The sequence below is a fragment of the Pseudomonas monsensis genome (assembly GCF_014268495.2).
GTDB classification, from domain to species: domain Bacteria; phylum Pseudomonadota; class Gammaproteobacteria; order Pseudomonadales; family Pseudomonadaceae; genus Aquipseudomonas; species Aquipseudomonas monsensis.
Genome location: NZ_CP077087.1, coordinates 1,172,844 through 1,230,514, shown reverse-complemented (window position 1 = coordinate 1,230,514; position 57,671 = coordinate 1,172,844). Strand labels below are relative to the sequence as shown.

Annotated in this window: 43 protein-coding genes, 1 tRNA gene and 2 pseudogenes (2 of these 46 cut by a window edge); 22 read left to right on the top strand and 24 right to left on the bottom strand. The window is 60.2% G+C overall.

Features of this window, described 5'->3' with window-relative positions:
• A protein-coding gene (locus tag HV782_RS05150; RefSeq protein WP_123464611.1) for an ATP-binding protein crosses the window boundary here: on the bottom strand, nucleotides 1-544 show its start. It extends 719 nt beyond the left edge of the window; 544 of the gene's 1,263 nt are visible here — the first part of the coding sequence; its start codon is at nucleotides 542-544; its stop codon lies beyond the left edge, outside the window.
• 234 nt (nucleotides 545-778) lie between these two features.
• Here HV782_RS05150 and HV782_RS05145 point away from each other — a divergent pair, with 234 nt between their 5' ends.
• A complete protein-coding gene (locus HV782_RS05145) occupies nucleotides 779-1,495 on the top strand; it encodes an SIMPL domain-containing protein (protein WP_123464609.1) in 717 nt (238 codons plus the stop codon).
• 172 nt (nucleotides 1,496-1,667) lie between these two features.
• Here the strand turns inward: HV782_RS05145 and HV782_RS05140 are convergent, their stop codons facing one another.
• Entirely contained in the window at nucleotides 1,668-2,033 is a 366-nt protein-coding gene (locus HV782_RS05140; protein WP_186748604.1) for a DUF6124 family protein, read from the bottom strand.
• A 1,178-nt stretch (nucleotides 2,034-3,211) separates the two neighbouring features.
• Between HV782_RS05140 and HV782_RS05135 the strand changes: the two genes are divergently transcribed.
• The 9 genes from HV782_RS05135 (at nucleotide 3,212) to HV782_RS05095 (ending at nucleotide 15,841) form a co-directional block, all read left to right on the top strand.
• Nucleotides 3,212-4,813: an ABC transporter substrate-binding protein gene (locus HV782_RS05135; protein ID WP_186748605.1), complete on the top strand. Its 1,602-nt coding sequence runs from the start codon at nucleotides 3,212-3,214 to the stop codon at nucleotides 4,811-4,813.
• A 259-nt stretch (nucleotides 4,814-5,072) separates the two neighbouring features.
• Nucleotides 5,073-6,698 (top strand): ABC transporter substrate-binding protein, encoded by a 1,626-nt coding sequence (locus tag HV782_RS05130; RefSeq protein ID WP_128616058.1) that lies wholly within the window; start codon nucleotides 5,073-5,075, stop codon nucleotides 6,696-6,698.
• 302 nt (nucleotides 6,699-7,000) lie between these two features.
• The gene (locus tag HV782_RS05125; protein WP_128616059.1) at nucleotides 7,001-8,599 is read left to right on the top strand and encodes an ABC transporter substrate-binding protein; all 1,599 of its coding nucleotides are present in this window, start codon (nucleotides 7,001-7,003) and stop codon (nucleotides 8,597-8,599) included.
• A gap of 176 nt (nucleotides 8,600-8,775) precedes the next feature.
• Complete coding sequence (locus HV782_RS05120) at nucleotides 8,776-10,188, top strand: OprD family porin (RefSeq protein WP_128616060.1); 1,413 nt, start codon at nucleotides 8,776-8,778, stop codon at nucleotides 10,186-10,188.
• Between the two features lie 77 nt (nucleotides 10,189-10,265).
• The gene (locus HV782_RS05115) at nucleotides 10,266-11,861 is read left to right on the top strand and encodes an ABC transporter substrate-binding protein (protein ID WP_186748606.1); all 1,596 of its coding nucleotides are present in this window, start codon (nucleotides 10,266-10,268) and stop codon (nucleotides 11,859-11,861) included.
• A 73-nt stretch (nucleotides 11,862-11,934) separates the two neighbouring features.
• A complete protein-coding gene (locus HV782_RS05110; protein WP_007953665.1) occupies nucleotides 11,935-12,945 on the top strand; it encodes an ABC transporter permease subunit in 1,011 nt (336 codons plus the stop codon).
• A 10-nt stretch (nucleotides 12,946-12,955) separates the two neighbouring features.
• Nucleotides 12,956-13,882 carry an ABC transporter permease subunit gene (locus HV782_RS05105; RefSeq protein WP_123464594.1) on the top strand — a complete coding sequence of 309 codons (927 nt, stop codon included), beginning with the start codon at nucleotides 12,956-12,958 and terminating at the stop codon, nucleotides 13,880-13,882.
• 10 nt (nucleotides 13,883-13,892) lie between these two features.
• Complete coding sequence (locus HV782_RS05100; RefSeq protein ID WP_186748607.1) at nucleotides 13,893-14,861, top strand: ABC transporter ATP-binding protein; 969 nt, start codon at nucleotides 13,893-13,895, stop codon at nucleotides 14,859-14,861.
• A complete protein-coding gene (locus HV782_RS05095) occupies nucleotides 14,861-15,841 on the top strand; it encodes a peptide ABC transporter ATP-binding protein (RefSeq protein ID WP_025109499.1) in 981 nt (326 codons plus the stop codon). The genes HV782_RS05100 and HV782_RS05095 overlap by 1 nt, the downstream gene beginning before the upstream one ends.
• 213 nt (nucleotides 15,842-16,054) lie before the next feature.
• On the opposite strand, the gene HV782_RS05090 is transcribed toward HV782_RS05095, so the two are convergent.
• The 3 genes from HV782_RS05090 to HV782_RS05080 form a co-directional block, all read right to left on the bottom strand.
• The gene (locus HV782_RS05090) at nucleotides 16,055-16,318 is read right to left on the bottom strand and encodes a hypothetical protein (RefSeq protein ID WP_186748608.1); all 264 of its coding nucleotides are present in this window, start codon (nucleotides 16,316-16,318) and stop codon (nucleotides 16,055-16,057) included.
• A gap of 156 nt (nucleotides 16,319-16,474) precedes the next feature.
• A complete protein-coding gene (locus HV782_RS05085) occupies nucleotides 16,475-17,668 on the bottom strand; it encodes an MFS transporter (RefSeq protein WP_186748609.1) in 1,194 nt (397 codons plus the stop codon).
• A gap of 1,514 nt (nucleotides 17,669-19,182) precedes the next feature.
• Nucleotides 19,183-20,766, bottom strand: a complete 1,584-nt coding sequence (locus HV782_RS05080) for a peptide chain release factor 3 (RefSeq protein WP_007965665.1) — start codon at nucleotides 20,764-20,766, stop codon at nucleotides 19,183-19,185.
• A 359-nt stretch (nucleotides 20,767-21,125) separates the two neighbouring features.
• On the opposite strand from HV782_RS05080, the gene HV782_RS05075 reads away from it, so the two are divergent.
• The 5 genes from HV782_RS05075 (at nucleotide 21,126) to HV782_RS05055 (ending at nucleotide 26,360) form a co-directional block, all read left to right on the top strand.
• Complete coding sequence (locus tag HV782_RS05075) at nucleotides 21,126-21,815, top strand: ABC transporter permease (RefSeq protein WP_177490688.1); 690 nt, start codon at nucleotides 21,126-21,128, stop codon at nucleotides 21,813-21,815.
• Between the two features lie 21 nt (nucleotides 21,816-21,836).
• Nucleotides 21,837-22,742 (top strand): glycine betaine ABC transporter substrate-binding protein, encoded by a 906-nt coding sequence (locus tag HV782_RS05070; protein WP_186746255.1) that lies wholly within the window; start codon nucleotides 21,837-21,839, stop codon nucleotides 22,740-22,742.
• A gap of 12 nt (nucleotides 22,743-22,754) precedes the next feature.
• Entirely contained in the window at nucleotides 22,755-23,408 is a 654-nt protein-coding gene (locus tag HV782_RS05065; protein ID WP_007965673.1) for an ABC transporter permease, read from the top strand.
• On the top strand, nucleotides 23,405-24,562 hold the full coding sequence (locus tag HV782_RS05060) for an osmoprotectant ABC transporter ATP-binding protein OsmV (RefSeq protein ID WP_034154441.1): 1,158 nt from the start codon (nucleotides 23,405-23,407) through the stop codon (nucleotides 24,560-24,562). Before HV782_RS05065 ends, HV782_RS05060 begins: the two co-directional genes overlap by 4 nt.
• A gap of 634 nt (nucleotides 24,563-25,196) precedes the next feature.
• Nucleotides 25,197-26,360 carry a type III PLP-dependent enzyme gene (locus HV782_RS05055; RefSeq protein WP_007915304.1) on the top strand — a complete coding sequence of 388 codons (1,164 nt, stop codon included), beginning with the start codon at nucleotides 25,197-25,199 and terminating at the stop codon, nucleotides 26,358-26,360.
• A gap of 299 nt (nucleotides 26,361-26,659) precedes the next feature.
• On the opposite strand, the gene HV782_RS05050 is transcribed toward HV782_RS05055, so the two are convergent.
• Nucleotides 26,660-27,415: a tetratricopeptide repeat protein gene (locus tag HV782_RS05050; protein ID WP_186746258.1), complete on the bottom strand. Its 756-nt coding sequence runs from the start codon at nucleotides 27,413-27,415 to the stop codon at nucleotides 26,660-26,662.
• Complete coding sequence (locus HV782_RS05045; protein WP_186746260.1) at nucleotides 27,412-28,092, bottom strand: Fe2+-dependent dioxygenase; 681 nt, start codon at nucleotides 28,090-28,092, stop codon at nucleotides 27,412-27,414. The genes HV782_RS05050 and HV782_RS05045 overlap by 4 nt, the downstream gene beginning before the upstream one ends.
• 207 nt (nucleotides 28,093-28,299) lie before the next feature.
• Between HV782_RS05045 and HV782_RS05040 the strand changes: the two genes are divergently transcribed.
• From HV782_RS05040 to HV782_RS05030, 3 genes and pseudogenes are all read left to right on the top strand, one after another.
• Complete coding sequence (locus tag HV782_RS05040) at nucleotides 28,300-30,615, top strand: TonB-dependent receptor (RefSeq protein ID WP_186746262.1); 2,316 nt, start codon at nucleotides 28,300-28,302, stop codon at nucleotides 30,613-30,615.
• Nucleotides 30,616-30,850: 235 nt separating this feature from the next.
• Nucleotides 30,851-33,379 (top strand): PepSY domain-containing protein, encoded by a 2,529-nt coding sequence (locus HV782_RS05035; RefSeq protein ID WP_186746264.1) that lies wholly within the window; start codon nucleotides 30,851-30,853, stop codon nucleotides 33,377-33,379.
• 499 nt (nucleotides 33,380-33,878) lie between these two features.
• Nucleotides 33,879-34,244 (top strand): annotated as a pseudogene (locus HV782_RS05030) (endonuclease domain-containing protein); the annotation flags it as partial.
• A gap of 86 nt (nucleotides 34,245-34,330) precedes the next feature.
• On the opposite strand, the gene HV782_RS05025 reads toward HV782_RS05030, so the two are convergent.
• The 4 genes from HV782_RS05025 to ptsP form a co-directional block, all read right to left on the bottom strand.
• Nucleotides 34,331-35,872, bottom strand: coding sequence for an alkaline phosphatase D family protein (locus HV782_RS05025; RefSeq protein WP_186746266.1), 1,542 nt, complete (start codon nucleotides 35,870-35,872; stop codon nucleotides 34,331-34,333).
• Nucleotides 35,873-36,036: 164 nt separating this feature from the next.
• On the bottom strand, nucleotides 36,037-37,770 hold the full coding sequence (locus tag HV782_RS05020; protein ID WP_186746268.1) for a PTS fructose-like transporter subunit IIB: 1,734 nt from the start codon (nucleotides 37,768-37,770) through the stop codon (nucleotides 36,037-36,039).
• Between the two features lie 11 nt (nucleotides 37,771-37,781).
• The gene (gene pfkB, locus HV782_RS05015; protein ID WP_186746270.1) at nucleotides 37,782-38,723 is read right to left on the bottom strand and encodes a 1-phosphofructokinase; all 942 of its coding nucleotides are present in this window, start codon (nucleotides 38,721-38,723) and stop codon (nucleotides 37,782-37,784) included.
• On the bottom strand, nucleotides 38,723-41,584 hold the full coding sequence (ptsP, locus tag HV782_RS05010) for a phosphoenolpyruvate--protein phosphotransferase (RefSeq protein WP_123464564.1): 2,862 nt from the start codon (nucleotides 41,582-41,584) through the stop codon (nucleotides 38,723-38,725). The genes pfkB and ptsP overlap by 1 nt, the downstream gene beginning before the upstream one ends.
• Nucleotides 41,585-41,889: 305 nt before the next feature.
• Here ptsP and cra point away from each other — a divergent pair, with 305 nt between their 5' ends.
• Together cra and HV782_RS05000 are read left to right on the top strand one after the other, a co-directional pair.
• Nucleotides 41,890-42,885, top strand: coding sequence for a catabolite repressor/activator (gene cra / locus HV782_RS05005; protein WP_128615776.1), 996 nt, complete (start codon nucleotides 41,890-41,892; stop codon nucleotides 42,883-42,885).
• A 3-nt stretch (nucleotides 42,886-42,888) separates the two neighbouring features.
• On the top strand, nucleotides 42,889-43,665 hold the full coding sequence (locus HV782_RS05000; RefSeq protein ID WP_123464559.1) for a TatD family hydrolase: 777 nt from the start codon (nucleotides 42,889-42,891) through the stop codon (nucleotides 43,663-43,665).
• On the opposite strand, the gene HV782_RS04995 is transcribed toward HV782_RS05000, so the two are convergent.
• The 6 genes and pseudogenes from HV782_RS04995 to HV782_RS04975 form a co-directional block, all read right to left on the bottom strand.
• Nucleotides 43,666-44,055, bottom strand: a complete 390-nt coding sequence (locus HV782_RS04995; protein WP_123464557.1) for a hypothetical protein — start codon at nucleotides 44,053-44,055, stop codon at nucleotides 43,666-43,668.
• Between the two features lie 252 nt (nucleotides 44,056-44,307).
• Entirely contained in the window at nucleotides 44,308-45,012 is a 705-nt protein-coding gene (locus HV782_RS28940) for a methyl-accepting chemotaxis protein (RefSeq protein ID WP_437180219.1), read from the bottom strand.
• A 153-nt stretch (nucleotides 45,013-45,165) separates the two neighbouring features.
• Nucleotides 45,166-45,369: pseudogene (locus HV782_RS28935) on the bottom strand (HAMP domain-containing protein); the annotation flags it as partial.
• A 1,267-nt stretch (nucleotides 45,370-46,636) separates the two neighbouring features.
• The gene (ampE, locus tag HV782_RS04985; RefSeq protein ID WP_123464553.1) at nucleotides 46,637-47,476 is read right to left on the bottom strand and encodes a regulatory signaling modulator protein AmpE; all 840 of its coding nucleotides are present in this window, start codon (nucleotides 47,474-47,476) and stop codon (nucleotides 46,637-46,639) included.
• Nucleotides 47,473-48,033, bottom strand: coding sequence for a 1,6-anhydro-N-acetylmuramyl-L-alanine amidase AmpD (ampD, locus tag HV782_RS04980; RefSeq protein WP_123464552.1), 561 nt, complete (start codon nucleotides 48,031-48,033; stop codon nucleotides 47,473-47,475). The genes ampE and ampD overlap by 4 nt, the downstream gene beginning before the upstream one ends.
• Before the next feature lie 63 nt (nucleotides 48,034-48,096).
• Nucleotides 48,097-50,283, bottom strand: a complete 2,187-nt coding sequence (locus HV782_RS04975) for a DUF1631 domain-containing protein (RefSeq protein WP_186746274.1) — start codon at nucleotides 50,281-50,283, stop codon at nucleotides 48,097-48,099.
• A 376-nt stretch (nucleotides 50,284-50,659) separates the two neighbouring features.
• On the opposite strand from HV782_RS04975, the gene nadC reads away from it, so the two are divergent.
• Complete coding sequence (nadC, locus tag HV782_RS04970) at nucleotides 50,660-51,508, top strand: carboxylating nicotinate-nucleotide diphosphorylase (RefSeq protein ID WP_123464548.1); 849 nt, start codon at nucleotides 50,660-50,662, stop codon at nucleotides 51,506-51,508.
• A gap of 81 nt (nucleotides 51,509-51,589) precedes the next feature.
• Here the strand turns inward: nadC and HV782_RS04965 are convergent, their stop codons facing one another.
• Complete coding sequence (locus HV782_RS04965; protein WP_122662506.1) at nucleotides 51,590-51,889, bottom strand: DUF6388 family protein; 300 nt, start codon at nucleotides 51,887-51,889, stop codon at nucleotides 51,590-51,592.
• 276 nt (nucleotides 51,890-52,165) lie between these two features.
• Between HV782_RS04965 and HV782_RS04960 the strand changes: the two genes are divergently transcribed.
• Nucleotides 52,166-52,660: a hypothetical protein gene (locus tag HV782_RS04960; RefSeq protein ID WP_128615781.1), complete on the top strand. Its 495-nt coding sequence runs from the start codon at nucleotides 52,166-52,168 to the stop codon at nucleotides 52,658-52,660.
• A gap of 6 nt (nucleotides 52,661-52,666) precedes the next feature.
• Here the strand turns inward: HV782_RS04960 and HV782_RS04955 are convergent.
• The 6 genes from HV782_RS04955 to infB form a co-directional block, all read right to left on the bottom strand.
• Nucleotides 52,667-52,742: transfer RNA gene (locus HV782_RS04955), tRNA-Thr, on the bottom strand.
• Between the two features lie 194 nt (nucleotides 52,743-52,936).
• Nucleotides 52,937-55,042: a polyribonucleotide nucleotidyltransferase gene (gene pnp, locus HV782_RS04950; protein ID WP_123464544.1), complete on the bottom strand. Its 2,106-nt coding sequence runs from the start codon at nucleotides 55,040-55,042 to the stop codon at nucleotides 52,937-52,939.
• A gap of 194 nt (nucleotides 55,043-55,236) precedes the next feature.
• Complete coding sequence (gene rpsO / locus HV782_RS04945; RefSeq protein WP_011332409.1) at nucleotides 55,237-55,506, bottom strand: 30S ribosomal protein S15; 270 nt, start codon at nucleotides 55,504-55,506, stop codon at nucleotides 55,237-55,239.
• Between the two features lie 143 nt (nucleotides 55,507-55,649).
• The gene (gene truB, locus HV782_RS04940) at nucleotides 55,650-56,567 is read right to left on the bottom strand and encodes a tRNA pseudouridine(55) synthase TruB (RefSeq protein ID WP_024011571.1); all 918 of its coding nucleotides are present in this window, start codon (nucleotides 56,565-56,567) and stop codon (nucleotides 55,650-55,652) included.
• A 4-nt stretch (nucleotides 56,568-56,571) separates the two neighbouring features.
• Nucleotides 56,572-56,973: a 30S ribosome-binding factor RbfA gene (gene rbfA / locus HV782_RS04935; protein WP_128615783.1), complete on the bottom strand. Its 402-nt coding sequence runs from the start codon at nucleotides 56,971-56,973 to the stop codon at nucleotides 56,572-56,574.
• Between the two features lie 160 nt (nucleotides 56,974-57,133).
• Nucleotides 57,134-57,671, bottom strand: the 3' portion of a protein-coding gene (infB, locus tag HV782_RS04930; protein WP_186746277.1) for a translation initiation factor IF-2. The gene runs 1,994 nt beyond the window's last position; only the last 538 of its 2,532 coding nucleotides appear in the window; its start codon lies beyond the right edge, outside the window; its stop codon occupies nucleotides 57,134-57,136.

Genomic DNA, 57,671 nt, shown 5'->3' with positions numbered 1-57,671 from the left:
GCAGCTCCTCGGCCATGCGTGCAGCAAAGAACGTGATGACCGCCGCCGCGAGGGCAAAGCTCAGCCACATGCCATAGATCTGCAGGTTCTCGCGGGCCACCGGCAGGGTTTCCAGCGGGTAGAAACGCGTCAGCATCAAGGTGTACAGCGCCAGCGCAATACCCGACAGAATCACCGAATAACGCCACGGCAGCGTCACGGCGGCGATGGTCAGCGGCACCAGGTAATAGGAAACGAACGGGTTGGTCGAACCGCCGGAGAAATACAGCAGCGCACTGTGGATCACCAGATCGCACGCCAGCTGCAACGCGTATTCGAGCTCGGTCACCGGCCACGATGTGCGCAGGCGCACGGCGGTGAACACGCACAGCAGCGTCGAGCAGCCAAGGGTCATCGCCAATTGCACCCACGGCAACGGCAGCAGTTGCAGCCAGTAGGCCAGGCCGACGGAGCCCGCCTGCGCAGCGAGCACCAGGGTGCGGATGAAGGTCAGCCGCCAGAGGTTCTGGCGAGTGGCGGAAGTCAGTTGTACGGGGGCGAGCATGAGCTCTCCTGATGAGCGCTCCAGGCGGATCGCACGGAGTATAACCAAGCCGCGGCCTTGAGAGGCGAAAGTGCGGCAAACGACCACACCGCAAAAGCTGCAAGTTTCGAGCTGCAAGCTACAAGTGAAAGCGTTTGGCTTGTAGCTTGAGGCTTGCAACTTGAAGCTGCTTTCTGGAGTCTGATGGTTCACGCAGGCCCGAACCAACACCTGCGCCCTTATCAAGGAGCCTTCATGCACACATTTCGCCGCAGCGCCGCCCTTCTCGCCCTGACCGTCGGCAGCGCCGCTAGCCTTCCAGCCCTGGCCGCCGATGAGCTGCACTACAACCAGATTGCCCTGCGCGCCGAAGTCAGCCAGGAAGTGGCCCGCGACCTGATGATCGTGACCCTCTACACCGAAGAACAAAACACCGACCCGGCCAAACTCGCCGCCGACGTCAGCACCACCATGAACAAGGCTCTGGCCCAGGCCAAGCAAGTCAAAGACATCACCCTGCGCCAGGGCAGCCGCAACAGCTACCCGATCTACGACACCAAGGGCCAGAAAATCACCGGCTGGCGCGAACGCGCCGAACTGCGCCTGGAAAGCGCCGACTTCGCCGCCCTGTCCAAACTCACCGGCGAACTGCTGACCGACCTGAAAATGGGCGGCATGGACTTCGCTATCGCCGACCCGACCCGCAAGGCCAGCGAAGACCAATTGCTCAAGGAAGCCGTCACCGCCTTCAAGGCCCGCGCCCAACTGGCCACCGACGCTCTGGGCGGCAAGGGCTACAAAATCGTCAACCTGAACCTCAACAGCAACGGTTATCCACAACCGTACATGCGCGCCCCGATGATGATGAAAGCGGCGGCCATGGATTCAGCGCCAGTGACGCCGGAAGTTGAAGCCGGTACCAGCCAGGTCAGCATGACGGCTGATGGCTCGATTGAAGTGTTGATGCAGTGATTTGATGTGGGCTGAATGAAAAACCGCCGATCGGTGAATGATCGGCGGTTTTTTTATGCCCGTGATTTTTGTGTTGAATGTTCCGTCGCCATCGCGAGCAGGCTCACTCCTGCAATTTGGAATGTGTTCCCCTGTAGGAATCAGCCTGCTCGCGAAGAACGATAACGCGGTCTCAGGTCTGCGGATCAACCCGATCCAGCGCCCGGTTCACCGCCAGCTCGGCCAGCATGATGATCTGCTGAATCGCCAACGCCGTATTACGCTCGGGCCGGCCCAACTGATCCGCAAAATTACCTGCCAGCGTATTCGCCGACGCCAGTGACTCATAGGCATGCGCCAACAGGCTTTCAGTGTCGATGTTTGGCTGGATCAGGAACATCGTACTGGGTTGCCGGGGTTTGACCGGGTCGGGGCTGAGGTAAAAATCCAGGGCGCGTTTGATGGCTTCGCGGTTTTTGGCGAGGTCGTCGGCGCGGATGGCTTCAGCGAGTGGGGTTGTGGGTTCGAGGGGTGGATCGGGGACAATTTTATCTTTCATGAAAATCTGCTCGTCATTCGAGCCAGCCCTTAGCCATTTCTCACGTGGTAAAGGGTGGCAGCTATGTGCGGAGTGAGAAACCGGTGAGCAGAAAACCGGCCAGACCGAAGTCTGCCCGCACACAGCCGCCATAAGGCATCGCGACAGCTTATAAGTCGGCCGCAATTATGGTCTTACTGGTGCTAGTTTCAAGCTCGACGGGTTCTCACACCCGATCGCTGAACATTCAGCGACAACCAGAGCCTAGAGAGCCCACGTCCGACGGATAACCTGAAAACCTTGTGGGAAGGTTCTGATTATTTGACACAAATTTAAACAACCAAAAGCCAACCCTCACCCTAGCCCTCTCCCGGAGGGAGAGGGGACTGACCGAGGTGTTTGGGCGAGGTACGCCGACGTGCGATTGCAGTGTTGAACTCAGATTCTGAAACAGATCAAAAGCCCCTCACCCTGGCCCTCTCCCGGAGGGAGAGGGGATTGACCGCGGTGTTTGGCAGAACTACGTCGACCTGAAATACCGAGTCGAACTCAGATTCTGAAACAGATCAAAAGCCCCTCACCCTAGCCCTCTCCCGGAGGGAGAGGGGACTGACCGCGTGGACTGGAAGAGATACGCCGACGTGCGATACCGAGTCGAACTCAGATTTTGAAAAGCCCACAAATCGGCTCCCTCTCCCTAGGGAGAGGGCTGGGGTGAGGGGCGAATCCAACACAAAACCAAAGCCGAACACATCGTGCTCCTCACCACTCAATAGGCCGAGTGTCAGCTCGCCTGCTTTTGATCTTGATCCACGGGCGACATCGGAAGGCTGAGTGGAGGGATTGATCCGGGCGTGGGAGCGCAGCGACCGTTTGGCGCAGCCAAACACAGCGGGAGTAGGTGCAGCGAAGCAAACCGGAGACGCTGCGCCCGGATCGATCCCGCAGCGAAGGAACCCCGAGCCCCAGCGAGCGGGCCGCACGTAGGAGCAAGCCTTTTTGGTTACTTTTTCGGCGTTTGGAAAAAGTGACCCGCCGTAAGGGCGGAACCCTAGGCCGCCGTTACCGCAGCAACGGATATACCCACAACCGCTGGATATACCGAGATAGACACCTCCCCAAGAAAAACGATATTTCCGCCAACGCCCCCGCCCCAGCTACTCTTCCAAGATCACCACCGCCGATTCCCCGGGGACCCCATGCCAAGATCCACCCTAAAACCGCTCTTGATCTCCCTCGCCCTAACAGCCATAGCCCCGATCGCCAACGCCGCCACCACCCTGGTCTACTGCTCCGAAGCCAGCCCCGCCGGCTTCGACCCCAGCCAATACACCAGCGGCACCGACTTCGACGCCTCCGCCGAAACCGTCTTCAACCGCCTCACCCAATTCAAACGCGGCGGCACCGACATCGAACCCGGCCTGGCGACAAAATGGGACGTCTCCAGCGACGGCCTGCATTACACCTTCCACCTACGGCAAGGCGTGAAATTCCACACAACGGAATATTTCACCCCGACCCGCGACTTCAACGCCGACGACGTCCTCTTCACCTTCCAGCGCCTGCTCGACCCGGACAACGCCTTCCGCAAGGCCTACCCCGCCGAGTCCCCGTACTTCACCGACATGGGCCTGAACACCACGATCAAATCCGTGGAAAAGATTGACGACCAGACCGTGCGCTTCAACCTGAACAACGTCGACGCCGCCTTCGTGCAAAACCTCGCCATGAGCTTCGCCTCGGTGCAATCGGCCGAATACGCCGCGCAACTGTTGAAGGAAGGCAAAGCCGCCGACCTCAACCAGAAACCGGTGGGCACCGGCCCGTTCGTGTTCAAGCGCTACCAGAAGGACTCGCAAATCCGCTACGCCGCCAACACGGCGTACTGGAAACCCGAAGACGTCAAAATCGACAACCTGATTTTCTCGATCACCCCGGACGCCGCCGTACGCCTGCAAAAACTCAAGGCGGGCGAATGCCAGGTCAGTGGCTACCCACGCCCGGCCGACATCGAAGTGATGGAAAAAGACCCGAACCTGCGCGTGCTCAAACAAGCCGGTTTCAACCTCGGCTTCCTCGCCTACAACACCACTCACCCGCCCCTCGACCAGCTCAAAGTGCGGCAGGCACTGGACATGGCCATCGACAAACCGGCGATCATCAAAGCCGTTTACCAAAGCGCCGGCCAACTGGCCCAAAACGCCTTGCCGCCGGCGCAATGGTCGTATGACCCGAACATCAAGGATGCTCCGTACGACCCGGTCAAAGCGCGGGCACTACTGAAAGAAGCCGGGGTTGCACCGGGTACAACCATCAATCTCTGGGCGATGACGGTGCAGCGCGCATCGAACCCGAATGCGCGAATGTCGGCACAAATGATCCAGCAGGACTGGGACAAGATCGGCATCAAGGCCAACATCGTCAGTTACGAATGGGGCGAGTACATCAAGCGCGCCAAGAATGGCGAACACGACGCGATGATCTATGGTTGGACAGGTGACAACGGCGACCCGGACAACTGGCTCGGCGTGCTCTACAGCTGCGCGGCAGTGAAAGGCAGTAACTACGCCAAATGGTGCGACCCGGCATACGACAAACTGGTGCAGCAGGCCAAGGTCTCCACCGACAAGGCGCAACGGGTAAAACTGTATCAACAGGCGCAACTGATCCTTAAACAGCAGGTGCCGATCACGCCGATTGCCAACTCCACGGTGTTCCAGCCGCTGCGCAAGGAAGTCACTGACTTCCGCATCAGTCCGTTCGGGCTGACCCCGTTCTATGGCGTGGGTATAAATAAGTAACACCAAGCCCCAAGGCGGCGCGCACAACGTGACTCGCGCACCAATTTGGGGCCTCGTTTGCACCGTAAAAACCACCCGCAAACGGTCAAATGCGTCAGAAGTTACACAGATGCGACATTAAGGTACGTTCGTGCCACGCTTTGAGGCCGGCAGTCGCTCTGGATCTTGCAATGGGTATGGTCGCTGCATAAGTATCCGCAGGCACGACTCACGAGGTCGTACCTCAAATCAAAAAATGACAACAAATCATGAGGCCAACATGCTTAAACACGCGGTCATTCCGTTTTTAGTCGGCGCAGGCTTGTTAGCCTCCGCACCTTTCGCATCCGCTGCGACTAACCTGGTGTTCTGCTCCGAAGGGAGCCCGGCTGGATTCGACCCAGGCCAATACACCACCGGAACCGACTTCGACGCCTCAGCCGAAACCATGTTCAACCGCCTGACCCAGTTCGAGCGCGGCGGCACCGCCGTGATTCCTGGTCTGGCGACAAAGTGGGACATTTCCGAAGATGGCCTGACTTACACCTTCCACCTGCGTGAAGGCGTCAAGTTCCACACCACCCCGTATTTCAAGCCGACTCGTGAGTTCAACGCCGACGACGTGCTGTTCACCTTCAATCGCATGATTAACAAGGATGACCCGTTCCGTAAGGCGTACCCGACCGAATTCCCGTACTTCACCGACATGGGGATGGACACCAACATCACCAAGATCGATAAAGTCGACGACCACACCGTCAAGTTCACGTTGAAAGAAGTCGATGCCGCGTTCATCCAGAACATGGCCATGAGCTTCGCCTCGGTTCAGTCCGCTGAATACGCAGCGCAGCTGTTGAAAGAAGGCAAGGCAGCCGACATCAACCAGAAACCGGTTGGCACCGGCCCGTTCGTGTTCAAGAGCTACCAGAAAGACTCCAACATCCGCTACACCGGCAACAAGGACTACTGGAAGCCTGACGACGTGAAGATCGACAACCTGATCTTCGCCATCACCACCGACCCGTCGGTACGTATCCAGAAGCTGAAAAAGAACGAGTGCCAGGTCACCCTGTTTCCGCGTCCAGCGGATCTGGCGGCCCTCAAGGCCGACAAGACCCTGAAGATGCCTGACCAGGCCGGTTTCAACCTGGGCTACATCGCCTACAACGTGATGGACAAGGTCAAAGGCAGCAACGAACCGAACCCGCTGGCTGACCTGCGCGTGCGCCAGGCGCTGGACATGGCCGTGAACAAGCCACAGATCATCGACTCGGTTTACCAGGGCGCCGGCCAGTTGGCCGTCAACGCCATGCCGCCGACCCAGTGGTCTTACGACACCACCATCAAGGACGCCAAGTACGACCCTGAGAAAGCCAAACAGCTGCTCAAGGAAGCCGGCGTCAAGGAAGGTACCGAGATCGTGCTGTGGGCGATGCCGGTGCAGCGTCCGTACAACCCGAACGCCAAGCTGATGGCTGAAATGCTTCAGTCCGACTGGAAGAAGATCGGCCTGAACGTGAAGATCACCAGCTACGAGTGGGGCGAGTACATCAAGCGCTCCAAAGGTGGCGAGAACCAGGCCATGATCATTGGCTGGAGCGGTGACAACGGTGACCCGGACAACTGGCTGAACGTGCTGTTCGGCTGCGACTCGCTCAGCGGCAACAACTTCTCCAAGTGGTGCGACAAGAAGTTCGACGGCCTCGTCAAGGAAGCCAAGCGCACGACCGACCAGGCCAAGCGCACCGAACTGTACAAAGAGGCGCAACACGTCCTCAAAGATGCAGTCCCTATGACACCTATCGCTCACTCGACGGTGTACCAACCCATGCGCGCCAACGTGCAGGATTTCAAGATCAGCCCATTCGGCCTGAACTCCTTCTACGGCGTCAGCGTCAGCAATTAAGGCACGGCGACGGCGACGTTTTTAACGTCGCCGTTGTTTTTCCTGCCGGGAAGTTAGGAAATTGCCTACAGCCAATTCCGCCGTGGATTACCGCAGCGGTATAGGACGTGTCGCCTTTTCCTACGAGTATTCAGGCAATTACGCATTTACTGCCAGACCCACGGCCCCTACCGTCGGGATCCGACCAGTTTCTGCGTGGGCCACCGGCTTGCCGTACGCACTGGATTGAGCTCAATGCGACCACAGCGTCTCCGGATGAGACTGCGGCGCATTGCACAACACTAAAAAAGAGGGAGCGTCATATGCGCCATACCTTGGTTTTTTCCGCATTGCTGGGCGCCGGCCTGTTGGCCGCCACGTCCGCCAGTTACGCCGCCAGCAACAGCCTGGTGTTCTGCTCCGAAGGCAGTCCCGCTGGTTTTGATACCGCGCAATACACGACGGCGACGGACAACGATGCCGCCGAGCCGCTGTATAACCGTCTGGTGGAATTCGAAAAAGGCGCAACCAATGTCGTTCCAGGCCTGGCAACCAAGTGGGACATTTCCGAGGATGGTCTCAAGTACACCTTTCACCTACGTGAAGGCGTGAAATTTCATACCACGCCTTATTTCAAACCGACCCGCGATTTCAACGCCGACGACGTGCTGTTCACGTTTAACCGCATGCTCGATCCGCAACAGCCCTTCCGTAAGGCTTATCCGACCGAGTTTCCGTATTTCAACGGGATGAGCCTGAACAAGAACATCGCCAAGGTCGAAAAGACCGGGCCACTGACCGTGGAGTTCACGCTCAACAGCGTCGACGCCGCGTTCATCCAGAACATCGCCATGAGCTTCGCGGCCATCCTGTCCGCCGAATACGCCGACAAACTGCTGGCAGAAGGCAAGCCGAGCGACATCAATCAGAAGCCGGTCGGCACCGGGCCGTTCGTGTTCAAGAGTTATCAGAAAGACTCGAACATTCGTTACACCGGTAATAAACATTACTGGGACCCGAGCCGGGTCAAACTCGACAACCTGATCTTCGCGATCAACACCGATGCTTCGGTCCGTGTGCAGAAACTCAAGGCCAACGAGTGCCAGATCACCCTGCATCCGCGTCCGGCCGATGTCGATGCGCTGAAGAACGATCCGAAACTGCAACTGATCTCCAAGCCGGGTTTCAACCTCGGCTACATCGCCTACAACGTGCGCCACAAGCCTTTCGACCAGCTCGAAGTGCGCCAGGCGCTGGACATGGCGGTGAATAAACAAGGGATTCTCAACGCCGTTTACCAAGGCGCCGGACAACTGGCTGTCAATGCCATGCCGCCGACCCAGTGGTCCTACGACGATACGATCAAGGACGCCGCCTACAACCCGGAAAAAGCCAAAGAGCTGCTCAAGGCTGCCGGCGTGAAAGAAGGCACCGAGATCACCCTGTGGGCGATGCCGGTGCAGCGTCCGTACAACCCCAACGCCAAATTGATGGCCGAAATGCTCCAGGCGGACTGGGCGAAAATCGGTCTGAAGGTGAAGATCGTCAGCTACGAATGGGGCGAATACATCAAGCGCACCAAGAACGGCGAGCACGACATCAGCCTGATCGGCTGGACCGGTGACAATGGTGACCCGGACAACTGGCTCGGCACGCTGTACAGCTGCGACGCCATTGGCGGCAACAACTACTCCATGTGGTGCGATCCGGCGTACGACAAGCTGATCAAACAGGCCAAAGTCGTCACCGACCGCGACCAGCGCACCACGCTCTACAAACAGGCACAGCAATTGCTCAAGCAGCAAGTGCCGATCACGCCTGTCGCCCACTCGACGGTCAACCAACCGTTAAGCGTCAAAGTTGAAGGGTTCAAAGTCAGCCCCTTCGGCCGCAACGTGTTCTCGGGTGTCGGTATCGATTAAACCAGCCGAATAGCCGCAACGCTGAGGGGGGCCGTCTACCCCCTTCACGCAAGCGCTTTGCCGAAATTCGCCAATCCGGCCTTTTGCAAACGTTTGCGATGTGTGAACGAGTTCTAAACCAAAAACCGGCATACCAAAAAAAGCCGGCATAAAAAGAAAGTAAAGGAGCTTCACCCATGAAACTGAGCAGCACCGCGATACTGGCCCTGGCCATCAGCAGCATCACCGCCACGGCGTATGCCGAGGAACAGAGCCAGGCGTTCACTCCGGTAACCGTTAACGAGAAGAGCGCCCAGGCTGACGCCACCGGCTTCCTCGAGGGTTCCACGATCAGCGGCACCACCCGTAACTGGTACGCCAACGAACAACTCAAGCGTGGCGGCAAATTCACTTACCGCAAGGACGGCGTTGCCACCCCGACTGATCGTCGTATCAACTGGGTACAGGGCACCATCGTTAACTACACCTCCGGCTTCACGCAGGGCACCGTTGGTGTCAGCACTGAAGTGGCCGCGTACAACGCGGTGGCCCTGGAGCGTGATCGCAAGGACCTGGCCTCCAACAACGGCGGTGCACCGGGCTCGCGTCCAGGCGCAGGCAACAACCGTACGCTGACCAAAGAAGGCGGTGACGCTGAAGGCCAGTGGAGCAAACTGGGTCTGGCCAACGTCAAGTTCCGCGTGTCGAACACCACCCTGACCGCCGGTCGTCAGAACTTCAGCACCCCGATCGTCGACACCATCGGCAACCGCGCGCTGCCTTCAAGCTTTGAAGGTGTCAGCCTGCACAGCGAAGAGCTGAACAACCTGTCGTTCGATGCCGGCAGCTTCGACCGCGTATCGCCGCGTACCGAAGAGAGCCTGTCCAAATTCCGCTCCGAGTACACCAACAACAAAGCTGAAACCGATCGCGTCAGCATCGTGGGCCTGAACTATCAGCCGCTGAAAAGCCTGAAGACCAGCCTGTACGCTTCCAAGGTTGAAGACTTCTGGAACCAGTACTACTTCGGCGCCACCCACGAACTGGGTGACAGCAATATCGTCAGCCTGACCACCGGCCTGAACTACTACAAGACCGTCGACACCGGCAAAAAAGAGATGGGTGAAATCGACAACGACACCTACTCCCTGTCGTTCGGCCTGACTCACCAGGCCCACAGTCTGACCTTCTCGTACCAGGAAATTAACGGTAACGAGTACTTCGACTACCTGCACGAAACCAACGGCATCTACCTGGCCAACTCCCTGCTGTCCGACTTCAACGGTCCGAACGAGAAGTCCTTCCAGGTGGCCTATGGCCTGAACATGGCCGAATACGGCGTGCCGGGTCTGAAGTTCAACATCTACCAGGCTCGCGGCTGGGGCATCGACGGTACTCACTACACCGGCACTGCGTACGACGTACGCAATATGGACGGTGAGCACCACTATGAATACGGCATCGGTGCGACCTACGCGGTGCAGAGCGGCCCACTCAAGGCGACCACCATCCGTGGTACCTACACCGCTCACCGCGCCAGCGAAAACCAGTCCGATGGCAGCATCAACGAGTTCCGTCTCGTGACCACCATTCCGTTCAACATCCTGTAAAAACCGCCAACCGACGGCTGACTCATGATGAGTCGGCCGTTCGGTTTTTGTCTTCAACCGATTGCAGAGGGTTATCGATGAAAATGCTTCCCCTACGTGCGGCCGTCGCTGCCGCGTTGTTGAGCGCCGCCATCGGCGTCTCGGCCAAACCCTTGGTTGTCTGCACCGAAGCCAGTCCGGAAGGCTTCGACATGGTCCAGTACACAACTGCAGTCACTGCCGATGCGGTGGCCGAAACCATCTTCAACCGTCTGGCGGACTTCAAGCCCGGCACCACCGAGGTGATTCCGGCGCTCGCCGAATCCTGGGACATCAGTGAAGACGGCCTGACCTACACGTTCCACCTGCGCAAAGGCGTCAAGTTTCACACCACCGAATACTTCAAGCCGACCCGCGACATGAACGCCGACGACGTGGTCTGGAGCTTCCAGCGTCAGCTGGACCCGAATCACCCGTGGCACAAACTGTCGAGCGTGGGCTTCCCGTACTTTGAAAGCATGGGCTTCAAAGAACTGCTCAAAAGCGTAGAAAAAGTCGACGACAACACGGTCAAGTTCACCCTGACCCGCCGCGAAGCGCCGTTCCTGGCCGACATCGCCATGGCGTTCTCCTCGATCTACCCGGCCGAATACGCCGACCAGTTGCTCAAGGCCAACAAGACCGGCGACCTCAACAACAAGCCTGTCGGCACCGGCCCGTTCATCTTCCAGCGTTATGCCAAGGATGCGCAGGTGCGCTTCAAGGCCAACCCGGACTACTTCCGTGGCAAGCCTCCGGCCGACGCGTTGATCCTGGCGATCGCCACCGACAACAACGTGCGCCTGCAGAAGCTCAAGGCCAACGAGTGCCAGATCGCGCTGTATCCGAAACCGGATGACATCCCGAGCATCAAGAAAGACAGCAACCTGAAAGTCGACGAGCTGGACGCGATGACCGTCTCGTACATCGCCATGAACACCCAGCACAAATACATGAGCGACGTGCGCGTGCGTAAGGCCATCGACATCGCCTTCGACAAGGAAGCCTACGTCAACGCCCTGTTCGGCAAAGGCAACGCCTCGGTTGCGGTCAACCCGTACCCGCCGACCCTGCTGGGTTATAACCACGACCTGAAGAACCCGCCTCGCGATCTGGACAAGGCCCGCGCCCTGCTCAAGGAAGCCGGGGTTCCGGAAGGTACGGTGTTTACCCTGTTTACCCGTAACGGCGGCGGTCCGACCAACCCCAACCCGATGCTCGGCGCACAGATGATGCAGGCTGACCTGGCGAAAGTCGGGATCAAGATCGACATCCGCGTGATGGAATGGGGCGAAATGCTCAAGCGTGCCAAGGCCGGCGAACACGATATGGTGTCGGCCGGATGGGCGGGCGACAACGGCGACCCGGACAACTTCCTGACGCCTATGCTCAGTTGTGAAGCGGCCAAGAACGGCGAGAACTACGCGCGCTGGTGCAATGAGAAATTCCAGGCGCTGCTGGACGAAGCACGGGCTAAAGTAGATCCGGCCGAACGTGCGAAACTCTACGAGCAAGCCCAGGTCCTGTTTAATCAGGACCAGCCATGGATCAGCATGGCCCACACCCGGATGTTTACCGCAATGCGCAACAACGTAGAGGGTTATCACATCAGCCCTCTCACCACTAATAACTTCGCCACTACCCAGGTGAAGTAGATAAGAAACTCCCGGCCTCCCTGACCCCAGGGAAGCCGGGCACGCCTAACCGGCTGATGAGGTACCACACACGATGTTTAGTTTTATTGCCCGCCGACTGGGGTTGTTGATCCCCACGTTTTTCGGCATCACCTTGCTGACTTTCGCGTTGATTCGCATGATTCCGGGCGACCCCGTGGAAGTGATGATGGGCGAACGTCGGGTCGACCCCGAAATGCACGCTCAGGCAATGGAACGCCTAGGTCTGAACAAGCCACTGTATGCCCAGTACCTGGACTACATCGGCAAACTGGCCCACGGCGATCTCGGCGAATCCCTGCGCACCCGTGAGAGCGTATGGACCGAGTTCACCTCCCTTTTCCCGGCGACCCTGGAACTGTCCATGGCCGCCCTGCTGTTCGCCGGCATCCTGGGCCTGTTGGCCGGGGTGATTGCGGCCCTCAAGCGAGGATCCCTGTTCGACCATGGGGTGATGGGTATCTCCCTGGCGGGGTACTCGATGCCGATCTTCTGGTGGGGCCTGATCCTGATCATGTTCTTCTCGGTGAGCCTGGGCTGGACCCCGGTGTCCGGGCGGATCGACCTGCTCTACGACATCGAGCCGCGCACCGGTTTCATGCTGATCGACACGCTGCTGGCCGATGACATGGGTGCGTTCCTTGATGCCCTGCATCACCTGATCCTGCCGGCCATCGTGCTCGGCACCATTCCGCTGGCCGTGATCGCGCGGATGACCCGTTCGTCGATGCTCGAAGTGCTGCGTGAGGACTATATCCGCACCGCCAAGGCCAAAGGCCTGTCGCCGTCGCGCGTGGTGTTCGTGCACGGTCTGCGCAACGCGCTGATTCCGGTACTCACCGTGGTCGGTCTGCAAGTCGGCACCCTGCTGGCCGGTGCGGTCCTGACCGAAACCATCTTCTCCTGGCCCGGTATCGGTAAATGGCTGATCGAAGCCATTGGCGCCCGGGACTACCCGGTTGTGCAAAACGGCATCCTGTTAATCGCCTGCCTGGTGATTCTGGTCAACTTCGTAGTGGACATCCTCTACGGCTTTGCCAACCCACGCATCCGTCATCAGCGCTGAGGTCCATACCATGAGCACTCCAACATCCTCAGTAGCCACTTCCGCCCCAAACGCGGATCAAAGCCTGCTGTACCCGTCTCCGTACAAAGAATTCTGGCAAGCCTTCTCCAAGAACAAGGGCGCGGTGGCCGGCCTGCTGTTCATGCTGCTGATCATCTTCTGCGCGATCTTCGCGCCATGGGTGGCGCCGCATAACCCGAGCGAGCAATACCGTGACTTCCTGCTGACGCCACCGGCCTGGCTGGAAGGCGGGCAGTTGCAGTTCCTGCTCGGCACCGATGAACTGGGGCGTGACCTGCTGTCGCGTCTGATCCAGGGTTCGCGCCTGTCGCTGCTAATCGGCCTGTCGTCGGTGGTGATGTCGCTGATCCCGGGGATCCTGCTGGGTCTGTTCGCCGGTTTCTTCCCGAAGATGATCGGCCCGACCATCATGCGTCTGATGGACATCATGCTGGCCCTGCCGTCCCTGCTGCTGGCGGTGGCGATCGTCGCCATCCTCGGCCCTGGCCTGATCAACACCGTGATCGCCATTGCTGTGGTATCGCTGCCGTCCTACGTGCGTCTGACCCGTGCTGCGGTGATGGGCGAACTGAACCGCGACTACGTGACCGCTGCGCGCCTGGCCGGTGCCGGCCTGCCACGCCTGATGTTCATCACCGTGCTGCCGAACTGCATGGCGCCGCTGATCGTGCAGGCGACCCTGAGCTTCTCGTCGGCGATTCTCGATGCCGCCGCGTTGGGCTTCCTCGGCCTTGGCGTACAACCGCCAACCCCTGAGTGGGGCACCATGCTGGCCTCGGCCCGCGACTACATCGAACGCGCCTGGTGGGTGGTGAGCCTGCCTGGTTTGACCATTTTGCTCAGCGTGCTGGCAATCAACTTGATGGGCGACGGCCTGCGCGATGCGCTGGACCCGAAACTCAAGAACGCCGCCTGAGGAGATTCCCATGTCACTGCTAGAAATCAAGAATCTCAATGTTCGCTTCGGCGACAAGACCGCGACGCCCGTTGTCGACGGCCTCGACCTGAAAGTCGACAAGGGCGAAGTACTGGCCATCGTTGGCGAATCGGGCTCGGGTAAATCCGTGACCATGATGGCGCTGATGGGCCTGATCGAGCATCCCGGCATCGTCACCGCCGACTCGCTCAGCTTTGACGGCAAGGACATGCTCAAGCTGAGCAATCGTCAGCGTCGGCAAATCGTCGGCAAAGACCTGTCGATGGTGTTCCAGGACCCGATGACCGCGCTCAACCCGAGCTACACCGTCGGTTTCCAGATCGAAGAAGTGCTGCGCCTGCACCTGAAGATGTCCGGCAAGCAAGCGCGCAAACGCGCCATCGAGCTGCTGGAAAAAGTTGAAATCCCGGGCGCCGCCAGCCGCATGGACGCCTACCCGCACCAACTGTCCGGCGGCATGAGCCAGCGTGTGGCGATTGCCATGGCGATTGCCGGCGAGCCGAAACTGCTGATCGCCGACGAACCGACCACCGCGCTCGACGTAACGATTCAGGCGCAGATCATGGACCTGCTGCTGGCATTGCAGAAAGAACAGAACATGGGCCTGGTACTGATCACCCACGACCTCGCGGTCGTGGCCGAAACCGCCCAGCGCGTGTGCGTGATGTACGCAGGGCAAGCCGTTGAAGTCGGTCAGGTGCCGCAACTGTTCGACATCCCGGCGCACCCCTACAGCGAAGCGCTGCTCAAGGCGATTCCCGAGCACAGCCTCGGCGCCTCGCGCCTGTCGACGCTGCCGGGCATCGTTCCGGGCCGTTACGACCGTCCGCAGGGTTGCCTGCTGTCGCCGCGCTGCCCGTACGTGCAAGACAGCTGCCGTGCGCAGCGTCCGAGCCTTGACCCGAAAGCCAACAGCCTCGCCCGCTGCTTCTACCCGCTGAACCAGGAGGTGGCGTAATGGCCGTCGTACTTACCGCCCGCGACCTGACCCGTCATTACGAAGTCTCCCGTGGCCTGTTCAAGGGCCATGCGACCGTGCGCGCACTCAACGGCGTGTCGTTCGAGCTGGAGGCCGGCAAGACCCTCGCCGTGGTCGGCGAGTCGGGCTGCGGTAAATCCACCCTCGCCCGCGCTCTGACGCTGATTGAAGAGCCGTCGTCCGGCTCCTTGAAAATCGCCGGCCAGGAAGTCGCCGGTGCCGACAAGGCCCAGCGCAAACAGCTGCGCAAAGACGTGCAGATGGTGTTCCAGAGCCCGTACGCATCGTTGAACCCACGGCAGAAAATCGGTGATCAGCTGGCTGAACCTTTGTTGATCAACACCAACCTGTCGGCGACCGAACGTCGCGAGAAAGTCCAGGCGATGATGAAGCAGGTGGGCTTGCGTCCCGAGCACTATCAGCGCTATCCGCACATGTTCTCCGGCGGTCAGCGCCAGCGCATTGCGCTGGCCCGGGCGATGATGCTGCAACCGAAAGTGCTGGTGGCGGACGAACCGACCTCGGCGCTGGACGTGTCGATTCAGGCGCAGGTGCTCAACCTGTTCATGGATCTGCAGCAGGAGTTCAACACGGCTTACGTGTTCATTTCGCACAACCTGGCGGTGGTGCAACACGTGGCCGATGACGTGATGGTGATGTACCTCGGTCGCCCGGTGGAACTGGGCCCGAAAAACGACATCTACGAGCGCCCGCTGCACCCTTACACCCAGGCACTGCTGTCGGCGACCCCGACCATTCACCCGGACCCGAACAAGCCGAAAATCAAGATCGTCGGCGAACTGCCCAACCCGCTGAACCCGCCCGCTGGCTGCGCTTTCCACAAGCGCTGCCCGTATGCGACCGAGCGCTGCAGCACGGAAGAGCCGGCGTTGCGCCAACTCGATAGCCGGCAGGTGGCTTGCCACTACGCCGAGCAGTTCCTCGACGGCGCGGCATAAGCAAATCCGGAGAGCGATACAAAACACTGTGGGAGCGAGCTTGCTCGCGAAGGCGTTGGATCATTCAACATAGATGTCGCCTGATACACCGCTTTCGCGAGCAAGCTCGCTCCCACAGGGATCGCATTTCAAACAGAGTGACGTGTTAACCAAACCCCTTCCGTCTCGATTGCGCATCAGTCGAGGCAGAAGGGGTTTTCTTTTGCCTGCGGTTTACGTCTGGCTGTCGCCTTCGTCGTCCGGACCATCAGATTCCGGATCATCGGTAGTCGAGTCGTCGTCATCGTCGCTGCCACCCTGCCCCTGATCGCCCGGCTCGGATTCAGACTTGGCGAGCATCAAGCCGCTGTGCCCGACCTGGCCGTTAAAGGCCTGGGAATCGTGATCCTCGCACTCGGCCCAGGCCGTCGCGGTGCCGAGGGACAGCATGACCATCACTTTCAACAGCAATAAAACCCGTAGCAATCTGCTTTTCATAGCCGACTCCATCCTTTTTCAGGTGAGACATGCGTGCCTGACTGGCGCTGTGTGAAATCTAGTTCCGATCCATCGGGTTCACCAGATAGGACGCCGACGGGCAGGCAGAAATGCCCTGCGCAGACAGACAGGTTTCGAATAACGTCTATCGCGGGATCAGCTAAGCGGACGGGTCGCTTGCCACGTCAAGGGAATCGACATCAGTACCAACACGGTGCTGCTCAGCCAGACACTGTGGCCGCCGAACTGACCGTACAACTGAGCGCTGAGCACCGGCGACAACAACGCGCTGGCACTCCAGCTCATAAAGAACAGGCCAAAGTACTGACCGCTTTTGCCACTCTGGGCAAACTGCATCACCAGCACATTCAGCGGCGGCATGAACAACGCTTCACCCAAAGTCCAGATCAGCGTCGACAGACAGACGAACGCCAGTCCGGAACCGAACGGCAACATGCCCAAGCCGCCGGCCAGCAACAAACTCCCTGCGAGCATTTGCCACCGCGTCCCCCAACGCTCGCCGCAGTGCGACAGGGGAATCTGCAGCGCGATCACCAGCAACGCATTGAGCCCGAACTGCCAGCCGATCGCCTCCGTACTCAACTGGTAGTAATCGCGCAGATAGTTACCCAGCGTGCTGTAAACCGTGTCGAAGGCGATGCCGAGCACGGCCGTCGCTGCCAGCAACCACAGGAACGGTTTGTCACGAAACGGCCCACCCGCCCCACCTGTACCGCTCGTGGATGGCTCGTCATTGATCAGCACCGGCCGCTGCCACGTGGTGCGAACAAACCACAGTAACGCCAGCAACGTCATCGCCGCACTGCCAAAAAATACCCAGCGAAAATCCGTCTGCGCCAACACCCCTCCCGCCACCCCCGCGGCGGCCATGCCGAGGTTGCGCGCAACGTGACTCAAAGCCTGCGCACGCGAACGCTGCGCCACTTCGCAATATTCCATGATCAGGCGCTGATGCAGCGTGCGAATGGCGCCATCAATGGCTCCGCTGAGCAACAGCAATGCCGCGAGCAACGGCACTTGCGTCACCAGCCCCAGCAGAATCAACACCCACACCGAAACAAAGAACAACGTCGCGGTCAGCCGCGCTGTACGCACATGATCACTGAGCCAGCCACCGAGCATCGAACCGACCAGCAACCCCGCACCATACGCCGACAGCAACCAGCCCACGGTCTCAATCGCCAGCCCCAACTCCTGACGCAGGTACAACGCCATGAACAGCTTGACCATGCTACTCAGGCGATTGATGAACAGCAGCGCACCGAGCACCCAGGCCATCACACCGAAATAACTGCCGAGGCGCAGCAGGTGAGTCAGTCGACTCGTCATTCCATTGACCTCTCAAAGCGACGTGCGTGGAGCTGGAACACTAACGATCAGCATGCCGTTTGTCGCGTTCGAGAACATCGAGATCACAAAAACGGAGCCGAAGATCAAAAACCCCTCACCCTAACCCTCTCCCGGAGGGAGAGGGGACTGACCGCGGTGTTTGGGCGAACTACGCCGACGTGCGATACCGCGTTGAACTCAGGTTCTGAAAAGCAAACAAATCGGCCTCTCACCCTCCCAGAGAGAGGGACTGACCGAGGCGCGTGGAGCTGGAACACTAACGATCAGCATGCCGTTTGTCGCGTTCGAGAACATCGAGATCACAAAAACGGAGCCGAAGATCAAAAGCCCCTCACCCTAACCCTCTCCCGGAGGGAGAGGGACTGACCGCGGTGTTTGGGCGAACTACGCCGACGTGCGATACCGCGTTGAACTCAGGCTCTGAAAAGCAAACAAATCGGCCTCTCACCCTCCCAGAGAGAGGGACTGACCGAGGCGCGTGGAGCTGGAACACTAACGATCAGCATGCCGTTTGTCGCGTTCGAGAACATCGAGATCACAAAAACGGAGCCGAAGATCAAAAGCCCCTCACCCTAACCCTCTCCCGGAGGGAGAGGGGACTGACCGCGGTGTTTGGGCGAACTACGCCGACGTGCGATACCGAGTCGAACTCAGGTTCTGAAAAGCAAACAAATCGGCCTCTCACCCTCCCAGAGAGAGGGGCTGACCGAGGCGCGTGGAGCTGGAACACTAACGATCAGCATGTCGTTTGTCGCGTTCGAGAACATCGAGATCACAAAAACGGAGTCGAAGATCAAAAGCCCCTCACCCTAACCCTCTCCCGGAGGGAGAGGGGACTGACCGCGGTGTTTGGGCGAACTACGCCGACGTGCGATACCGCGTTGAACTCAGGTTCTGAAAAGCAAACAAATCGGCCTCTCACCCTCCCAGAGAGAGGGGCTGATCGCGGTGTTTGAGAGAGCTACGCCGCCGTGCGATACCGAGTCGAACTCAGATTTTGAAAAACCCACAAATCGGCTCCCTCTCCTTCGGGAGAGGGCTGGGGTGAGGGGCAAGAGCACCACAAATCCAAAGCCGAATACCCGTGCTCTTCACCACTCAATAGGCCGAGTGTCAGCTCGCCTGCTTTTGATCTTGATCCACGGGCGACATCGGAAGGCTGAGTGGAGGGATTGATCCGGGCGTGGGAGCGCAGCGACCGTTTGGCGCAGCCAAACACAGCGGGAGTAGGTGCAGCGAAGCAAACCGGAGACGCTGCGCCCGGATCGATCCCGCAGCGAAGGAACCCCGAGCCCCAGCGAGCGGGCCGCACGTAGGAGCAAGCGTTTTTTTGCTTACTTTTTTTAGGCGTTTGTAAAAAAAGTGAGTCGCCGTAAGGGCGAAACCGTAATCAGCAACACCCGCAGAAACGGATACACCCCCAAACCCACCAAGCAAAAAAAAGCCCCCTAGGCACACACCGAGGGGGCTTTTCGAACAAACCAGCTCAACGCTTAATGATGCTCACGCGTCGCCCGGAACTTCACATCCGGCCAGCGCTCTTCCATCAACGCCAGGTTAACCCGCGTCGGCGCAAGGTAGGTCAGATGCCCACCACCATCCAACGCCAGGTTTTCCACAGCCTTGTTGGAAAACTCCTCAAGCTTCTTCTTGTCGCTGCATTCAATCCAGCGCGCAGAGTAAACAGTGATCGGCTCATAAGAGCACTCAACCTTGTATTCCTCCTTCAAACGACTGGCGACCACATCGAACTGCAGCACACCCACGGCGCCAAGAATGATGTCGTTGCTGCGTTCCGGGAAGAACACCTGCGTTGCGCCTTCTTCAGCCAGCTGTTGCAGACCCTGACGCAGTTGCTTGGACTTCAGCGGATCACGCAGACGCACACGACGGAACAGTTCCGGGGCGAAGTGCGGGATACCGGTGAAACCGAGGACTTCACCTTCGCTGAAGGTGTCGCCAATCTGGATCGTGCCGTGGTTGTGCAGACCGATGATGTCGCCGGCGTACGCCTCTTCCAACTGTTCACGCTCGGAGGAGAAGAACGTCAGGGCATCGCCGATGCGCACGTCCTTGCCGGTACGCACGTGGCGCATCTTCATGCCTTTTTCGTACTTGCCCGAGCAGATACGCATGAAGGCGATGCGGTCGCGGTGTTTCGGGTCCATGTTCGCCTGGATCTTGAAGATGAAGCCCGAGAACTTCTCTTCCACCGGCTCCACGGTGCGTTCGTTGGCGACACGGGCCAGCGGACGCGGTGCCCAGTCAACGACGGCATCGAGCACGTGGTCGACACCAAAGTTGCCCAGTGCAGTACCGAAGAACACCGGGGTCAGTTGACCGTCGAGGAACTCCTGCTGGTTGAACTCGTGGCAGGCGCCCTGCACCAGTTCCAGTTGTTCGAGGAAACGCTCGTACTCATCGCCCAGGTGCGCACGCGCTTCATCGGAGTCGAGTTTCTCGATGATCTTGGTTTCGGTGCGTTCGTGACCATGACCAGCGGTGTAGACAATGATGTAGTCGTCGGCGAGGTGGTACACGCCCTTGAAGTCGCGGTAGCAACCGATCGGCCAGGTGATCGGCGCTGCCTTGATCTTCAGCACGGCTTCGATTTCGTCGAGCAGTTCGATCGGGTCGCGGATGTCGCGGTCGAGTTTGTTGATGAAGCTGACGATCGGCGTGTCACGCAGACGGCAGACGTCCATCAGGGCGATGGTCCGTGGCTCTACACCTTTACCGCCGTCGAGAACCATCAATGCCGAGTCGACCGCCGTCAGGGTGCGGTAGGTGTCTTCGGAGAAGTCTTCGTGGCCCGGGGTGTCGAGCAGGTTGATCATGTGTTCGCGATACGGGAACTGCATGACCGACGTGGTAATGGAAATACCCCGTTGTTTCTCCATCTCCATCCAGTCGGATGTCGCATGGCGATCGGATTTACGGGATTTCACCGTACCGGCCACCGCAATCGCCTTGCCCATCAACAGGAGCTTTTCGGTGATCGTGGTTTTACCGGCATCGGGGTGGGAAATAATGGCGAAAGTGCGGCGTTTCGCGACTTCGGCGGCCTGGTTGGTCATGGGAAATCGCCTGGCGGTGATTCAAAAAAGGGCCGCGATTATAGCCCAACTCGATGCAATAACCGAACCGTTGAGCACATTAAGGGTGGCCAAATGCTGTCTCAGATGGGAACCTTTTAAAGCACGGAGACGTCCATCCCCTGTTACGACATTTCGTCAGGGGCTGAAAAATCAGCAAGTTAGCCTGACGAGGCTGCGCTCATGGCTCGCTTTCAGACCGCTTTTTGCCGGTGCTGAGGGAGCTGCTTCTCGCGAACGTTTATTCCCGGCAGCCAAGGCTTGGCATGCCACTCGGGAGAGCGTTCGCCGACTACAAAAAAAGGAGTCCGCCTGTGGCTATCCGCTATGGCAAAGGGCTGATGGGAGGTGCGGTGGTGATCGCGCTCCTGGCCCTGCTGATCCACTGGATCGGCATCAACACGATCGAACACTACCGCGACGATTTGTTGTTTTACCTGCAAGCTCATCTGATTCTCGTCCTCGCTTCAATGCTGGCCGCCCTGGTCGTGGGCATCCCCGCCGGCATCTTCCTCAGTCGCCCGACCATGGTCGGCCGCGCTGAACGCTTCATGCAGATCTTCAATATCGGTAACACCGTGCCACCGCTGGCCGTACTGGCGATTGCCCTGGGGATTCTCGGCATCGGCAGTGGTCCGGCGATCTTCGCTTTGTTCCTCGCCTCCCTGTTGCCGATCGTGCGCAACACCTATGAAGGCCTGAAAAACGTCCAGGGCTCGCTGAAAGAAGCCGCCGTCGGCATCGGCATGACCCCGCGCCAGGTGCTGTGGAAAGTCGAATTGCCCAACGCCGTGCCGATCATCGTCGGTGGTGTGCGTGTCGCGCTGGCAATCAACGTCGGCACCGCGCCATTGGCGTTCCTGATCGGTGCCAACAGCCTCGGCAGCCTGATCTTCCCCGGCATCGCCCTGAACAATCAGCCGCAACTGCTGCTCGGCGCCGCGTGCACCGCGCTGCTGGCCCTGCTGCTCGATGGCGTCGTCACCCTCGCCAGCCGACTCTGGCTGGAACGCGGTTTGCGCCCGTCTTAAGGCTCTTGCGAAGGAATATTTATGAAACGACTTAGCTTGATCTTAGGCCTGATCCTGAGTAGTGCCCTGCTGTTCGCAGGAATCGCGCAAGCCGCTGAAAAACCGGTAATCCGTCTCGGCGCCCGGGTATTCACCGAGCAGACCCTGCTCGCGGAAATCACCGCGCAATACCTGCGCAGCAAAGGTTACGACGCGCAGATCACCGGTGGTCTGGGCAGCAACCTCGCCCGCAGCGCCCACGAAAGCGGGCAACTGGACATGCTCTGGGAATACACCGGCGTGTCGCTGGTGGCCTACAACCATGTCACCGAAAAACTCGACAGCGAACAGTCCTACGCCCGGGTGAAAGAACTCGACGCGAAAAAAGGCCTGGTCTGGCTGACCCCGTCGAAATTCAGCAACACCTACGCCCTCGCCCTGCCGAAAAAAGTCGCCGAGGAGTACCCGCAGATCAACAACATCAGCCAGTTGAACGAGGTGTTGCAGGCTGAAGCCAAGACCAACCATCTGGTGGCGCTGGACACCGAGTTCGCAAACCGCTCTGACGGTCTGGACGGCATGGTCAAGCTCTACGGCATGAACCTGACCCGCAAGAATATCCGCCAGATGGACGCGGGGCTGGTCTACACCGCATTGCGTAACGGGCAAGTGTTTGCCGGTCTGGTCTACACCACTGACGGTCGCCTCAACGCGTTCGGCCTGAAACTGCTGGAAGACGACAAGCACTATTTCCCCGACTACACCGCCGCGCCGGTGGTGCGTCAGGCGTATCTGGACGCGCACCCGCAACTGGCCGAGCAACTCAAGCCACTGGCGGAGCTGTTCGACGACGAAACCATGCGCCAGCTCAACGCGCGGGTCGATGTCGATCACGAGAGCCCGTCGAAAGTCGCCGCGGATTTCCTGCGCCAGCATCCACTCAACTAAGGAGGAAAAGTCATGGAATTTCTGAACGCCTTTTCCCACCTCGACTGGCAGCAGGTGATGCACCTGACCTGGCAGCACATCACTCTGGTCGGCATCGCGGTGACGCTGGCGATCCTCATCGGCGTGCCGCTGGGGATCCTGATGACGCGTTTCCCGAGCCTCGCCGGTCCCTTGCAGGCCAGCGCCACGGTGCTGTTGACCGTGCCGTCGATTGCCCTGTTCGGCCTGCTGCTGCCGTTCTACTCCAAGTTCGGCCAGGGTCTGGGGCCGATGCCGGCCATCACCGCGGTGTTCCTCTATTCGCTGCTGCCGATCATGCGCAACACCTACCTCGCCCTGACCGGCGTCGAACCGGGCATCCGTGAAGCCGCACGCGGCATCGGCATGACTTTCGGCCAGCGCCTGCGCATGGTCGAGCTGCCGATTGCGGTACCGGTGATCCTCGCCGGCGTGCGCACCGCCGTGGTGATGAACATCGGCGTGATGACCATCGCCGCGACCATCGGCGCCGGTGGCCTCGGCGTGTTGATCCTCGCCTCTATCAGCCGCAGCGACATGTCGATGCTCATCGTCGGCGCGCTGTTGGTCAGTCTTCTGGCGATCTTCGCCGACCTTCTCCTGCAGTGGCTGCAACGTACGCTGACTCCAAAAGGACTCCTCAAATGATCGAACTTCAAAACCTCAGCAAGACCTTCCAAAGCAACGGCAAAGATGTCAAAGCCGTGGACTCGGTAAGCCTGACCGTCAATGAAGGCGAAATCTGTGTGTTCCTCGGGCCATCGGGTTGCGGCAAAAGCACCACGCTGAAGATGATCAACCGCCTGATCAAACCGACCTCGGGCAAGATCCTGATCAACGGCGAAGACACCACCGACCTCGACGAAGTGACCCTGCGTCGCAACATCGGTTACGTGATCCAGCAGATCGGTCTGTTCCCGAACATGACCATCGAAGAGAACATCGTCGTCGTGCCGAAGCTGCTCGGCTGGGACAAACAGAAATGCCACGACCGCGCCCGCGAGTTGATGAGCATGATCAAGCTCGAACCCAAGCAGTATCTGCATCGCTACCCGCGTGAACTGTCCGGCGGCCAGCAACAGCGCATCGGCGTGATCCGCGCATTGGCGGCGGATGCGCCGCTGTTGCTGATGGACGAGCCGTTCGGTGCGGTCGACCCGATCAACCGCGAAATGATCCAGAACGAGTTCTTCGAGATGCAACGGGCGCTGAACAAGACCGTGATCATGGTCAGCCACGACATCGACGAAGCGATCAAGCTGGGCGACAAGATCGCGATTTTCCGCGCCGGCAAACTGCTGCAGATTGATCACCCGGACACCCTGCTCGCGCATCCGGCGGACGATTTCGTCAGCAACTTCGTCGGCCAGGACAGCACGCTCAAGCGTCTGTTGTTGGTGAAGGCAGAAGATGCGGCGGACAACGCGCCGTCGGTGAGCCCGGAAACCCCGGTGGCCGATGCCCTGGAATTGATGGACGAGCATGACCGCCGCTACGTGGTCGTCACCTGTGCCGAGAACAAGGCGCTGGGCTATGTGCGTCGTCGCGACCTGCACCGCCAGACCGGCACCTGTGCGCAATTCCTGCGCGAGTTCAACGCCACGGCGGCGTACGACGAGCATTTGCGCATCCTGTTGTCGCGGATGTACGAGTTCAACCGTTCGTGGCTGCCGGTGATGGATGCCGAGCGAGTGTTCCTCGGTGAGGTCACGCAGGAGTCGATTGCGGCTTATCTGAGCTCGGGGCGCTCGCGCGGGATGAAGACCAGTATCGTCTCGCCTGCTGAAGCGGTAGTCGCCTAAAAAATACACAACCTGTGGGAGCGAGCTTGCTCGCGAAAGCGGAATATCAGTCAACAACGATGTCGACTGTGAAAATGCCTTCGCGAGCAAGCTCGCTCCCACAGGATCCGGGTGATTTTTTCTTCACTCATCAGGCGGAAAAGAATCTCAACACCGAATAAGCCCACAGCCTGTCTAAAGCGACCTGCGAAACAGCCAAAATCCCTCTCACACCCCCCTCTCGCCGCCAACGTCGCCGATGTTGCGCCCATCACACTTACCCACGACTTAGCCGACAAAAGCCGCGAACGTGCAGGTATTTTTAACACTTGAAAATTCTCGGGGAACATCTGTCCGTCATCTCGGTCGGCTACAAAGAGTGATGAACGCGACGCACGTCAGAAGCGTGCAAAAACGCGACATTTTTAGTTGATCTCACGCCCCTCACGCCCTAAAGTTCGCGCCGAACGTCCATGCTGGAAACGATCCATCCGGCTCAAGTACTGACGACGAGACAGCAAGGCCAAGGGCAACGCCCCATGGCCTTTTTGCTTTCGGCGACATGCCTTGGGAAGTAGGCGAACCAAAGTGGGGATACGGAGGACGTTCATTTGCACCCATTGTTTAACTTAGTTTGCCAGTAGGAGTTCCCAGCATGTCGATCCAGGTCGAAGACTATTTCGCGCGCGCTACATTCGACAAAATGAAGGCGTTCGCCGACAAACAGGAAACCCCGTTCGTGGTGATCGACACCGCGATGATCGCCCAGGCCTACGATGACCTGCGTGCCGGTTTCGAATTCGCCAAGGTCTACTACGCGGTCAAGGCCAACCCGGCCGTCGAGATCATCGACCTGCTCAAAGAAAAAGGTTCGAGCTTCGACATCGCCTCGATCTATGAGCTGGACAAGGTGATGGATCGTGGCGTCAGCCCGGACCGTATCAGCTACGGCAACACCATCAAGAAATCCAAGGACATCCGCTACTTCTACGAGAAGGGCGTGCGTCTGTTCTCCACCGACTCCGAAGCCGACCTGCGCAACATCGCCAAGGCTGCACCGGGTTCGAAAGTCTATGTGCGCATCCTCACCGAAGGCTCGACCACGGCTGACTGGCCGCTGTCGCGCAAATTCGGCTGCCAGACCGACATGGCCATGGACCTGCTGATCCTCGCCCGCGACCTCGGCCTGGTGCCGTACGGCATCTCGTTCCACGTCGGTTCGCAGCAACGCGACATCAGCGTCTGGGACGCAGCGATCGCCAAGGTCAAAGTGATCTTCGAGCGTCTGAAAGAAGAAGACGGCATCCACCTGAAGCTGATCAACATGGGCGGCGGCTTCCCGGCCAACTACATCACCCGCACCAACAGCCTGGAAACCTACGCCGAAGAAATCATCCGCTTCCTGAAGGAAGACTTCGGTGATGACCTGCCGGAAATCATTCTCGAGCCGGGCCGTTCGCTGATCGCCAACGCCGGCATCCTGGTCAGCGAAGTGGTATTGGTTGCACGCAAGTCGCGCACTGCCGTCGAGCGCTGGGTCTACACCGATGTGGGCAAGTTCTCCGGCCTGATCGAAACCATGGACGAAGCGATCAAGTTCCCGATCTGGACCGAGAAAAAAGGCGAGATGGAAGAAGTGGTGATCGCCGGCCCAACTTGCGACAGCGCCGACATCATGTACGAAAACTACAAGTACGGCCTGCCGCTGAACCTGGCAATCGGTGATCGTCTGTACTGGCTGTCGACCGGTGCGTACACCACCAGTTACAGCGCGGTTGAGTTCAATGGTTTTCCGCCGTTGAAGTCGTTCTACGTGTAAGAGCAGCTGCGCGTTTCAAGCTGCTAGCGGCAAGTGAAAAGCCCATGACGTGTCATGGGCTTTTTTGTGTCTGTGCGTTCGGCTTGAAGTTTTGCGGGGTACTTGAGACCGAGGCCCCTCACCCCAGCCCTCTCCCAAGGGAGAGGGAGCCGACCGAGGTGTAGCACGTCATGCACTGACCGCAAAGACCGCGTCGATTATGGATTCGGTAAAGCACATTCAGGTCGGCGCACCTCTCAAGCATTCCCCAATCAGTCCCCTCTCCCTCCGGGAGAGGGTTAGGGTGAGGGCTTGCGAATTCAGACGCGCTGCAACTCTGCATATCGAATCGCGAACTGCGCAGCCATCCCTTGGATTCTGGGATCGGGCGCACTCGACAGTGTTTGACTCGCCACCCGCAGAAAATTCAGATTGCCGCCGGCCAAGGCTTTCTCAAGCCAATCGAGCGCCTCATCAATCCGCCCTTCCCCCGCCAACACCGCCGCGAAACTGAACTGCCCGCGAAAATCCCCGCCCTCAGCCGAACGTCGATACCACTCACGTGCCGCAGCAGGATCCGCCGGGCACACCTGCCCTTCTTCCAGATATCGCCCCAGCAGATTCATTGATTTCGCATGGCCCCATTCAGCCGCGCGCCGATACAGCGCCAGCGCCTGCAGATGGTCCACCGCCACCCCACGCCCGGTCGCCAACAGATTGGCCAGGTTGTACATCGCCCAATCCAGCCCGGCATTCGCTGCGATCCGATAATGCTGCGCCGCAATTGCCGCATCCGCCGCACAGCCCCAACCGTGCTCGTGGCAGCGCCCGAGCATGTTGCGCGCCATCAGGTGACCTTGCCCGGCAGCGATGCCGAACCAGCGCAGTGCCAGCGGTTGATCCTGGGCGATGCCCTGACCGTCGAGCAGGATTTGCCCGAGCAATGCCTGCGCCTCAACTTCACCCTCACCCGCCGCCAGCAAAATCGCCTGCGCGGCACGGGCCGGGCTTTCTTCGAGCATGGCGCTGAGTTGCGCAGCGTCGAGGACTTCCTCGCGGCGGAGTTGAAAACTCATACCTCGACCCAGCGCCGCAGCAGGTTGTGATACGTGCCGGTAAGGCGGATCAACGCAGGGTGATCAGGCATGTCCCGGGTCAGTTGCTGGATCGCCCCGTCCATCTCTAACAGCAACGCACGCTGACTGTCTTCGCGCACCAGGCTTTGCGTCCAGAAGAACGAGGCATAGCGTGCGCCACGCGTGACGGCATTGACCTTGTGCAGGCTGGTGCCGGGGTACAACACCATGTCGCCGGCCGGCAACTTCACCCGTTGCGTGCCGAAAGTGTCCTGAATCTCCAGCTCGCCGCCGTCGTAATCCTCAGGCTCGCTGAAGAACAGCGTGGCCGACAGATCGGTGCGCACCCGTTCGATGCTGCCCTTGGGCTGGCGCACGGCGTTGTCGATGTGGAAATCGAAACTGCCGCCGGCCGTGTAACAGTTCACTAACGGCGGGAAGACTTTGTGCGGCAACGCGGCGGACATGAACAGTGGGTTTTTCCACAACCGCTCCAGCATCGCCGCGCCGATTTCCTTGGCCAGCGGATGACCTTCGGGCAGTTGCAGATTGTGCTTCGCCTTGGCCGACTGGAAGCCGGCGGTAATCTTGCCATCAGCCCAATCGGCCTGCTCCAGCGCCTCGCGGATACGCTGCACTTCGTCTTTCGCGAACAGTCCGGGGATGTGCAGCAGCATGGCAATGTCACCTGATGGCAAAGAGGCGGCAATGGTATTGATTCTTATTGACTGTGTAAAACCCGAGAGACGAATGAACTGGCAAAAACCGTAAGGTTAAATTGTAAAGAATGTAAATTCAGTGCGAATAACAATGTTTCGCAATTGATACGAATACCTGTTTACCCTATATTCCGCCGCCTCAAATCCTTGGGGAGGGGAATAAAAATGGCACGTCAACACGCACAATTACCGGTCAGTTCACCACGTCTGCTCGCCTCTGCAATCGGTGTGGCAATCACCGCCGGCTCCGCTGGTCACATGGTGTTCGCCGCAGAAAAAACCGACAGCAAAGCCACCGGCAATGCCATCGCCCTGGACGCCACCTCGATCACGGGCGAAGCCCAGGATTCGACGTCCTACCAGGTCGAGAAAGCCTCCTCGCCCAAGTACACCGCACCGCTGGTCGACACGCCGCGCTCGGTCACCGTCATCCCGCAACAAGTCCTGAAAGACACCGGCGCGCTGAACATGCAGGACGCCCTGCGCACCGTGCCGGGCATCACCTTCGGCGCCGGTGAAGGCGGCAACCCGCAGGGCGATCGCCCGTTCATTCGCGGCTTTGACGCCCAAGGCGACACCTACCTCGACGGCGTGCGCGATACCGGTTCGCAGAGCCGCGAGATCTTCGCCGTGGAAAACATCGAAGTCAGCAAGGGCCCGAACTCTGCCATTGGCGGTCGCGGCGCGGCGGGCGGCAGCATCAACCTGGTGAGCAAGAAAGCGCACCTGGGCAATTCGTTCGACGGCGGCTTCACCTGGGGCTCCGACCAGACCCAGCGCTACACCCTCGACGGCAACTACCAGTTCAGCGACACCGCTGCTGGCCGGCTGAACCTGATGAGCCACGAAAGCAACGTCGCCGGTCGCGACAAGGTCGACTACGACCGCTGGGGCATCGCCCCGTCGCTGGCGTTCGGTCTGGGCACCGACACCCGCGTCAACCTCGATTACTACCACCTCGAAAGCAATGACACCCCGGATTCGGGCATCCCGTACACCATCCCGGCTGGCGGTTCGGCTGCACGCACCAAGTCCAACCCGGACAAGCCATACGCCGGTGGCGATCACAGCAACTTCTACGGTCTGGATCGCGACTTCCGCAAGGGCCGCACCGACACCGCGACCTTCGCCATCGAGCATGACCTGAGCGATTCGCTGACCATCAAGAACACCCTGCGCCACGGCACCAGCATGCAGGATTACATCCTCACCCAGCCGGACGACAGCAAGGGCAACGTCAACAATGGCAGCCTCTGGCGTCGGGCGAATACCCGGGTGAGCAACACCGAGACCACCACCAACCAGACTGACCTGTTCGGTAACTTCTACGTCGCCGGCTTCAAGAACAGCTTCTCCACCGGCGTCGAATACACCCGAGAGGAAAGTCAGAAGTCTTCATACAACGTCAATACTGACACTACGCCGCGCACCAGCGCCGCGACCAGCAACTGCACCCCGTCGATGATCGGCGCGTCCAGCGGCTACAACTGCACCTCGCTGTCGAACCCGAACCCGAACGATCCGTGGAACGGCGCGATCTCGCGCAACTACGCCGGCACCGACACCCAGGCCAACACTTACGCGCTGTATGTGTTCGATACGCTGGAGTTGAACGAGCAGTGGCTGGTGAACATGGGCCTGCGTTACGACCACTTCGACACCGACTACAAAACCTACAACGCTGCCGGCACCACCACGTCCAAGGGCGATGACACCAGCGAGTTCGTCACCGGTCAGTTCGGCGTCGTCTACAAGCCTGCGGAAAACGGCAGCATCTACGCCTCCTATGCCACCTCCGCCACGCCACCGGGCAACACCCTGGGCGAAGGCCAGGAAGGCAACCCGCTGGGCGGCACCACGGATCGCAGCGGCAACCTGCTGAGCAGCGACATGGAGCCGGAAACCACCAAGAACTATGAAATCGGCACCAAGTGGGATCTGCTCAATGATCGCCTGTCGCTGACGGCCGACATCTTCCGCACCGAGAAAGAGAACGCTCGCGTACAAGTCGACACCAGCTCGTACGAGAACGCCGGCAAGACCCGCGTGCAAGGTATCGAGCTGTCGGCCAGCGGCAAAATCACTGACAAGTGGCAAGTGTTCGCCGGCTACGCGTTCATGGACAGCGAACAAGTCGACGGCGGCCCGATGGGCAAGGCCAACGATGGCAACGAACTGCCGAACACGCCGAAAAACAGCGCCAGCCTGTGGACCACTTATCAGGTCACGCCGAAGCTGACCCTCGGGGGCGGCGCGTTCTACGTCGACGACGTGTACGGCAGCGTGGCCAACACCACGATGGTCGATTCGTATGTACGTTATGACGCGATGGCCGCCTACAAGCTGACCAAGAACGTCGACCTGCAACTCAACGTGCAGAACCTGACCAACGAAACCTATTACGACAAAGCCTTCTCGACTCACTTCGCCAACCAGGCGGCGGGGCGTACGGCGCTGTTGAGCACCAACTTCCACTTCTAAGCAAGGTGGAACCTGTGGGAGCGAGCTTGCTCGCCAAAGCGCTGGGTCAGTCAGCCTTCATGTCACTGACAGATTGCATTCGCGAGCAAGCTCGCTCCCACAGGTGATGTGATCAAAAGGCTTGGCCCCGTTCATTCCATTGAACGGGGCTTTTGTGCGTAATAAAGAACGCTTCTCGATAACCCACGGCATAATGCGCGCCGTGAAAACAACTTTCGAACGGACGACGAGTGACGTGTTGAAGAAAACCCTGTTCCAGTTGCACTGGTTTTTTGGCATCACCGCAGGCCTGGTACTGGCGCTGATGGGCATCACCGGCGCGGCCTATTCGTTTCAGGACGAAATCCTGCGGGCGCTGAACCCTTCCGTGCTGCAGGTGGAAAAACACGTTGCCGGCGTCCTGCCGCCCGTTGAACTGGTCGAGCGCATCGAAGCCACGTCCGGCAAGAAAGTCTCGATGCTCTGGGTCGAAACCGACAGCGGCAACGCAGCCAAAGTGTTCTTCACCCCGCCCAAAGGCGAGCGGCGTGGCGAGATGCGCTACTTCGATCCGTACACCGGCGAGTTCATGGGCAATGCCGTCGGCCAGGATTTCTTTGGCCTGATGCTGCAACTGCACCGTTTCCTCGCCATGGGCGACACCGGGCGTAACATCACCGGCGCCTGCACCCTGATCCTGTTGTTCTTCTGCCTCTCCGGCCTGTACCTGCGCTGGCCGCGCCAGTGGAACAGCTGGCGCGTGTGGCTGACCCTCGACTGGCAGAAAAAGGGCCGCGCCTTCAACTGGGATCTGCATTCGGTGGCCGGCACCTGGTGCTTGCTGGTCTATCTGCTACTGGCGCTGACCGGGTTGTCGTGGTCGTACGAGTGGTACAACAAAGGCCTGACCAAATTACTCTCCGACGCGCCGCAGAACGAGCGCGTGCGCGGTGGTCGCGGCCCGGCACCGGACGGCCCGGCACCGACCGCCGATTACGCGGCGATGTGGAGCAGCATCTACAGCGCCGCCGGCCCGGGCCTGGCCGCCTACAACATCCGCATGCCGGCCGTCGCGGGCCAGCCAGCGACCGTGTTCTATCTGCTCGACAGCTCGCCGCACGATCGCGCGCTGAACCAGATCACCCTCGACCCGGCCACCGGCGTGGTCAAACGCGTCGACCGCTACGCCGACAAGAGCTTCAAGGCACAACTGCTGACCAGCATTTACGCGCTGCACGTCGGTAGCTATTTCGGCCTCGTCGGGCGAATCATCATCACCCTCGCTGCCGTGTGCATGCCGCTGTTTTTCATCACTGGCTGGCTGCTGTATCTGGATCGCCGCCGCAAGAAAAAACAGATCCAGGACGCGCGCCAAGGCCTCGCCCAACCGACCGGCGATGGCTCGCCGTGGCTGATCGGCTTCGCCAGCCAGAGCGGTTTCGCCGAACAACTGGCGTGGCAGACCGCCGGTCAACTGCAGGCGGCGGGATTGCCGGCGAAGGTGCTGCCGCTGGCGAATGTCAGCCAGCAGGATCTGCGCGAATCGCCCCATGCGCTGTTCGTCGTCAGCACCTTTGGCGATGGCGAAGCACCGGACAGCGCCCGTGGGTTTGAACGCAAGGTTCTGCGCAACGCCGCGAATCTTGATGGGCTGAACTACGCCGTACTGGGTCTGGGTGACCGCCAGTACGCGCACTTCTGCGGCTTCGCCCGACGCCTGCATCAATGGCTGAGCGAGCAAGGCGGCAAGACTTTGTTCGCCCCGGTCGAAGTCGACAGCGGCGACCCCTACGCCCTGCGTCACTGGCAGACTCAGCTCGGCCTGATCACCGGACAAGCGCCGGTCGACACCTGGCAGGCGCCGAGCTACGAAAACTGGACGCTGGTGCGCCGCGAACTGATGAACCCCGACAGCAGCGGCTCACCGGTCTACCTGCTGGGCCTGAGCGCACCGAGCACCAGCAGTTGGCTGGCCGGCGATCTGGTGGAAGTGCTGCCGCGCAATTGTGCATGGGCGGTCGAGCATTTCCTCGACGGTCTCGGCATTCGTGGCGAAACCCGAGTGAAGATCAATGGCCTCGAAGAGCCGCTGGACGTCGCCCTCGCCTCGCGCCAGTTGCCTGAACATCGCGCACATCTGGTCGGCCTGCACGCCCAGGCGCTGGTCGATGCCATGGTGCCGCTGGCCATGCGTGAATACTCGATTGCCTCGATTGCCGCCGACGGTGTGCTGGAGCTGATCGTGCGCCAGGAACAGCATGCCGATGGCCGCCTTGGCATCGGTTCCGGCTGGCTGACCGAGCATGCCCCGGTGGGCGGCAGCATCAGTTTGCGCGTACGTCGCAACAGCGGTTTCCATCTGCCGAACGCGCCGGTGCCGATGATTCTGCTCGGCAACGGCACCGGACTCGCCGGGCTGCGCAGCTTGCTCAAGGCGCGGATTGCCGACGGTCAACAGCGCCAGTGGCTGCTGTTTGGCGAGCGCAATCGCGAACACGATTTCCTCTGCCGGGCAGAGCTGGAAGAGTGGTTGATCAATGGCGATCTGGCGCGACTGGACCTGGCGTTTTCCCGGGATCAGGCGCAGAAGATCTATGTGCAGGATCGCCTGCGCGAATCCGCTGACGAACTGAAAAAATGGCTGGCCGAGGGTGCGGTGATCTACATCTGCGGCAGCCTGCAGGGCATGGCCTCCGGCGTCGATCAAGTGCTCAACGACGTATTGGGTGCAGCCGAAGTCGAGCGGCTGATCGAACAAGGCCGCTACCGCCGCGACGTGTACTGACACAACCAAAGAACCCCTCACCCTAACCCTCTCCCGGAGGGAGAGGGGACTGACTGGGGGATGCCTGATAAATACGCCGACCCGAGGTGCTTTACCGAATCCATAATCGACTCGGTCGTTCAGGTCGATGAACAACTCGACACAACTCCGTAGGCCCCCTCTCCCGGAGGGAGAGGGGGCTGATCGCGGGATGCTGTAGCAATACACCGGCCTTAAAGTACTTCACCGAATCCATAATCGACCCGGTCGTTCAGGTCGATGTACAACTCGACACAACTCCGTAGGCCCCCTCTCCCGGAGGGAGAGGGGGCTGATTGGGGGATGCCTGATAAACACGCCGACCCGAAGGTGCTTCACCGAATCCATAATCGACTCGGTCGTTCAGGTCGATGAACAACTCGACACAACTCCGTAGGCTCCCTCTCCCTCCGGGAGAGGGCTGGGGTGAGGGGCCTCGGCTACAGTGAGATTTCCAGCCACTTCACAAGGATCGTGAAGCATGCAAAATCGCCTCACTCTCGCTCAGTTTGCCCGCCAGTTACGCGCCAACCAAACCAACTGCGAACAATTGATTTGGCAAAAGCTTCGGTCACGGCAGATCGCCAATCTGAAATTCCGCAGGCAGTTTCCGTATCCACCCTACGTCCTGGATTTTTACTGCGTAGAGCTGAAGCTGGCGATTGAGCTGGATGGGGGTCAACACTATGAAACGGCGGGCCTGATCCACGATCAACGTCGGACGCTTTTTCTGGAACGTCAGGGCATTGAAGTTATGCGGTTCAGTAATCTTGAAGTGATGCAGCAGATGGAAGATGTACTGGAGCAAATCACGAGAATGGCGACGAATAAAAAATGCCCTCCCCCTAACCCTCCCGAAACGTCGGTCGGCCCCCTCACCCTCCGGGCGGTCCGAGGTTTCGGGAGAGCTGGGGTGAGGGTAGTTTTTGATCTTCAAACCGGCTGCAATTTCTGCTCGAACACCGCGACCCCATTCAAATCCCGCAATACCACACTCATCTCCCCGCTCTGCCCCTCAATGTTCACCTCGCCAAAAAACTGAAATCCGGCGAACGGTGACATGTTCTGCGCCGTAGGTGCTTTCTGGAACACCACTTCAGGACCAAAGGTTTTATCCAGCGGATTGGGACCGAAGCTCCCGGCATTCAGCGGTCCGGCGACAAACTCCCAGAACGGCTCGAAATCCTGAAATGCCGCGCGATCCGGATGGTAATGATGCGCCGCGCAGTAATGCACGTCGGCGGTGAGGAAAACGAAATTGCGCACTTGCTGCGCCCGCAGAAAACCGAGTAATTCGGCGACTTCCAGTTCACGCCCCTGAGCCGGGCCGGGGTCACCGTTGGCCACCGCCTCCCAGCGCGCCACGCCCGGGCTGACTTCACCGTCCGGCACACCGAGGCCGATCGGCATGTCGGCGGCGATCACCTTCCACTGCGCCTTGGAGCGCTGCAGCCCACGCTTGAGCCAGTCCAGTTGCTCACGCCCCAGAAACGGCTTGGCCGCGCCGAGATTGTCGTCGTTGGCGCCGCGATAGCTGCGCATGTCGAGCACGAACACATCGAGCATCGGCCCGTAGCTGAGCTTGCGATAAATCCGCCCGCCGCCATCGGCCGCCTGCAGACGCATCGGCGAATATTCCAGCCAGGCCTTGCGCGCACGGCCGACCAGGGTGTGGATATCTTTCTCTTGATAACGCTCGTCGAGCTGCTTGCCCGGCGACCAGTTGTTGACCACTTCGTGGTCGTCCCACTGCCAGATCTGCGGCACTTCGGCGTTGAAGCGACGGACGTTTTCGTCCATCAGGTTGTAGCGGTAATTGCCACGATAGTCGTCCAGCGTCTGCGCGACTTTGCTCTTGGCTTCGGTGGTGAGGTTGCGCCAGATGCGCCCACCCTCGGTGGTCAGTTGCGCCGGCACCGGGCCGTCGGCGTAGATGGTGTCGCCGCTGTGGATAAAAAAGTCCGGCAGGCGCAGGCGCATGGATTCGTAGATGCGCATGCCGCCGATGTCCGGGTTGATGCCGAAGCCCTGGCCGACGGTGTCACCGCTCCACACGAAACGGATGTTGCGCCGCGCCGTCGGTGCGCTGCGCAAGTGGCCGAGCCACGGTTCGCTGGCGACGCCGGTTTGCGCGTCCTTGAAATACACCCGATAGAAAATCGCCTGATCGGCGGGCAACCCGCTCAGTTCGACCCGGGCGGTGAAGTCAGTGCGCGCATCGGCCAGCGCCGAGATCACCCGGCGCGGGTGGCGAAACTGGCTACGGGTGTCCCACTCGACCACCATTCGCGCCGGACGGTCGCTGCGGCTCCAGATCATCGCGCGGTCGCCCTGCAGGTCGCCGGACTGCACGCCGTCCGTCAGTTGCGGCCGATCCTTGACCGACGCGATCACCGCTGGCGCCAGCCCCGGCATCAGCAGACCGGCACCGACCACTTGCATGACCCGCCGACGACCGAGATTGAAATCGCTCATGGAGTTCTCCCTGAAAAAAGGAAAACTTAAGCACGGCTGTATGACTCCGCCATGACACCTGCTCTTGTAGGAGTGAGCCTGCTCGCGATGGCGGTGTGTCGGTCAACATTGATGTCTTGGACAGAGTGCTATCGCGAGCAGGCTCACGCTTACTGAGATCGGTGTCAGGCTTTGGCGGGTTCCATCGCCAGCTCGGCCGATTCCGGGCGCTTGACCGTCGCATAGACCACAGCGGTCAGCAGGCTCCCCGCCACAATCGCCAGCAGATACAGCAACGCATGGTTGATCGCATTCGGGATCGCCAGCACAAACAGACCACCGTGTGGCGCCATCAGTTTGCAGCCGAAGTACATCGACAGTGCGCCAGTCAACGCACCGCCGGCAATGCTCGCCGGAATCACCCGCAGCGGGTCCTTGGCGGCAAACGGAATCGCCCCTTCGGAGATAAAGCACAGCCCCAGCACCAGCGCCGCTTTACCCGCCTCGCGCTCGGTCTGGGCGAACTTGCGGCGGGCGATGAAGGTGGCGATGCCGAGGCCAATCGGCGGCACCATCCCGGCGGCCATGGTCGCGGCCATCGGCGCGTAACTCTGCGACGCCAGCAACCCCACCGAGAACGCATACGCCGCCTTGTTGATCGGCCCGCCGAGGTCAACGCACATCATGCCGCCGAGCAGCACGCCAAGCAGAATCGCGTTGGTGGTGCCCATGCTGTCGAGGAAATGCGTCAGCGCCGCTAGCATGCCGGCGACCGGTTTGCCGACCACGTAGATCATCACCAGCCCGGTAAACAGGCTGGCGAACAGCGGGATGATCAGAATCGGTTTCAGCGCTTCAAGGCTCTGCGGCAAGGCGACGTAGCGACTGATGGCCTTGGCCGCATAACCGGCGATGAACCCGGCGACGATGCCGCCGATGAACCCTGCCCCCAACGTACTGGCGAGCAAGCCACCGATCATCCCCGGCGCCAGGCCCGGACGATCCGCGATCGAGTAGGCGATGTAGCCGGCAAGCAGCGGCACCATCAGCTTGAACGCGGTCTCGCCGCCGATCTGCATCAGTGCCGCCGCCAGCGTGCCTTCTTCCTTGAATGCAGTGATGCCGAAGACGAACGACAAGGCGATCATCAAACCACCGGCCACCACCATCGGCAGCATGAACGACACGCCGGTCAGCAGGTGTTTGTAGACCCCGGTTCTCTCTTGCTTGGCCCGGGCCTTGCCGTCACTCGCGGTGCTTTCCACCTGACCTTCGGCCAAGGCTTTTTTCAGCGTGGCTTCGGACTGCTTCAAGGCAATCCCGGTGCCGCAACGGTAGATTTTCTTGCCGGCGAAACGCTCGGTGGCGACTTCGATGTCCGCCGCCAGCAGCACCACGTCGGCCTCGGCAATCGCCGTGGCGCCGAGCGGGGTTTTCGCGCCGACAGAGCCTTGGGTTTCGACGTGCAGCTCATAGCCCAGACGCTTGGCGGTTTGCTGCAACGCCTCGGCGGCCATGAAGGTGTGGGCGACGCCGGTCGGGCAGGCAGTGATCGCGACGATGCGCGGTGCACGCGGCGCAGCGACAGCCGGCGCCGCCTCTGCAGCGACATACACTTCAGCCTCTTCAGCGCCACGACGCAGCACCGCTTCGACATCCTGCAGCGCTTGCGCCGGGGCAATGCGGAACACGCGCTTGCCGACGAAACGAGTCATGTCGATGTCGCCGGTGGCCACCAGCAACACCCATTCTGCCGCTTCGATGGTCGCCGCCGACAATTCACGCTCCGGGTGCGCCGCATCGACCACTTCAACACTGGTGCTCCAGCCTTGGCGCTGCGCGGCGGCATCGAGCAAACGCGCACACAGCACACTGGTGACCATGCCGTTCGGGCAAGCCGTAACAATGGCTAATTTCATGACAAACCCTCTTATTGTTCTGTCAGGGGACGCACGCGCACGCCCTGTTCGAGCGGCGTCAATTGCGCCACATCGTCGATGCCGAAGCCGATCTGCGTCACCGCCAGTGCGGCAATCGCCGTGGCTGTACGCAGGGTTTGCTCGGGTGTGTGGGCGTTGAGCAACCCGTGGAGCATGCCGGCCAACAGCGAATCGCCGGCGCCGACGGTGCTGGCGACCGTGACCTTCGGTGGCGTCGCGTGCAGCGCCGAGCCGACGCTGAACCAGTTCACACCGTCAGCACCGTGGGAAATCACCACATGCTCGATGCCTTGGGCGTGTAAACCTGCAGCCGCCAGCGCCTCTGCTTCGTGGGACACCACCTCGCAACCGAGCGCATCGGCGAGTTCTTCCGTGTTCGGCTTGATCAGCCACGGACTGGCCTGCAACGCCGTGCGCAACGCTTCGCCGCTGGTGTCGAGGGCGACTTTCAGGCCGAGCTGATTCAGCCGTTCGATCAACTCACGCAACCATTGCGCGCTCACGCCACGAGGCAGACTGCCGGCGACCACCACCGCGTCATGACCCGGCGCGATCTGCACCAGACGTTCGAGCAACGCCTGCTGCGCCGCCGCGTCCACCACCGGTCCCGGACCGTTGATGTCGGTGATGCGGCCGTCGTGCTCGGCGACTTTGATATTGCTGCGGGTTTCACCTGGCACGCGGATGAACGCGTCGACAAAGCCGCGTCTGGCGAACAGGGTTTCAAACGCTTGCAGATTGTCTTCGCCGAGAAAACCGCTGACCGTCAATTGATGCCCCAGGTCAGCCAGCACCTGGGCGACGTTCACACCTTTGCCGGCGGCGTGGGTGTGCATCTCGTCGCTGCGGTTGACCTGACCGGCCTCCAGGCGTGACAACTCGACCGTAAGGTCCAGCGCCGGGTTGAGGGTCAGGGTGAGAATCTTGGCCATTACAGGGCCTCCACTAATGCACGCACTTCATTCGCGCTGCCCACGGTGAGGGCATGTTGAGCAAGGGTTTGCGCCTGGGTCAGGCTGAGTTCGCGGATGCACGCCTTCACCTCGGCGATGCTGCGCCCGGACACGCTCAGCTCATCGACGCCGAGGCCGACCAGTACCGGCACCGCCAGCGGGTCCGCCGCCAATTCGCCGCAGACGCCGACCCATTTGCCGTGGGCATGGGCCGCGCGCACGGTGATGTCGATCAATTGCAGCACCGCCGGATGCAAGCCATCGGCCTGGGCCGAGAGTGTCGGGTGACCACGGTCGATGGCCAGGGTGTATTGCGTCAGGTCGTTGGTGCCGACGCTGAAGAAGTCCACTTCTTTCGCCAGCACCGGCGCCAGCAAGGCAGCGGACGGCACTTCGATCATGATCCCCAATTGCAGGTCGGCAACCGGGATTTCCAGGCGCAGACGCTCGGTCATGTCGCGGGCCTGACGCCATTCTTCGACGCTGCCGACCATCGGGAACATGATGCGCAACGGCCGGTTGTCCGCCGAACGCAACAAGGCGCGCAGTTGCGCCTCCATGACCTGCGGACGCTGCAACGTGAGGCGAATGCCGCGCACACCGAGGAACGGGTTTTCTTCCTTGGCGATCGGCCAATACGGCAGCGGTTTGTCGCCGCCGACGTCCAGCGTACGCACCACCAGCGGTCGCCCGGCGAGGCCGTCGAGGACGCGGCGGTACTCGGCTTCCTGAGTCGCTTCGTCCGGCGCCTGCGGGTGGGCCATGAAAATCAGTTCGGTGCGCAGCAGGCCGATGCCTTCGGCGCCCTGCTCCACCGCTGCGGTGACCCCGGCGCTTTCGCCGATATTGGCGAACACTTCCACGGCGTGACCGTCGATGGTGTGCGCCGGTTGATGACGCTGTTCGGCCGCGATCTTCAGACGTTGCTCGCGGGTGTCGCGTTCTTCGGCAGCGCGTTGCAGGGTCGCGGCATCGGCGTCGACGTGCAGGCGACCGCGCTGGCCGTCGAGCAGCAACGGCGTGCCCGGTTTGAGCAACAACACCGCAGCGCCGGCACCCACCAGTGCCGGGATGCCCAAGGCACGGGCGACGATGGCGCTGTGCGCGGTGGCACCGCCGCGAGCGGTGAGAATCCCCGCCACACGCGCCGGATCGAGTCGCGCCACATCCGACGGGCCGACTTCGTCCATCACCAGAATGTACGGTTGCTCCGGCTCGCTCGCCGTTTGCACGCCACACAGTTGCGCCAGTACCCGGCGACCGATGTCGCGCAGATCCGCCGCCCGCTCGGCGAGCAGGGCATCCTGCAGCGACTCCTGTTGTCTGGCCGCCGCTTCGATCACCGCCATCCACGCCGCTTCGGCGCTTTCGCCTTGCTTGAGGCGAGTGTCGACTTCGTCGGTCAGTTCCGGGTCGTCGAGCATCTCCTGATGAGTGATGAAAATCTCGCGAATGGCCTTGGCCTTGCTGCGTTCGATCAGGCCCTGGATGTCAGTTCTTACGTCACTCAGGGCTTGCTTGAGACGCTCGCGCTCGACGGCGGCGGACTCACCGCGCAACGGGTAATCAATGGCTTGCTGCACCTGAATGTGCGCCGGGCCGATGGCGATGCCCGGTGCCGCCGGGATCGCTTGCAATTGAGCGCCGGACGCCGGCGCGATCAGCACTTCAGCGATATCGGCAATGACTTCGCGTTGCTGGCTCACCGCTGGCAACGGTTCGACTTCTTCACCCAGACCTTCTTCGATCGCGGCCAACAGGGCCGGCAAGGCATCGGCGGCGATGCTCGGCTCGGCGATCAACTCCAGCACCTGACCGCGCCGGGCACCGAGGCTGAGCAACTTGCTCAGGCTCTTCACCGACACGGCACTGTCCTGGCTGTCGACGATGCGCACGCGAATCTCGCCATCGAAACTCTTCGCCAGTTGCGCGAGGATCTTCGCCGGGCGCGCATGCAAACCGTGGGCGTTGGCCAGCGCGATACGGGCGCTCGGCCAGTCGGCCGGCAGTTCGCCGCCGAGCACTTCGAGGACCTTGCGGCTGCTGGTGGCGCGGCCCAGTTCATGGCCGCGACCTTCAATCAACAACGCGCACAGACGCTCGAGCAAGGCCTGATGGGCTTCACCGAGACTGGCCAGGCAGAACAGCCCGCTGAGCGGCTGACCGAGGTAACGCATCGGTTTGTCCGGAGTGACGAACGCCAAGCCAGGGCGCTTCACGGTTTGCTCGCTGTGCAGCCACCACAAGCCATCGCCCAGCGGCAGCGCTTCGACTTGCTGCAATACGCCGGCAAAGCCATTGCTCACGCAATCGGCCTGACGCAGCAGACGTGCGCCACGCCAGACCAGTTCTTCGAAATCGTCTGCCGACACACCGAGGCCGATCATCTGTGCATCGAGCGCCAGTTCCTGCGGCGCGCCTTGCAGCAGTTTCAGCAGCGCTTCGGGCGAGCTGGCGCGCCGCAGCGCCTGGCCCAGATCGGTCTCGCCGAGCGCACGGGTCAGCAGTTGCAGCAGGCGCAGGTGTTCGTCGGATTTGGCGGCGATGCCGATCGCCAGATAAACGATTTGCCCATCGCCCCAATCCACACCCTCGGGAAACTGCATCAGGCGCACGCCGGTGGCGAATACCTGATCACGGGTTTGCGGGGTGCCGTGGGGGATGGCAATACCTTGACCGAGAAAGGTCGAGCCCTGGGCTTCCCGTGCCTGCAGCCCGGCGAGGTAGCCGTCGGCGACCAGACCATCGGCGACCAGGTGATTGGCGAGCAATTGCAGGGCGGCGGGTTTATCCACAGCCGATTGGCCCATGGATATCTGCTCTATAGTGAGCTCGAGCATGCGATCTCCTTTTTGGCGCCTGATGACGCCAGGTATTGTTTTGAATGGTTGCAGCTTAGGCGCTTGTCAGCTTCCCTTTCAGGGGCAGTTTTGGCGGTTTCACGGCAGAACCGGCCAAAGGCGTCTAAAACGTAGAAAATACGCCTGCTGAAACGTTTAATCTAGATTGATCGGCACGTTACTCGATAATGTCTCATCCTTGAAGTCCAACTTGTCGGATGCGCTGCGACAATAGTCGCCTGCCCTAATCGGGTAGGATTGGCGAAAATCTCGGCGCACGCTCGAAAAAACAAGGAAATCCCGGGTTGAAACTCAGTGATATCGCGCGGTTGGCCGGAGTGTCCGTGACCACCGCCAGCTACGTCATCAACGGCAAGGCCGAACAGCAACGCATCAGTCACGCGACCGTCGAGCGGGTGCGGGCGGTGGTCGACCTGCATGGCTTTACACCAAACCCACAAGCGGCCGGGCTGCGCAGCCGGCATACGCGCACGTTGGGGTTTATTCTGCCGGATCTGGAAAACCCCAGTTACGCGCGGATTGCCAAACTGCTGGAACAAGGTGCGCGGGCCCGCGGCTATCAGTTGTTGATCGCCAGCTCCGACGATGCGCCGGACAGCGAGCGCCAGTTGTTGCAACTGTTCCGTGCCCGCCGTTGCGATGCGTTGATCGTCGCCAGTTGTCTGCCGGCCGGTGACGACAGCTACCGCCAGTTGCAGGCCAAGGGCCTGCCGATCATCGCCATCGACCGGGTCATGGAACCGGAGCATTTCTGCTCGGTGATCAGCGACGACCGCGAAGCCAGCCTGCACCTGACCCAGAGCCTGCTCGATCCGCAACCGAAGCAGATCGTCCTGCTCGGCGCCCGCCCCGAGCTGAGCATCAGCCAGGAACGTGCCGCCGGGTTCAAACAGGCCCTGGTCGATTTCAAAGGTGAAGTGCTGGTCGAGCATGCCGAATCCTTCAGCCGCGAATGCGGCAAACAACTGATGGAAGAACTCCTGCAACGTCTGGGGCATTTGCCGGATGCGCTGGTGACCACTTCCTACGTGCTGTTGCAAGGTGTGTTCGACGCGCTGCATGACTTCCCGCTGAAATCACGTCCGCTGCGCCTCGGCACCTTCGGCGATACGCAGTTGCTGGACTTCCTGCCACTGCCGGTCAACGCCATGGCCCAGCAGCACCAGTTGATCGCCGACAAGGCGCTGGAACTGGCACTGGCCGCCGTCGAGCAAGCCGAATACGAGCCCGGTGTGCAGGCCATTCCCCGTACCTTCAAGCAGCGCATTTTGCGGGACTGAGCCGTGGAGCTGATCGACAGCCACACCCACCTCGACTTCCCCGACTTCGACGCCGATCGCCCGGCGTTGTTGGCGCAAAGCCGCGCCCTCGGCGTGCGGCGCATGGTGGTGCTGGGGGTCTATGAGGGTAATTGGCAACGGGTGTGGGATCTGGTGCAGAGCGATCCTGATTTATACGCGGCGTTCGGTCTGCACCCGGTGTACCTCGATCAGCATCGCCCCGAGGATTTGCAGACGCTGGGCGACTGGCTGGCGCGGTGGCGCGGCCACCGCCAGTTGTGCGCAGTGGGCGAGATCGGTCTGGATTACTTCATCGAAACCCTCGACCGCGAGCGGCAACAGGCGTTGTTCGAGGCGCAGTTGCAACTGGCGGTGGATTTCGCGTTGCCGGCGCTGATCCATGTGCGCCGCAGTCATGCCGCGACGATTGCCACACTCAAACGCTTCAAGCTCAAACGCGCCGGGATCATCCACGCCTTCGCCGGCAGCCGTGAAGAGGCGCGCGAATACATCAAACTCGGTTTCAAACTGGGCCTGGGCGGCGCCCCCACCTGGCCGCAAGCGCTGCGCATGCATCGAGTGCTGGCCGAGCTGCCGCTGGAGTCGATCGTGCTGGAAACCGATTCACCGGACATGGCGCCCGTCATGTTCCCCGGCCAGCGCAACAGCCCGGCGCATCTGCCGGCGATCTGCGCGGCGCTCGCCGAACTGATGAACATCAGCCCGCAACAACTGGCCAGCGTCAGCACCGCCAACAGCTGCGAAGTGTTCGGCTGGTAATCAGTCGGCGTGGGCCTTGGCCGCGTCGAGAATCAGCGTCAGATCCTGTCGCTGACGCGCATGACGCACGAACACGAAGTACACAAAAATCGTAATCAACGAAGCATTCAGTTGCTCGCTGACACTGAGCAGGCCAATCCACTCCATCACCAACGCCACCAGCAACGCGGTGCACACCGTGAGCGAGGCGCTGAAGCGCAACAGCGCCAGCGAATCGAGGGACTTGAAGCGCTTCATCTGTTGCGGGCAGCGCAGCTCGAGGGTTTTCTGGCAATGCTCGCAGGTGAAGGCTTCATTGATTGCGATCGCGTTGAGTTGCCAGGGCTTGAGCACAAGCGTGGTATGGCAATGGGCACAACGGCCTTGGATTCCCAAGGTTGCGACGGACATGAGCGGGGCCTCCGGTTGGCGATCAACTGAGCAAGGATAGTGGCTGATGAATGACAAAAAGCCAGCAACTGGAGGCAAACAGGAATTGGCTTACGACCATCAGTAAAAAAGGACTACAAAAAATTCAGACAAGACGCTGCCCCCTGTGTAGGAGTGAGCCTGCTCGCGATGGCGGTGTGTCAGCAAAGTATTGATTCTTTGGCACACCGCCATCGCGAGCAGGCTCACTCCTACACGGGATTAGCGTTCTACCTACACACGAAAGGCGCTGATCAGCTGTTTCAGCTCCACCACCTGGGCCGAGAGCGCACGGCTGGCGTCTTCGGTCTGGTGGGCGCCTTGCGCCGTGCGCTCGCCGGCACGGTTGATCTCGACGATGTTCTGGTCGATGTCATGGGCCACCGCCGTCTGTTGCTCTACCGCGGCGGCAATCTGCTGGTTCTGATCGACGATCATGCCCACCGCACCGAGGATGTTTTCCAGCGCCTGCTGGACCTTTTCCGACTGCCCCACGGTGCCGTTGGCCATTTGATGGCTGACCCCCATGGCCTTGACCGCCGCCCCGACACCGCCGTGCAGCTTGGCGATCATCTGTTCGATTTCTTCGGTCGATTGCTGGGTGCGTTTGGCCAGGGTGCGCACTTCATCGGCGACCACGGCAAAACCACGGCCCTGCTCGCCTGCGCGCGCCGCTTCGATCGCGGCGTTAAGCGCCAGCAGATTGGTCTGTTCGGCGATGCTCTTGATCACCTCCAGCACGCGACTGATCGACTGGCTGTCGCTGGCCAGCTGGTTGATCACCAGCACCGACTGATCAATCTCGCTGGCCAGCGCGGCAATGCTGCCCTGCTGTGACTCGACCAGGCCGCGACCGCTGAGGGTCTCGTCGTTGACGCTGTGCGCACTGCTCACCGCCGCAGCGGCACTGCGCGCCACTTCCATGGACGTGGCCGACATCTGGTTCATCGCCGTCGCCACCTGCTCGATCTGCGTGCGCTGCCCGGCCACTGCCAGATTGCTTTGCGCCGAGACGTTTTCAACCTGCCCGGCCTGGCGCTCGACCTCAGCAACGGTCTGGCCGACGCGCTCGATCAGGTCGTGAATCTTCCTCACCGTGCCATTGAACACTTCGCCCAGCTCACCCAGTTCATCGCGGCTGTTGGCTTTGAAATTGACCGTCATGTCGCCCGCTGCGACCTTGTCCATCATCGCGCCGAGACGTTTGAGCGTGGTGCGGGTCGAGGCGTAGAAGCCGCCGTAAAGGTAGAAAATCAGCACAAACACCAGCGATAGCGCGACAGCCTGCAAGACCATGTGCGTGCGGTTCTGCGTCAGACGCTGCTGCAATTGGGTGTCGAGGTAGTTCAATGTGGCTTCGTTGAGCTGGTAGGTGTTGTCCATCAACGCCGTGACCTGATCATAAAAGGCCTGCCAGGGTGCATCGAGGGTGTCAGCCATCACCACCTGTTCTTCGAACAGTTCGCTGGCCAGCTTCAACGTCGCCTTGCTGGTATCGGCCTGCGCACTGAGCGCGGCGCTGGCGGCTTTGCTGGAGCCGAGGGCGTCCTGCAACTTCAGGCCGTACTCGGCCTGGAGCTTCTCGATCTGCACCAGCAATTCATCAAATCGGGTGCTCGAAGAACTGTTGAGAAAGCCCTGACCCAACGAATACGAGCCCATGGCCCGGCCTTCGCCAAGGGTTTGCGTCACTGTCGGCGTAATCAGGGTGACCAGTTCGCTGAGCTGGCGGATATCGCTTTGGTTATCGCGGCTCAGACCAGCCTGACTGGTGATGATCTGACTGAAAATCTGCGCACTCGCCAGCAGTTTGCCGATCAGCGCACTTTTGCTTTGCAGTGAGTTTTCCGCTTGCTGAGCCTTGAACGCGGCAATCATTTCATCGCGTTTGCCGTCGAACACCTTGATCTGCTCGGGATCGTCGGTCATTGCCGTCAGCCCTTGCAGGCGCGCCAGCACCGCTTGTTCCAGCGTGGTGATCTGCGCTTCGACGTTACCGGCCTTGCCGGACTGGCCAAGGGTGACGTTGATCTGCACCAGATTGTTGAGGGTCTCCAGATCCCGGCGCAGGGTCAGGCTGCTACCCAGCAGGTCGAGGCTTTGCAGCTCGACGCGGGTACCCTGGAACTCACGATAGGAATCGCGCACCAGATAGAAATTGGTCACCAGCATCGGCACCAGGAACAGCACGCTGATCAGACTGAACTTCATGCCGAAGCTCAGACGGTTCATCAGCGAGACAGCGGGATAGAGCAAGCTCTTCACTGGAAGTCTCCCTTGGCTTTTCTTGTTTTTATTGGCAGGCGCGGGGCGACAGCAGATAGCCACTATCGAGCGCCATCTCTGTATAGCTCAAATCGAAGGGAGGTTTTGTAACTTAAGGTTAACGGCTACAGCGGCAGACCACCGACCGGTGGCGAGGGGATTTATCCCCGCTCGGCTGCGCAGCAGTCTTAAAACCAAACACCGCAGACTTTCTGACACACCGCGTGTGCTTGATTTGCGGCCGCTGCGCAGCTGAACGGGGATAAATCCCCGCGCCACACGTGCTTTCACCGAAGGATCAGTGAACCAGCACGGTCCACAAGGCAAACCCGGCATACCACAACACCGCCGCCCGCAGCAGCAGTTCCCACAGGCAATCGAGGGTGTTGATGCCTTCCGGTCCGACCACCGGTGGCGGAACTTCTCCAGCCGCCAGACCGACCTTGTCGATCAGTTGCGCAGCGCTGATGTTCCAGTTCAGCAGTTCGTGCAGCATCACCCGGCTGACGGCGACAAAGTTGCCGACCAGCGCCAGACTCGCGGCCAGCAGACGCACCGGCACCCAGTCGAAGGCATGGCGCAATTGCCCGGCGCGCTCGACCAATGCCGGGTTCTGACCATGCGCTTCGGCCAGCGCCAACAAGCGATAGGCCAGCGCCGCCACCGGGCCGAGCAGGAAATACCAGAAGATCACCGCGAAGAAGCTCTGATAGGCCTGCCACAGCAAGTGCCGTTGCACGCTTTCGAGCAATTGCTCGCCACTGTCGGCGCAGATATTCAGGTCACGTTTGGCGACGTGGGCCGCCGCTTGCAGATCCTCACGGCGCCAGGCGTCGCGAAACGGTCCGAGGCCGCCCAACAGATCACCGCGTCCGAGGGCATAGATGACCACCAGCAGATGCACCGGCAATGCCAGCAAGCCATACGCCACAGGCTCCAGCACCCACAGCAGCAGACCCAGCAGCGCCACCGGCAACAGCACCAGAATGGTCAGTATCAGCCACGGTTTGTCGGCCAGCCGAGCGCCGGTTTCGAGTTTGTTCAGCTCGCGGATCCATCCGCCATCGCGTTGAATCCGATGACGCAGGGCCGAGAATTTCTCGATCCAGACCGCCAGCAGTAACACCAGAAAACTCATTGTCCTTCCTCTTGTGCCAGGGCCGCGCGGTAACGCGCCCAGTCGAATGCCGGGCCAGGATCGGTCTTGCGCCCGGGTGCAATGTCGCTGTGCCCGCAGATGCGAGCGCCGGTGATCGCCGGAAATGCTGTTTGCAGCTGACGCGTCAGCGTGATCAACGCCTGATACTGCGCCTCGGTAAAGGGCAGATCATCGGTGCCTTCGAGTTCGATGCCCACGGAAAAATCATTACAGGTTTCGCGGCCTTCGAACATCGACACACCCGCATGCCACGCCCGTTCAAGACAGGAGACAAACTGGGTCACCGTGCCGTCACGTTCGATCAGAAAATGCGCAGAGACGCGCAGGTCGGCGATGCCTGCAAAATAGGGATGTTCGGTGACATCCAGACGATTCTGGAAAAATTCCTGCACCTTGCCGGTGGCGAATTGCGCCGGTGGCAGGCTGATGTTGTGGATCACCAGCAGGGAAATTTCGCCCGCGGGGCGTTCATTGAAGTTGGGCGATGGGCAGACCTGCACCCCGTGACACCACCCGCTAGCGGGATCCAACTGCATACCGATTCCTTCAACGCCGACTGTGTTGCGCCCAGTATGCCGTGATCGGCACCCGACGCGCGATCACTTGGCGCGATTGAGGCGCCGCAGATTGCCCAGCACCGACTCGAGCGCCCGGTCAAACAGCAAGGTGTCGTCCAGTGCCCGTGCCGCCCCCCGGCGGAACTCAAGGGCCAGCCCGGTGCGGCTGTGTTCGAGGACTTTCATACCGGTGCGGTCGACAAACACATACTTGCCGGTGGCTTCGATGATTGCGGCGAGCTTGCAGCGCAGGGTGTGCTCTTCATCTTCCTGAAACACGACCCAACTGCCCGGCCGCAGCTGATCGACCTGGCGCACACTGGCGTCGTCGTGGCCCAGACGTAGCGGGCTAAGCGCCATCGTGCCCTCCTCCGCGCCGGGCAGGACGATCTGCTGCGAGACTTCGATCAGCTCCGGCCCTTCAGCCTGAGCGGACTCGCTGGACGGTTCGAGCACCCGCACATGCAGTGCCTCGAGCTCGCTGAAAAATTCGCTGGTGGCAAACGGGTCGAATGCCGAACTGGTCAAACCGTCACGCAATGACTTGAGCAGACCCGGGACCAGCGCCAGCAAGCGCAGGCCGGCTGCCGCATCGTCATGACGCTGCACACTCCAGATCAGTTGCTCCAGGGTTTGCACATCGGCCTGCCATTCGGCGGAGCGATCGCCATGCTTGAGGCAGGTCAGCATCAACACTTTGCTCCAGGCGTTCTGCGCAAACATGACCACGGTGGGCGGCAGCACCTTGCCCAACAGTGCCTGGTTCAACGCCTGCTCGACTCGCCGCCTGGCGAGCTCGGTCTTCGCCCGGCCCTCTTCGGCATCGCGCAAACGCTGTTCAAGCAATTCGCTGCGCCGGCGTTCATCGCTGGTGAAGGCGAGGAAGTCGGCGAGCAGCTCGGAGAAAATCGCCGGGTCATCGACAAAATCACTCAACAGCCGCTGCACCACTTGTTCGATGCGCAGGTACAGGCTATCGCGCGCCTCGCCATTGCAATCGCCCCAGCCCATGGCGGCCTCGGCGATTTCATTAAGCAGGCGCCGTGCCGGGTGGCTGCTGCGGCTGAAGAAACTCTTGTCGAGTACCGCAACCTTCAGCATCGGGATCTGTAACCGGGCAATCAATGCCTTCAGCGAGTCCGGCAGGTTGCGATCCTCGAGCATGCAGTCGAAGACCATGGCAATCAGGTTGATCACGTCTTCATCGGCGCCGTCCACGACCCGCGACTTGCCGCTTCTGACGCTGACCCGGGTCAGCAGTTGTTCGAGCTGATTGCGCAGATCGAAGTCGTCCTGCGCCGCCAGCGCCGGCACGTACTGTTGCAAGTGTGAGAGCAGCCGCAGCAGGTCGCGGGTGGTAATTGGCTGGGCGGCGGCGCTGGGCTCCAGGGTCGGCGCGACACTGCCGCGCACCTGCACCAACAAGGCCTGCAAGGCGCTGAAGACTTCCTGCACGCCTTCGTCCGCCGGCTGCCGATCATCACTTTCTTCGTCGTGCACACTGGCCACCGCGCGGTCGATTACCCGGCGCGCCGGTGCCGGTTTCAACTGCGGCAAGACGCCGGTGGCGAGCAGCAGCTGATTGGCTTCGGCATACAATTGTTCGGTGTCGGCCAGCACATAGCGTTCGAACAGCTTGAGCAGGATCAGCTTGACCTTGATCTCCACGCCCAGGTTACGTCCGGCCTGCAGAAAGTACTCGCAGAGCATTGCCGGGCCGAGCGGGTTGTGTCGATCGTCAAGGGTATTGTCGAGCAGCGCATTGAGGCGCAGGGTCAATTGGTCGAGGGCAAAGCCATCACGCTTGAGCACCCGGCCAACCATGGTTTCGACGGCGACATTGCGTTCCATGTCATCGGTGCGGGGCGCCGAATCTTCGTAGATCAGCGAACCCGACAGCGCGTTGTGCGTGGCGTCGTGTCGGGTCAGGGCGACGAATGCTTCGAAGAATTGTTCGAGAAAACCACGCTCGATGTTTTTGCGCTTGAGGCGCAGGTCGCGCATGGCTTCGAAGAAAATGTTCTGCTCGACGTCGTTGCGCGCCCGATCGGCCATTTCAAACAGCGTGTCGTCAGCGTTATCGAACAGTTCCTGCAAACCGTGGCGCAGTTGCTGGGCAGCCTTGTCGCGAACCTGAAGCAGAATCACAGGCAGGCGGGCGAGCGGCGAGTGATTCGCCTGATCGGTAGTGGCCTTGTACAAAGGCACTACTTTCCCGTCGTTGTGCATCCAAGCCTCCTGAAACGGTGATTCGTTCGATCAAGCAAACTCTGCCCCTGTGGGAGCGAACCTGCTCGCGAGAGCGGTGTGTCAGCCGCATCAATGTCATTGAAAGAATGCATTCGCGAGCAGGCCCGCTACCACAAGTTCCAATCAGGACGTCAAAGCTATGACGTCAAATGCAAGGCGGATTATCTTGCAAAAGTCGTCCCCGGCGCTATAGCCGTCAGGGTTTCCCCTATGCCTCGCCCCCTCTCAATGACCACGACTGAACCGGCTTTACTCACAAGAAATCGACCAGATGCAGTCAGGCACGCGAGTTCTCGCCTTGGGTTGGCTCGCGCCATGCCCCTATAATCGAACCACTTTGTTTGTGGAGCCCGTTATGCCGAATCTACGTCTCGCCGATTTGACCGCCGAAATCGAAGCCAACGTGCGCCGTGCGTTGCTCGAAGACATCGGCAGCGGCGACATCACCGCGCAACTGATCCCGGCCGAACGCCTGGCCAAAGCCACCATCATCACGCGCGACGCAGCCGTCATTTGCGGCACGGCGTGGGTCGATGCGGTATTTCGTCAGCTCGATCCGCGCGTCGCGGTGCATTGGCAAGTGGTCGATGGCGAACGGGTCAAGCCCAATCAGCCGTTGTTTCATCTGGAAGGCCCGGCGCGCTCGCTGCTGACCGGTGAGCGCAGCGCATTGAATTTCCTGCAGCTGCTGTCTGGCGTGGCGACACGTGCGCAATACCTGGCAGATTTCGTCGGCGCCACTCAGGTCAAGCTGCTCGACACCCGCAAAACCCTGCCAGGCCTGCGTCTGGCGCAGAAATACGCGGTAACCTGCGGCGGTTGCCACAACCACCGCATCGGCCTGTACGACGCGTTCCTGATCAAGGAAAACCACATCGCCGCCAGCGGTGGCATCCCGCAGGCCATTAGCGCGGCCCACAAGATTGCCCCGGGCAAGCCGGTGGAAATCGAAGTGGAAAGCCTGGATGAATTGAAGGAAGCGCTGGCCGCCGGCGCCGACATCATCATGCTGGATGAGCTGAGCCTGGACGACATGCGCGAAGCCGTGCGCCTGAACGGCGGCAAGGCGAAACTCGAAGCCAGCGGCGGCATCAACGAAAGCACGTTGCTGCCGATCGCCGAAACCGGGGTGGATTACATCTCGATCGGCGCGATGACCAAGGATGTCAAAGCGGTGGATCTGTCGATGCGCTTGAGCCTTTGACAGCAACGGCAAGTTTCAAGCTACAAGCTGCAAGCCACAGCGCTTTTGCTTTGACTTGCCGCTTGAAACTCGTAGCTGCTTTTATACGACGAGATTGTTCATCTCGCAGTACTCGTCCCACTCGACACCCAGCACTTCGGCCGCCTCTTTGTGCAGCACGAGGCGCTGTGCCTCGAATTCTTCAGGGGTGCTGGTGTATTTCAGTGTCAGCTCCCACGGCTGCAACCCCTGGGCTTCGGCTTCGTCTTCGAATGCCCACTGGATCTGGTCCTTCTGATCATCGGGACTCAGGTCCTTGATCTCTTCTTTCAGGTCAGGGACGTCCAGAATGTATTTTTCCAGCGCTAGTTCGTGACGTTGCTCTTGAGTTAATTCGGTCATGGCGTTCTCGCTGATCGTAAGAATGGAGGATGGATCTGGATCATCAAGGATCTCTCTGACGCGGATTGTCCGGCCTTCGGAACCATTCGGGATCATCTGAAAACTGCTGGGCGATGCTCATGCAGGCACCGAATATAGGACGTTTGCATGACGAATTACACGGCTCTTTACATCTCAGGCGCAAAAAGTTGACTTGCGGAACATAAATCCGCTTTCCAAGTCATAGCGTTGTGCCACTTCGGCACCCACTCTCGCTGTTCACAAGGAAAACCAGTGATGCGCAGCTTTTCGAAGATTTGCTCCATTGTGTCTGCCAGTACCTTGCTCGCCGCCATGATGCTGCCGGCAAGCGCCATGGCGCTGGAACTGAGCACCAGCAGTTCCTCCTACGGCGACAAAGTTTCATTGATTCACAACGATTACGGCAAAGAGGTTGTCATCAAAAGCGATATCAGCATTGATGAACTGCAAAAGATCCGCGATACCGTCCGTGACCAGTCACGCCAGATTGAAGAACTCAAACGCAGCAGCGGTTCCAGCTCGAGCGCCGGCAGTAAAGAAGTCGACGACCTGAAGAACAAGCTCAAGGAGCAGGATCGCCAACTGGAGACCCTCGGTCGCCAGGTCGAAGACCTCAAGCGCAACAGCGGTTCCAGCTCCAACTCGAACAACAGCGAGATTTCAAGTCTGAAACAGAAGATCAACGATCAGGATCGTGCAATGGATCAGCTCAAACGTACCGTCGAGGACCTGAGCCGCAAAGTGAAATAAGGGAAGTGGTGCCCGAGACAGGAATCGAACCTGCGACCTTCGCGTTACGAGTGCGCTGCTCTACCGGCTGAGCTACACGGGCGGTGGGCTAAACCTAGCACCGGTTTTCACAAAAGCAAAGATCGCAGCCTGCTTCGGCTCCTGCGGAATCGGGTTATCACCGCGTTTTTACCGGCGCTGCCGCAGGCTGCGAGCTTTTGATCTTTATGGCAGACAAAAAAATGCCCCGCCGTTTTCACGGCGGGGCATTTTCATTGCGCTAAAGCGAGGGGGTGATTACACGCCCGATGCCTTGGCCGCTGCCACGTCTTTGATGGACAGCTTGATACGGCCGCGGTTGTCCACGTCCAGTACCAGCACTTCCACTTCCTGGCCTTCTTTCAGGATGTCGGTCACTTTCTCTACGCGAGCGTCGCTCAGCATGGAGATGTGCACCAGACCGTCCTTGCCTGGCAGGATGTTGACGAATGCGCCGAAGTCGACGATGCGCTCAACTTTACCCACATAGATCTTGCCGATCTCGGCTTCAGCGGTGATGCCCAGAACGCGCTGACGAGCAGCTTCAGCGGCTTCCTTGGTTTCGCCGAAGATCTTGATCGAACCGTCGTCTTCGATGTCGATCGAAGCCTTGGTTTCTTCGCAGATCGCACGGATGGTCGCGCCACCTTTACCGATAACGTCACGGATCTTGTCGGTGTCGATTTTCATCGCGATCATGGTCGGAGCGTTGGCCGACAGTTCGGTACGCGACTGGCCAATGATCTGGTTCATCTGGCCGAGGATGTTCAGGCGCGCTTCCAGGGCTTGGCCCAGAGCGATTTCCATGATCTCTTCGGTGATGCCCTTGATCTTGATGTCCATCTGCAGCGCGGTGACGCCTTTGGCGGTACCGGCTACCTTGAAGTCCATGTCGCCCAGGTGGTCTTCGTCACCGAGGATGTCGGTCAGGACGGCGAACTTCTCGCCCTCTTTAACCAGACCCATGGCGATACCGGCAACCGGCGCCTTCATCGGCACACCAGCGTCCATCAGGGCCAGGGAAGCGCCGCAAACGGAAGCCATCGAGCTCGAACCGTTGGATTCGGTGATTTCCGACACGACACGAATGGTGTACGGGAACACGTCAGCGGCTGGCAGCATGGCCGAAACCGAACGACGGGCCAGACGGCCGTGACCGATTTCACGACGACCAGCGCCACCCATGCGACCACACTCGCCCACCGAGAACGGAGGGAAGTTGTAGTGCAGCATGAACGGGTCTTTTTTCTCGCCTTCCAGGGTGTCCAGCAGCTGTGCGTCACGGGCGGTGCCCAGGGTCGCGACTACCAGAGCCTGGGTTTCACCACGGGTGAACAGCGCCGAACCGTGAGTCTTCGGCAGAACGCCGACTTCGATGTTCAGCGGACGTACGGTCTTGGTGTCGCGACCGTCGATACGTGGCTTGCCGTTAACGATGTTTTCGCGAACGGTGCGGTATTCGATTTCGCCGAAAGCGGCTTTGACGTCGGCAGCCGAAGGCTGGCCTTCTTCACCGGACAGCTTGGCAACAACCTGATCCTTCAGCTCGCCCAGACGTGCGTAGCGGTCAGCCTTGACGGTGATGGTGTAAGCCTGGGAGATCGCATCGCCGAACTCGGCACGGATAGCGCCCAGCAGTTCGGTGGCTTCTGGCGCCGGAGCCCAGGTCCAGGTTGGCTTGGCAGCTTCAGCGGCCAGTTCCTTGACGGCGTTGATCACCACCTGGAACTCGTCGTGAGCGAACAGTACCGCGCCCAGCATCTGGTCTTCGGTCAGCTCTTTGGCTTCCGATTCAACCATCAGTACGGCGTCGGAGGTACCGGCAACGACCATGTCCAGGCTCGAAGCGGCTTGTTGTTCGTAAGTCGGGTTCAGCAGGTAGCCGGTGCTTTCGTGGAAAGCGACGCGAGCGGCGCCGATCGGGCCGTCAAACGGGATGCCCGAAATAGCCAGGGCAGCCGAAGTACCGATCATCGCAGCGATGTCCGGATCGGTCTTTTTGCTGGTGGAAACGACGGTGCAGACAACCTGCACTTCGTTCATGAACCCTTCCGGGAACAGCGGACGGATCGGACGGTCGATCAGTCGGGAAGTCAGGGTTTCTTTCTCGGAAGGACGGCCTTCGCGCTTGAAGAAACCGCCAGGGATCTTACCGGCAGCGTAAGTCTTTTCCTGGTAGTGAACGGACAGAGGGAAGAAGCCCTTGCCCGGATCGGCTTGCTTGGCACCGACGACGGTCACCAATACGCTGACGTCGTCGTCAACGGTGACCAATACTGCGCCGGAGGCCTGACGGGCGATGCGGCCAGTCTCGAGGGTAACGGTCGACTGACCGAACTGGAATTTTTTGATTACCGGGTTCACGGTGTCCTACCTTCTTTGTGGCTCTTGGGGGAACTGGTTTCTTGCGAAATTCTTGGGCAATGTCGGGAATCGGCCCAACGCTTGTCCGGGGTAAAACGTGTATCCAGATAAAACTTGAGGCTGGGAGCCTGCAAGGCGCCAGCGGTAAACCGCCGACGTCCCACAGACCACCAACCTCATAGCGCAATCGCTGATTAGCGACGCAGACCCAGGCGAGCGATCAGAGCGCTGTAACGGCTCACGTCCTTGCCTTTCAGGTAGTCCAGCAGCTTGCGACGCTGGTTTACCATGCGGATCAGACCACGACGGGAGTGGTGATCTTTACCGTTGGCCTTGAAGTGACCTTGCAGTTTGTTGATGTTGGCGGTCAGCAGTGCAACTTGCACTTCTGGCGAACCAGTGTCACCAACAGCTTGCTGGTAGTCAGCAACGATTTGAGCTTTTTCTTGAACGTCGAGAGCCATGAGGCAATCCTTTTATCAGGAAACTGTTTCAGAGAAACAGCTTCAACAGGCCAGGGACAAATCCCTGTATCTATAAATGAGTAGTGACCGTGCCTGTTAACAGCCACACTCGCCGGCACGCTGTAATACGCACCGGTTTCCGGTCATTCTGACCGAATCAAACGACGTGGCGCGATGCGCCCGTCTTCGCTCACTTCACCGATACCGATGAAGCGACCATTGTGATCCTGTACCCGCACCATGCCGAACTTCGGAGCATCCGGGGCACGTACCGGCTGGCCGTTGAGCCAGTAGAACGCGCTCGCTTCCGAAAAGTGCAGCAACGGCCAATCCTGCAGGCCGCTGTCCGATGGCATCAGGAAGCGATCGACCGCTTCGTTGCCGCCTTCGGCATGTACCGCTTCGAGCTCTTCGAGGGTAACGGTTTGCGCCAAAGTGAAAGGCCCGGCCTGGGTACGGCGCAATTCTGCGACGTACGCACCACAACCGAGTTGCTCACCGATATCCTCCACCAGGGTACGAATATAGGTGCCTTTGCTGCAATCCACTGCAAGACGCGCAGTATCGCCTTCGAAGGCCAGTAATTCCAAGCGCGCAATAGTAACAGAACGCGGTTCGCGCTCCACTACTTCGCCTGCACGGGCCAGCTTGTACAGCGGCTGGCCATCACGCTTGAGTGCCGAGTACATCGGCGGTATCTGACTGATTTGACCGCGAAATTTCGGCAGGACCGCTTCGACGTCGGCGCGACCAACGGTCACCGGACGCTCCTGCAAAACCTCACCCTCGGCGTCTGCCGTGGTGGTGGTCTTGCCCAGTTGCGCCAGGGTTTCATAACCCTTGTCGGAATCGAGCAGGTACTGCGAGAACTTGGTGGCCTCACCGAAACACAGCGGCAACACGCCAGTGGCCAGCGGGTCGAGGCTGCCGGTGTGACCGGCCTTCTCGGCGTTGAGCAGCCAGCGAACCTTCTGCAACGCGGCGTTGGAGGTGAACCCCAACGGCTTGTCGAGCAGGATGATACCGCTGACGTTACGACGGATACGTTTGACCTGAGCCACCGAATTACTCCTTGGCGTCTTCAGGTGCAGGCGCGGTGACGTGCTGATTGTCTTCAGCCACGGCGCGCTCGATCAGGGCCGACAGGTGCGCACCACGGACAACGGATTCGTCGTAGTGGAAGTGCAATTGCGGCACACTGCGCAGCTTCATTTCACGGGCCAGTTGCATGCGCAGGAAACCTGCGGCGGCATTGAGCACCTTGATGCTTTGCGCGATATCTTCGGCGTTGTCCTGACCCATCACGGTGATGAAAATCTTCGCGTGACCGACGTCACGGCTGACTTCCACAGCGGTAATGGTGACCAGGCCGACGCGCGGATCTTTGACTTCGCGACGGATCAGTTGGGCCAGCTCGCGCTGCATCTGATCGCCGATACGTTGGGTACGGCTGTATTCTTTTGCCATGATTTTGTTACCTGTTACTGCCCCACGGTGAAACCCGCAAGGTCTGAAAGCGGCAAACGCCCGGCCTGACAAATGCCAGACCGGGCGTTGCGTTTAGAGTCCTGACGCCGTGGCGCGCATCTGCATGCAGCGGCTCGGCGTGGCCCTTGAAGTGCGCGAGTTAGAGGCTGCGAGCAACCTGAACCTTCTCGAAGACTTCGATTTTGTCGCCGACTTTGACGTCGTTGTAGCTCTTCACGCCGATACCGCATTCCATGCCGGCACGTACTTCGGAAGCGTCATCCTTGAAGCGGCGCAGGGATTCCAGCTCGCCTTCGAAGATAACGATGTCTTCACGCAGTACACGGATCGGACGGTTACGGTGCACAACACCTTCGATCACCATGCAGCCGGCGATCGCGCCAAACTTCGGCGAACGGAACACGTCGCGCACTTCGGCCACGCCCAGGATGTTCTCGCGAACATCGCTGCCGAGCATACCGGTCAGGGCTTTCTTGACGTCTTCGATGATGTCGTAGATCACGTTGTAGTAACGCATGTCCAGACCTTCCTGCTCGACGATCTTCCGTGCGCCAGCATCGGCACGCACGTTGAAGCCGAACAGTACAGCGTTGGAAGCCAGTGCCAGGTTAGCGTCGGACTCGGTGATACCACCGACACCGCCACCCACTACGCGCACTTGTACTTCGTCGTTGCCC

Bases quoted from the DNA above. Each gene is read 5' to 3' on its own strand.
- HV782_RS05145 (WP_123464609.1), top strand. From the start codon at position 779: ATGCACACATTTCGCCGCAGCGCCGCCCTTCTCGCCCTGACCGTCGGC.
- HV782_RS05140 (WP_186748604.1), bottom strand. From the start codon at position 2,033: ATGAAAGATAAAATTGTCCCCGATCCACCCCTCGAACCCACAACCCCA.
- HV782_RS05135 (WP_186748605.1), top strand. From the start codon at position 3,212: ATGCCAAGATCCACCCTAAAACCGCTCTTGATCTCCCTCGCCCTAACA.
- HV782_RS05130 (WP_128616058.1), top strand. From the start codon at position 5,073: ATGCTTAAACACGCGGTCATTCCGTTTTTAGTCGGCGCAGGCTTGTTA.
- HV782_RS05125 (WP_128616059.1), top strand. From the start codon at position 7,001: ATGCGCCATACCTTGGTTTTTTCCGCATTGCTGGGCGCCGGCCTGTTG.
- HV782_RS05120 (WP_128616060.1), top strand. From the start codon at position 8,776: ATGAAACTGAGCAGCACCGCGATACTGGCCCTGGCCATCAGCAGCATC.
- HV782_RS05115 (WP_186748606.1), top strand. From the start codon at position 10,266: ATGAAAATGCTTCCCCTACGTGCGGCCGTCGCTGCCGCGTTGTTGAGC.
- HV782_RS05110 (WP_007953665.1), top strand. From the start codon at position 11,935: ATGTTTAGTTTTATTGCCCGCCGACTGGGGTTGTTGATCCCCACGTTT.
- HV782_RS05105 (WP_123464594.1), top strand. From the start codon at position 12,956: ATGAGCACTCCAACATCCTCAGTAGCCACTTCCGCCCCAAACGCGGAT.
- HV782_RS05100 (WP_186748607.1), top strand. From the start codon at position 13,893: ATGTCACTGCTAGAAATCAAGAATCTCAATGTTCGCTTCGGCGACAAG.
- HV782_RS05095 (WP_025109499.1), top strand. From the start codon at position 14,861: ATGGCCGTCGTACTTACCGCCCGCGACCTGACCCGTCATTACGAAGTC.
- HV782_RS05090 (WP_186748608.1), bottom strand. From the start codon at position 16,318: ATGAAAAGCAGATTGCTACGGGTTTTATTGCTGTTGAAAGTGATGGTC.
- HV782_RS05085 (WP_186748609.1), bottom strand. From the start codon at position 17,668: ATGACGAGTCGACTGACTCACCTGCTGCGCCTCGGCAGTTATTTCGGT.
- HV782_RS05080 (WP_007965665.1), bottom strand. From the start codon at position 20,766: ATGACCAACCAGGCCGCCGAAGTCGCGAAACGCCGCACTTTCGCCATT.
- HV782_RS05075 (WP_177490688.1), top strand. From the start codon at position 21,126: ATGGGAGGTGCGGTGGTGATCGCGCTCCTGGCCCTGCTGATCCACTGG.
- HV782_RS05070 (WP_186746255.1), top strand. From the start codon at position 21,837: ATGAAACGACTTAGCTTGATCTTAGGCCTGATCCTGAGTAGTGCCCTG.
- HV782_RS05065 (WP_007965673.1), top strand. From the start codon at position 22,755: ATGGAATTTCTGAACGCCTTTTCCCACCTCGACTGGCAGCAGGTGATG.
- HV782_RS05060 (WP_034154441.1), top strand. From the start codon at position 23,405: ATGATCGAACTTCAAAACCTCAGCAAGACCTTCCAAAGCAACGGCAAA.
- HV782_RS05055 (WP_007915304.1), top strand. From the start codon at position 25,197: ATGTCGATCCAGGTCGAAGACTATTTCGCGCGCGCTACATTCGACAAA.
- HV782_RS05050 (WP_186746258.1), bottom strand. From the start codon at position 27,415: ATGAGTTTTCAACTCCGCCGCGAGGAAGTCCTCGACGCTGCGCAACTC.
- HV782_RS05045 (WP_186746260.1), bottom strand. From the start codon at position 28,092: ATGCTGCTGCACATCCCCGGACTGTTCGCGAAAGACGAAGTGCAGCGT.
- HV782_RS05040 (WP_186746262.1), top strand. From the start codon at position 28,300: ATGGCACGTCAACACGCACAATTACCGGTCAGTTCACCACGTCTGCTC.
- HV782_RS05025 (WP_186746266.1), bottom strand. From the start codon at position 35,872: ATGAGCGATTTCAATCTCGGTCGTCGGCGGGTCATGCAAGTGGTCGGT.
- HV782_RS05020 (WP_186746268.1), bottom strand. From the start codon at position 37,770: ATGAAATTAGCCATTGTTACGGCTTGCCCGAACGGCATGGTCACCAGT.
- pfkB (WP_186746270.1), bottom strand. From the start codon at position 38,723: ATGGCCAAGATTCTCACCCTGACCCTCAACCCGGCGCTGGACCTTACG.
- ptsP (WP_123464564.1), bottom strand. From the start codon at position 41,584: ATGCTCGAGCTCACTATAGAGCAGATATCCATGGGCCAATCGGCTGTG.
- HV782_RS04995 (WP_123464557.1), bottom strand. From the start codon at position 44,055: ATGTCCGTCGCAACCTTGGGAATCCAAGGCCGTTGTGCCCATTGCCAT.
- HV782_RS28940 (WP_437180219.1), bottom strand. From the start codon at position 45,012: ATGTCGGCCACGTCCATGGAAGTGGCGCGCAGTGCCGCTGCGGCGGTG.
- ampE (WP_123464553.1), bottom strand. From the start codon at position 47,476: ATGAGTTTTCTGGTGTTACTGCTGGCGGTCTGGATCGAGAAATTCTCG.
- ampD (WP_123464552.1), bottom strand. From the start codon at position 48,033: ATGCAGTTGGATCCCGCTAGCGGGTGGTGTCACGGGGTGCAGGTCTGC.
- HV782_RS04975 (WP_186746274.1), bottom strand. From the start codon at position 50,283: ATGCACAACGACGGGAAAGTAGTGCCTTTGTACAAGGCCACTACCGAT.
- nadC (WP_123464548.1), top strand. From the start codon at position 50,660: ATGCCGAATCTACGTCTCGCCGATTTGACCGCCGAAATCGAAGCCAAC.
- HV782_RS04965 (WP_122662506.1), bottom strand. From the start codon at position 51,889: ATGACCGAATTAACTCAAGAGCAACGTCACGAACTAGCGCTGGAAAAA.
- HV782_RS04960 (WP_128615781.1), top strand. From the start codon at position 52,166: ATGCGCAGCTTTTCGAAGATTTGCTCCATTGTGTCTGCCAGTACCTTG.
- rpsO (WP_011332409.1), bottom strand. From the start codon at position 55,506: ATGGCTCTCGACGTTCAAGAAAAAGCTCAAATCGTTGCTGACTACCAG.
- rbfA (WP_128615783.1), bottom strand. From the start codon at position 56,973: ATGGCAAAAGAATACAGCCGTACCCAACGTATCGGCGATCAGATGCAG.